We start from the raw sequence: 55962 nt of genomic DNA, 5'->3' as shown, positions 1-55962 counted from the left end.
TGGGGGTAGAGGTGGGCTGGGTGGGGGGGTTGGGGGGGGTGGGGGGGGGTGGGGGGGGGGGCGGGGGGGGGGGGCCCCCCCCCCCCCCCCCCCCCCCCCCCGACCGGATCGACGGCCTGCAGATGAGCGTGCAGTCCTGCGCCACGCCGTGGACGAAGGCGGGCGGGGGCTGGTCGTGCGGCGGCGCCGTGACCGACTTCTACGCCGGCCCGATCGTCATGGACGAGGCGCTCGCCGGCGCCGCGAGCCTGCGGCCGGGTGGGGTGGACCACCTGCTGACCACGGTCTCGTTCCCGTCGACGGCCGGTGACGAGCTGCGCCGGCAGTCCAGCACCTTCACCTTCACCTTCACCGCGACGCAGCGCGACGGCGCCGCGCGCTGACCCGGCGACCGCGCGGCGGGGACCGGGCCCACGGGGGGCCCGGTCCCCGCCCGCGCGGCTGTCCGCAACCGCCCGTTGCGGACGGTCCCGATCCGGTGCGCGGGCCTGTCGGCGCGCCGCGCGGGACGCCGGATGGCAGAGTGACGCAGGTGAAGACCTGGCTCGACAGCTGGCCGGTGTACCGCCAGCTCACCGGCTCCGACCCGCTGGGCCGTGGCAAGGCCGCGCGCAGCAAGGCCACCGAGGCCACCGTGTCGCGCACCGCCACCGCTGACCGCGTCGTGAAGAGCGTCTGCCCGTACTGCGCCGTCGGCTGCGCGCAGAACGTGTACGTGAAGGACGAGCAGATCGTCCAGATCGAGGGCAACCCCGACTCGCCGGTCAACCGCGGGCGGCTGTGCCCCAAGGGCAGCGCGAGCAAGCAGCTGGTCACCAGCCCGACCCGGGTCACCACGGTCAAGTACCGCCGTCCGTTCGGGACGGAGTGGGAGGACCTCGACCTCGACACGGCGATGGAGATGATCGCCGACCGCGTCCTGGAGGCACGCCGCAAGGGCTGGCAGGACGAGGACGGCGGGAAGCGCGTCAACCGCACCATGGGGATAGCGAGCCTCGGAGGGGCGACCCTCGACAACGAGGAGAACTACCTCATGAAGAAGCTCTACAGCGCCCTCGGCGCCATCCAGATCGAGAACCAGGCGCGCATATAGCACTCCTCCACGGTGCCCGGTCTGGGTGCCTCGTTCGGTCGTGGTGGCGCCACGAACACCCAGCAGGACCTCGCGAACGCCGACTGCATCGTCATCGAGGGCTCCAACATGGCCGAGTGCCACCCGGTGGGCTTCCAGTGGGTGGCCGAGGCCAAGGCGCGCGGCGCGAAGATCGTGCACATCGACCCGCGGTTCACCAGGACCAGTGCGATAGCCGACCTGCACGTGCCGCTGCGGATGGGCAGCGACATCGCCTTCCTCGGCGGCCTGATCAGGTACGTGCTCGACAACGAGCTGTACTTCAAGGAGTACGTCACCGCCTACACGAACGCCGCCGCGCTCATCGGCGAGGAGTTCGTCGACGCGGAGGACCTCGGCGGCCTGTTCTCCGGCTTCGACCCGGAGACGAGCACCTACGACGAGACCAGCTGGCAGTACGAGCTCGAGGAGCCGGCGCAGTCGGGTGCCGACGACCCGGCCGAGGCCGCGGAGCAGGACCGGACCGACGACGACCCGTCGGTCACGAGGGCCGACCGCGCGCAGGCGGCCGGCAGCGGCGGGCCGCCGATCCCGGGCAAGCCCAAGCGCGACGAGACGTTGCAGCACCCGCGCTCGGTGTTCCAGATCCTCAAGCGGCACTACGCCCGCTACACCCCCGAGATGGTGTCCGAGGTCTGCGGCATCGAGCCGGAGGTCTTCGAGCAGGTCGCGCGGTGGGTCACCGAGAACAGCGGCCGCGACCGGACGACGGCGTGGGTGTACTCGGTGGGCTGGACGCAGCACAGCGTCGGCGCGCAGTACATCCGCACCTGCTCGATCCTGCAGCTCCTGCTGGGCAACATCGGCCGCCCCGGCGGCGGGATCATGGCGCTGCGCGGGCACGCCAGCATCCAGGGCTCGACCGACATCCCGACGCTGTACAACATCCTGCCGGGCTACCTCCCGATGCCCCACGCGCTGCAGCACGACGACCTCGACGACTACGTCGCCGACGCCGCCGGCAAGGCGGGCTTCTGGGGCAACAAGCGCGCCTACATGACCAGCCTGCTCAAGGCGTGGTGGGGCGACGCGGCGACGGCGGAGAACGACTTCTGCTTCGACTACCTGCCCAGGATCAACGGCGACCACAGCTCCTACCGCACGATCGCCGACATGATCGAGGGCAAGGTCTCCGGCTACTTCCTGGTCGGGGAGAACCCCGTGGTCGGGCACCCCAACGGCCGGATGAACCGGTTCGGCCTGGCCAACCTCGACTGGCTGGTCGTCCGCGACCTGCAGTTGATCGAGTCGGCGACCTTCTGGCAGCAGGCGCCGGAGATCGAGACGGGGGAGCTGTCCCCCGATTCGATCGGCACCGAGGTCTTCTTCATGCCCGCGGCGACGCACGTGGAGAAGGAAGGCACCTTCACGCAGACCCAGCGGATGCTGCAGTGGCGGGACAAGGCGGTCGAGTCGCCGGACGACGCGCGCAGCGACCTGTGGTTCTACTTCCACCTCGGCCGCATCCTCCGCGAGCGACTGAAGGACTCCACCGACCCGCGCGACCGCCCGCTGCTGGACCTGACCTGGGGCTATCCGGTGCACGGCGAGCGGCTCGAGCCGGACGCCGACGCGGTGCTGCGCGAGATCAACGGCTTCGGCCCCGACGGTCAGCTGCTGAACTCCTACATGCAGATGAAGGACGACGGCTCGACGACCGGCGGCTGCTGGATCTACTGCGGCGTCTACGCCGACGGCGTCAACCAGGCCCGTCGGCGCAGGCCGGCGGCCGAGCAGGGCCCCGCGGCCCCCGAGTGGGGCTGGGCCTGGCCGCTCAACCGCCGTGTCCTCTACAACCGTGCCTCGGCCGATCCCGACGGCAAGCCGTGGAGCGAGCGCAAGAAGTACGTGTGGTGGGACGAGGCGGCCGGCGAGTGGACCGGTCTCGACGTCCCCGACTTCGAGAAGAACAAGCGCCCCGACTACGTGCCGCCCGACGACGCTCGGGCGCAGGACGCGCTGCGCGGCGACGACCCGTTCGTCATGCAGGGCGACGGGAAGGGCTGGCTCTACGCGCCGGCCGGCCTGGTGGACGGGCCGCTGCCGACGCACTACGAGCCGGCGGAGTCGGTCGTCGGGAACGCGCTGTACGAGGTGCAGGCGAACCCGACGATCGAGCGGATCCCGGGTCCGTGGAACCGGGAGAACCCGTCGCGCAGCGACGTCTTCCCGTTCCAGGTGACCACCTACCGGCTCACCGAGCACCACACCGCGGGCGCGATGAGCCGCACGCTCCCCTACCTGGCGGAACTGCAGCCGGAGTTCTTCGTCGAGGTGAGCCCGGAGCTGGCCCGGCTGCGCGGACTGGCCAACGGCGAGTACGCGACGCTGGTCAGCGCCCGGACGGCGATCGAGGCGAAGGTGCTGGTCACCGAGCGGATGCGGCCCATCAAGCTGCGCAACGGCACGGTCGTGCACCAGATCGGCATGCCGTACCACTGGTCCTACAGCGGCATCTCCACCGGGGATTCGGCCAACGACCTGCTCGGCATCGTGCTCGACGCCAACACACACATCCAGGAGGACAAGGTCAGCACCGCCGACATCGTGCCGGGACGACGCCCGCGCGGCCCGGAGCTGCTCGACTTCGTGGAGAGCTACCGCCGGCGGGCCGGGGTGGAGTCGGGTCGGGTGGGGCTCAACGGCCGCGACCCGGTGGCCGCCGAGGCCGGGGAAGGGTCCACGCAGTGACCGGCGGGATCGCGATGATCAGGTCAGCTGATCGTTCCGGGTCCTGGCTCAGCGCCGGTCGTGAGCCAGGACCCGCCATGGTGAGCCAGGACGACGTGCGGGAGGGAGTGCGATGACGATCAGCTCGGCCAGCCCGGCCTTCACCGGCCGCGACCCGGAGAACCGGCTGTTCGGCCCGCTGCCCGACGTCACGGCCGAGGCCGGCTACGAGGAGGAGCACCCCAAGCGGGTGGGCTTCTTCACCGACACCTCGGTCTGCATCGGCTGCAAGGCCTGCGAGGTGGCGTGCAAGGAGTGGAACACGCTCCCGATGGACGACTCCGACGGTGTCCGCGACGCCCTGGGCCTGTCCGGCATGTCCTACGACAACACCGGGCAGCTGGGCGCGAACTCCTGGCGGCACGTGGCGTTCATCGAGCAGAGCCGCGCCGTCGACCTGCCGATGCCCACGTTCGGCCGGCCGGGCGACGACCGGCAGGGCAGCGGACCGTCGCCGGCGCTCGCCGGGGACGACGTGAGCCTGGCGAACGCCCAGCAGAGCGTGCTCAACGCCGAGGCGCTGAGCGAGTTCGACCCGCAGACCGGCCAGACCGGCGCGGACAAGCAGATCCGCTGGCTGATGAGTTCCGACGTCTGCAAGCACTGCACGCACGCCGGCTGCCTGGACGTCTGCCCGACGGGGGCGCTGTTCCGCACCGAGTTCGGCACCGTGGTGGTGCAGGGCGACATCTGCAACGGCTGCGGCTACTGCGTTGCGGCCTGCCCGTACGGCGTGATCGACCAGCGCAAGGACGACGGCCGGGTCTTCAAGTGCACGATGTGCTACGACCGCCTGACCGACGGGCTGCAGCCGGCGTGCGCCACGGCGTGCCCGACGCAGTCGATCCAGTTCGGTGACCTCGACGAGCTGCAGGAACGCGCCGACGCACGGCTGGCGACGCTCACGGCGCAGGGCGTGGAGACCGCCCGGCTCTACGGCCGGGACGAGAACGACGGCGTCGGCGGTGACGGGGCCTTCTTCCTGCTGCTCGACGAGCCGGAGGTCTACGGCCTGCCGCCGGACCCGATCGTGACGACGCGGGACCTGCCGGCGATGTGGAAGGCGGCCGGCAAGGCCGCGGCGATGATGGTCGGGGTCGCCGTCACGGCGATCCTCGGCTCGCGGCGGAGGTGACATGACCGGCGGTATCACCAGCCCGGGCTCGGGGTGGCGCCAGGCCGACCAGGGCCCGGCGGTGCAACGGACGGGCAAGAAGCGCCGCAAGCGCGGCGGGGGCCGGGGTCGCGGCGAGGTCGCGATGGTCGACGACGTCGAGTTCACCTCGTACTACGGCCGGCAGATCGTGAAGACGCCGGTGTGGAAGACGCCGGACGTGCCGCTCTACCTGTTCCTGGGTGGGGCGGCCGGCTCGTCGGCGATCCTCGGCGCGCTGGCCGACGTCACCGACCACCCGGCGCTGACCCGGGTGTCGCGGTACACCGCGGGCGCCGGGTCGATCCTGTCGGTGGTCTTCCTCATCCACGACCTGGGGCGGCCGGAGCGGTTCCTGCACATGCTGCGGGTGCTCAAGCCGACGTCGCCGCTGTCGGTGGGCACCTACATCCTGGCGCCGTTCAGCGCGGCGGCCGGCGCGACGGCGGCGGTGGAGCTGCTGGGCTGGTTCCCGCGGCTCAAGCGCTTCGGCGGTGCGGTGGCGGCGCTGTTCGGCGGGCCGCTGGCTACCTACACCGGCGTGCTGCTGGCCAACACCGCGGTGCCGTCGTGGCACGCGGCGCACACCCAGCTGCCGTTCGTCTTCGGCGGCTCGGCGATGGCCGCCGGTGGGGGCATCACGATGGTGTTCACGCCGGTGGAGGAGGCGGCGCCGGCGCGGAAGATGGCGATGGCCGGGGCGGCGATCGAGCTCGCCGCGATGCACAAGGTCGAGAACGACCACGGCATCCTCAGCGAGCCGTTCCACGAGGGGCGGCCCGGGAAGCTGATGCGCGCAGCGCAGGCGTGCACCGCGGTGGGTGCCGGGCTGACGGCGGTGGCCGGGCGGAAGCGGTGGGGCGCGGTCGCGTCCGGGACGCTGCTGGCGGCCGGCTCGCTGCTCACCCGGTTCGGAGTCTTCGAGGCCGGCATCGCCAGCACCAAGGACCCAAAGTACGTCGTGATCCCGCAGAAGGAGCGGCTGGCCGCGCGGCAGCAGGAGCACGCCGACACGACCACCCGCTGACCAGGCGGCGGTTCTCGTCGCCGCCGGGTCAGCTGCCTGGACGCCGCCCGGAGCCGGTACCGCGAGTGGCCGGTGCGCCATCGAGAGCTCACCTGGGGCGGCGCGGGGCCACGCGGTCGGGTGCCCTCGGGAACGCGCCGGGGCCATTACGTTCGTGTCCATCTGGTGGCCCGATCAGGCGGCGAGCCGAACCGCACACCGACCGCCGGGCGGCCGGCCGCGCTTCCGCGGACATCCAGGGAACTGTGCCCTACGAGGTCGTCGTCGCCGCCGATCACCTCCACGGCGGCTTCATCCGCGTGGACGTTAGCCGAGATCGAGCCGTCATGATCGTCCAGGAGCGACGCGCCCCGGCGCTGCCTCCGGAATCAGAGGGATCAGCGGCTGAGGTCAGTTCGGTGCAGCTTGGAGGGGCAGGCTTTGCGAGCCCAGCCGGCGCAGCGAGCCGGTCAGGATGTTGTCGCCGCGAACGGCGAGAAGGCAGCCCTGCCCGTCCTGCAGCACCCGGAGATCGGCAGACACCCTGGCGAAGGGCGTGCCGAGGTAGTCGTTCGCCCGACGCGCGCAGTCGAGGGGGTCGGTGGTGTCCCCGCGATCGAAGATGACTTCGGCGATGTGCGGTTGTGCGCAGCCGACCCCTCGCTGCAACTGGTCGATGCACCGTCGCCACGCGTCCCCCGCGTTGCTGAGCAGGACATCCCGATGACTGCCGCCGACGAGGGCACCTTCGGGCGCGGCCACCGTGCACGCCACCGTGTCGCCGATCGGCGGGCTGGCAGTGGAAAGCTCCCGCAGCACGTCTTGCCCCGGCCGACCACCGAGATAGGCCAGAAGCGCTGCCTCGGAGCAGTCGCCGGTAGCGAAGATCTCGGTGGAATGGGGCCCGTCGCAAGGAGCCGGGGCATCGTCAGAGTCGAGGCAACTGCCCACGGCCGGTGCGGTGTCGTGCACAGGCTCACCTACGGGCGCCGCGGCTGGAGGGATTGAGGGGGTGGACAAGGGTGCGGGCGACCCAGTGCCGCCGCTCACCTCGTCGGAGTTGTCGACGTAGGTCAGAACTGTGGCTGCCGCGGCTGCGAACAGGACCGCGCCCATCACCGCCTTGGCCAGCGGATTGTTCTGCCAGGCATGCAGCCACTTCAACCGACCCTGCTGCTCGGCACGCTCTTCGCCGGTCAACTCAGGACGGGGTCCACGAGAACACCGATCACCGACCCGCCGCAGTCGGCCACCTTGTCGTCCAGGTGGAGGCGGATCTTCAGCGCGTTGACCCCTTCTACCGGGATATCGAACTCGGTGATCTCGTTGAACGGGACGCTTTGGATTTCCCGCTGAGACTCGTTGCCCAGTACTTCGACCGTGATGCTCTGGTCAGAGCTCAACGAGTCGTTGGCCTGGCCCACCGAGAACGTGAGCTGGGAGAAGTTGTTGCCCAGGCGCATCTCGAGTTCGTCAGCTGCTGTCGCGTAGCAGCTGTCGACTTTGGTGGCGATGCCGGGTACGTCCTTGCGGTCGGCGATGTCGTAGCGGTCCTCGTCCCAGTACTGAGCCGGGTTGAAGAAATCGGCGAGCGTGAGCTCGCGGCCCTCATCCCCGGCCGTCAGCACGCCACCGCCTTCTGTGGGTGAGCCGGTGGTGGAGGAGGTGGTCGTAGTGCTGGGCGACGCCGACGCCGACGTCGACGTCGTCGCGTCCACCGGCTCGGTCACGGCCGGCGCGGCGGACGTCGTGGCGGTGGCGGGAGCAGCGGGTGCTTCACCGCCGCAACTGGTGAGCAGCAGTGCGGCGCTCGTTGCCAGTGCCAACCCGACGGTGGTGCGCCTGGGGGGCCGGCCAACGGTCAATGCCGTGCCGGGCCGGCGATGCGCTCGATTGCTGGTCTCAGTTGGCATCGCAGGACCCCCGTTGGCTAACGCTCCGAAGACGTACCGCAAAGCTAAGGGACCGGAAGTTCGGGCGGGAAGACGTCGAGGCTCCGACCGGGGCGCCGACACGGCGTGCCGCGTGCGGCACGCCGTGTCGGCGCCTTCTCGTGCCGGCGGAGCCGCACCGCGCGTCCGCCAGTCAGCTCCGCGAGTAGGCATCACGAGGCCCCGACTCCGCAGGATGATCTCGCCTCGGAGCGTCGGCGCGGATTGGCCTGCGGAGGTGGACTTCGGCGAGCAGGCGGATGGCGAAGAGGTCAGGAGCCTGGGCCCGCGAGCTGCTCCGTGCGGCGGGCCGTCGGCGGCCGCCACCCGGTGGTGTCCCGGCGGAACGGCTCGGCGAGCGCCGGCTCGGCCGGCTCGACGAGGACGCCGCGGGTGGCTGCCAGGTCGGCCGGGTCGACGGTGATCGAGCGGAACACGCCGTGGTCCAGGGCCGGCGCGAGGTCCGGGCGGGCCGCGTACACCTCCGCTTCCGCTGTCCGCACGACGAAGACGCACGGGGTGCTGGCGGGGGAGCCGAGGTAGGGCTGGGAGGTCGCGCCCGCCATCGTGTGCCAGGGCAGGCCCATCGCACGCACCAGCCGGTGCACCCGGTCGTCGAGGATGGTGACCATGCCGGGGATCCCGCAGTTGCGGGCGTACCGCCAGATGCCGTGGCACAGGGCGACGCTGACCTCGGCGCCCGCGGCGCCGGCGCGGTACCGGGGGTCCACGGCGAGGCTCGCCACGTCCCACACGGTGCCGGGCTCGAGGCCGACCGTGCCCAGGCTGTCGGCCACGGGCAGCCGCCAGGGGTCACCCGCCACGTCGACCAGGGTCTTCACCGGGCTGTCGCCGGCGGTGATCAGCCGAGCGGTGCCGAGGGCGGCGCCGCTCTCCTCGTCGATCACCGCGACGAACCGCGACCGCGCCTCGTAGTCGCCGTACTCCTGCTCCAAGAGCTCGGGCGTGTTGCCGAAGGCCTGCAGGAAGACGTCGGCCTCGACCTGGCGTGCGGCGTCCCGTTCGGCGGGGGAGTGCGCCACCAGCAGACGGAGGGCCATGTCAGAAGGACTTCGCGACGACGGTGCGGGCGGCGAAGAAGTCGGCGGTGAACGCCACGGCGACGTCGGGGTCGAACGCCTTGCACGTGTAGATGTCGACGGAGAAGAACAGCCGCGGCTGCTCCCAGGCGTAGAAGTGCGCGCCCGAGGTCTCCCAGTGGATCCAGCCGGCCCAGCCGTAGAGGTCGGAGCGGTGCGTCACCGGCTCGAGGAGCTGGACCATGTCCACCTCGCGGGAAAGGGCCGAGAGGTACGTGCGGATCTGGGCGTCGTCCACGGGCGCGGCCGGGTAGCCCTCGATCACGAGTCGCTGCCGGAGGATCTCCGGAGCGAGGTCGCGCCAGGCGACAGGGGAATCGAGCAGGTCAGGGGCAGGGGAAGGCGGCGTCACCCGCTCATAGTCCACAAACAGCAACGCTGCGTGGTGATCGTGGTCGGCGTGTCGCCCGGTCGCGCGTCACCCCGGAGTGTCCTCCTCACCCGGCGGAGTCAGTCGGGGGTCCACCCCCGGCTGAGCTGCGGGATCAGGGCCGCGTCGACGAGCCCGGAGTCGGAGGCGGCCAGCCAGTCCAGGAAGTCCTCGACCGGCATGGGGCGCGCGAGGGCGTACCCCTGCGCGACGTCGCACCCGAGGCGGGCGAGTGTGGCACTCGTCGCCAGGGTCTCGACCCCCTCGGCCACCAGGCTCAGGCCGAGGGCGTGGGCCAGCGCGACGGTGCTCTGCACGATGGCCGCCGCCCGCGGGTCGCGGTCGACGTCGGCGGTCAGGCTGCGATCGAGCTTGAGCTCGTCGGCCGGGAGGTGCCGCAGGTAGGCCAGCGAGCTGTACCCCGTGCCGTAGTCGTCGATGGAGGTGCGCACGCCCGAGGCGCGCAGGTCGGCGAGCACCGTGCGGCCGCGCTCGGGATCGGCCATGAGGGTGTCCTCGACGAGCTCCAGCGTGAGCGCCCGTGCGGGCAGGCCGTGCCGGTGCAGCGCGGCGGCGACCTTGCCGGCCAGGTCGAGGTCGGTGACGTTCGCCGCCGACAGGTTCACCGACACCGGCACCTCGCGCTCGGGCCACCAGCGGGCGGCCGCGGTGAGCGCCAGTTCGAGCACCCGGTCGGTGAGCGGTCGCAGCAGCCCGGCCTGCTCGGCCGCCGGCAGCAGGTGGGCGGGGGAGAGCAGTCCCCGGGTGGGGTGGTTCCACCGGACCAGCGCCTCGGTGCCCACGATCCGGCCGTCGCGCAGGTCCACCTGCGGCTGCAGGAAGACGCAGATCTCGTCCCCGTCGAGGGCGGTGCGCAGCTCCTCCATGGTGCGCAGGCGGTCGCTGCCGGCGGTGCCGGTGACGGGGTCGGGCACGTAGACGTGCACCCCCTCGCGGGCGCGCTTGGCGCTGTACATGGCGACGTCGGCGCAGTGCAGCAGCTCCTCGACGGTCGCCGCCGGGGCCGGCGTGGTGGCGACGCCGATGCTGACGCCGACGTGCAGCCGGACGTCGGCGACCGTGAACGGTGCTTGCAGCAGCTCGCGCAGCCGTTCGGCGAGCGCCCGCGCCTCGTCGGCCGCCGCGGCCGGCATCAGGACGGCGAACTCGTCGCCCCCGAGCCGGGCCAGGACGTCGCCGGCGCGCAGGGAGCCGAGCAGCCGCGGCCCGATCTGGCGGAGCAGGTCGTCGCCGGCGGAGTGGCCGAGGCTGTCGTTGATCTCCTTGAACCCGTCGAGGTCGAGCAGCAGGAGGGCGGCGGGCTGCTCTGGCGTGGCCGAGGCGACGACCCGCTGGGCCCGTTCGATGAGCGCCCGGCGGTTGGCGAGGGCGGTGAGCTCGTCGGTGCGCGACTCCAGCTTGACCTGGTTGTACCCGCGCACCTCGCGGAAGGTGACGGCGATGCGGACGACGCCGGCCAGCACGCACCCGATGGCCAGCCAGCCGGCGACGTCGGGCACGGGCTGCGACCAGGGGCTGAGCACGACGAGGCTGGCGACCAGGCAGGCGAGCGGCACGGCGAGCAGCCGCCAGCCGGTGCGGGAGCCGCCGCTGCGGAGGAGTCGGGGTGGCTCGACCGCGCCCGCGGCGGCGGCGGCGGCCAGGACGACGGAGGCGAGCCAGCCGAGCTCCAGCGGCCCGCCGTCGACGTAGGTGCCCTGCATCTTGAGGCTGAACAGGATGAGGTCCGACAGGCAGATCAGGCCCAGCGCGGCGCCGAGCAGCACGAAGGTGCGGTCGAGGCGCACGCCGAGGATGCCGCCGACGGCCATGACCATGCCGATGAGCAGGATCGTCGTGATCGGTGCCGCGAGGTCGACGGCCGCCACCGGTCTCTCGCCGGGGTCGGTCAGCAGGTAGGGGCCCAGGAGGAAGGCGACGCCGGCGGCGAGGCTGCCGAGGGCGGCCACCACCCCGTCGAGCCACATGCTCGGGTGGAAGCGCGGCACCCGGGTGCGGATCAGCACGACGACCGGCACGTACATGGCCAGGTAGGCCACCAGCATGACCGCATGCGAGAGGGTGGACGACGGTTCGTTGCCCTCCAACCCGGCGGAGAGCACGCGCAGCACGTTGCCGAGCGCGCCCAGGACCAGGGCGACGGCGAGCGTGCCCCAGGCGATCCGCTCCGACCGCACCCGCCGGGCCGCCATGACGCAGACGGCCGCGGCGGCGAGGTAGGGCAGGTTGTAGAGGACGACGTCGTAGGTCCGGTCCCACGCCGCGCCGGCCGGCCGCGGCCCGATGCCGGTGGCGAAGAGCGCGACCAGCCCGATGGTCAGGAGCAGCGCGCGGCCGGGGCGCCGCCGCAGGGCAGCGTCCTGGTCTGGCTGGTGCATGGCAGGGGCATCGGCCTCGGGACGGCGCGGGTTCACCCGTCCCGAGGCCCGGATCACCCGGAGGGGGGAGCCGCCGCGCTGTCGACCGGGCAGCGTCACGGACGCGACCTCGGCTGCCGATGAGATAGGTGTGGGGCAATCCGATGAGCATGCAGCGGTACTGCCGTGGACGGTGGATCACGATGCCGACCCGGCGACGATGAGCGCCACGGTCGTCCTCCGCAGTTCCGGAGCCGAGAGCTACGGCCGCCACGCCGCGCCGCCGTCCGCGTACGGACCGGCCGACGTCCACCGCTTGGCTCCCGTGCCACCTCCCCGTCTCCGTCCGGCGGTGCAGGCCGGGGCCGAGGATCCGGCGGGGGCGGCTGCCGACGACGCGGCGGAGCCCGAGGCCCGGGACCGGTCCTCCCGTGAGGGGTCGATGACGAGCATCGGATTCTGGGCCCGTCTGCGCCTGCTGCCCAAGGCGGCCTGATGCGCACGCCCTGGTCGCGGGGGACGGGCACGGCGCGCCGACGCACGTAGCCGGCCAGCTGTCACGCATCAGCCGTGCGCCGCAGGTCGACGCTTTCCGAGCCGACGCGCACCGACCATCCGGCTGCACGGGCCGGCCCGGGCATGGTCCGGGGACCGTCCATACCGGCCGTCCGGATCAGACGCCAGATACGTGGCGTGACGGTATGCGGGGGGCTGGTAGTCGCCAGGGTGACGAATTCGATGGAGGCCGCTTCGTCCCCGTGACGGCCCGCCGCAGCCAGTGGGCCGAGCGCAAAAAAATGGCGCAAATCATGGTTTAGGCAGTCGGACTGATGGAGTGTTCACCTACCGAGCCCGACGCTCGGGGGCTCGATGAAGAGCCGGGCAGGCGAAGAACCGTCGGCGATCACGTGGTCGCCTCAGCCGGCGGCGAGTCAGTGGCGAACCCAGGCCCACCGTCCAGCTCTCACGGGGTCCCGCCATGCCTTTGCTCGTCCTGCGCTCCACCATGCCCGAAGCCTGGTCGGTCCTCCGATGAGCCGGCGCGAACGCGGCGTCTGGTGGGCATCGATCGCCATGGGTGTCCTCGGTCTGGCCCTCTTCGCGCAGTTCTGGTTCGATCCCGCCCGGATCGACGACGCCTCCCCGCACGCACCCCGGTGGGCGGTCGTCACCCTCTTCGTCCTGCTCACCTTCGTGGTGTGGCACCGGATCGTCATGGACGCCCTCGGGCACGTGGTCAGCCGCCGACTGCCGCAGTACGCACCCCCGCCGCTCCCCGAGCCCGGCCTGCGCGTCGCATTCATCACCACGTTCGTGCCCGGGAGCGAGCCGCTGGCGATGCTCGCCCGGACGCTCGAGGCGATGCTCGCAGCCGAGTACCCGCACGACACCTGGGTGCTCGACGAGGGCGATGACCCGGACGCCCGCGAGCTGTGCCGGCAACTCGGCGTGCGGCACTTCAGCCGGAAGGGCGTCGACCGCTGGAACCAGCCGGAGGGCCGGTTCGCCGCGCGGACCAAGGGCGGCAACCACAACGCCTGGTACGAGGCGCACGGCAACGGCTACGAGGTCGTGGCGCAGATCGACACCGACTTCGTCGCCCGACCGGACTTCCTGACCGCGACCCTCGGCTACTTCCGGGACCGACGGACCGGCTGGGTGGTCACCCCGCAGGTGTACGGCAACACAGGCACCCTCGTCGCCCGAGGCGCGGCACAGCAGCAGTACACCTTCTACGGCCCCTTCCTGCAGGGCATGAGCGCGCGAGGCATGGCCATGATGCTCGGCGCCAACCACGTCGTCCGGGTGGCGGCGCTGCGGTCGGTCGACTGGTACGAGGGTCACATCACCGAGGACCTCGCCACCGGCATCAAGCTGCACGCCGCCGGGTGGCGTAGCCACTACGTCCCGCGTGCGCTGGCCGTTGGAGAGGGGCCGTCCACCTGGCTGTCGTACTTCAACCAGCAGGCGCGTTGGGCCTACGGGTGCTTCGCGCTGCTGTTCCAGGTCACCCCGCGACAGCTCCGGAAGCTGGGGCCGGGCCGGGGGTCGCTCTACCTGTGGCTGCAGCAGAACTACTTCAGCGGGCTGGCGTTCGTCCTCGGTGCGTCGTTGATCGCCTTCTACTTCGCTACGGGGATCGCCCCGGCCTCGATCCCGCTCGTCCCGCTGCTGGCCTGCTATGCGCCCTATCTGGTCTGGCGGCAGGCGCACACGTTCTGGATGCAGCGGTTCAACGTGACGCCGGAGCAGGAAGGCGGCTGGCACTGGCCCGGTCGGCTGGTCGGCACGGTGGTCCAGCCGGTCTACGCCCTCGCCCTGGCCTATGTCCTCGTGGGGCGGCGGCTCGTGTTCAAGGTGACTCCCAAGGGGGCTGGTGCAGAGCGCCTCACCCCCTTGGCGGTGTTCCGGCAGCACCTGGTGCTCGCGGTCCTCATGGCGACCGCCACGGTGTGCGGGGGCATCCTGGGCCACACGGGCTGGCCGATGGTGGCGTGGGCCGTGGTCATCGTGGTCGCGATGGTCGCCGTGCCCGTCGCGGAGCTGCCCCGCCGGGTCGCCGTGGCGATGGCCGGACGTCGACCGGTCCTCCGAACGGCTGGACGCCACCGAGTGCGCTTCGAGGGCAACCGGGCCGCGGTGGCCGGCGGGCCGGTCACCGCTGCCGGGCAGGTGCCCCTGAACCACGTGGCCGTGCCGGTGCAGCGGGCGGCAGAGGGCGGCGTGGCGGTCCCGTCGACGCTGGGTCAGCAGGTTCAGTCCGGCTCGTAGACCCGCACCCAATCCACCAGCATGGTGGCCTTCTGTGGCGTGGAGGCGTCCGGCGGCCCCGGCAACCGTCCTCCCACGGCGACGTTGAGCAGCACGTAGTGCGGGCTGTCGAAGGGCCATGCCGCGCCTTCGGGGACGTCGTCCCGCGTCACCGTGCCGGTGACCTGGTCGTCGATGAAGAAGGTGATCCGGTCGGACGACCAGTCGGCGCCGTAGACGTGGAAGTCCTCGGAGAGTGGGTCGTCGACGGGGGTGGCGATCGTCTTCAGCCAGTTGGTGCCGTCCGGGCGCGGGCCGTGCACGGTCTGCAAGGCTTCACGGGCGTCACCGATCGACTCGATGAGGTCGATCTCCCCGCAGGCCGGCCAGCCGACCTGCTGGATGTCCTGACCGAGGGTCCAGGCCGCTGGCCAGATCCCGGCTCCGGAGGGCACCTGGGCGCGGACCTCGATCCGGCCCTCGAAGAAGGTCTGCGCGCCGAAGGTGGTGATGCGCGCCGACGTCCACCGGCGGTCGTCGTCGGGGCCGGTGGCGCGGGCGGTCAGCTGCAAATGACCGTCCCCGTCGAGCGCCACGTTCAGCGGGTCGCCGGTGTAGGTCTGCAGCTCGTCGTTGCCCCAGCCGCCGCCGCCGAGTTCCGGAGTCCAGACCTCCGGGTCGGGGAGGGCACCCGCGGGCCCGTCGAACTCGTCAGCCCAGAGAAGCCGCTTCCCGTCGGGACGGTCCTCGCCACAGCCTCCGACGCCGCCTACGAGGAGCAGCGTGCTGGCCACCGCCGCGAGCCGCCTTCCCCCAAGCACAGGGAACATGCTCCCATCGGCCTGCCGGCACGGTGGCGCCCTCGTCCCGGGTCTGGATGCGGACGATGCCGCAGCACCGGGTTTCGCCGGTGGCCCGTCCTCTGCTGTCAGGTCTGTTCCGGCCGTCCGCCGGATCGGGCCGGTCCACACGTCGGCTCGTGCATCAGCAGGACTGCGGCCTCACTGGCAGACGGGCACGGCGAAGTCGGTGTTGTGCAGGTACGGGCCGCCCGGCGGATCGCCGTTCATGTAGGAATTCGCCGGCGTCCAGAGGCCGTTCCACGGCTCGGTCTCGACCAGGTACCAGAAGCCGTCGGGGCTGACGCTGGGCACGCTCGGTGCGTAGTAGCGGCAGCGCACCAGGATCCGGGTGTGCGGCGGGATGGCCGGGCCGCGTCCCGAGAGCGTGCGCGGGTCGGCGAAGGTGTTGGCGCCGATGCTGCCGGCCTCCTCCTCGATGAGCGTGCCGTCGCCGGTGCTGGGCAGCGGCACGTCGACCAGGTCGGTGGTGGTGGCGGAGTCCGCCGCGGTGCCGCGCTCGCCGATCACGAAGGCGGTGAGGGCGGAGGAGAGGACCGCGACGAGGACCAGGGAGGCAGCCATCAGCGCCCAGGTGGGCAGCCGGCGCCGGGGCGGTGCCGGGTCGGCGCCCTCGGCGGCGGGCTCGGGAGTCGGATCGGCCGGGGCCACCGGAGCGGCGGGGGCACCGCGGTAGGGCCCGCAGGACTCGACGAGAGCGGGCACCCCGGCCGCCTCCGGGTAGCCGGGCATCTCGGCCCGCGCCCACGTGTCGAGCTCGCGGACGGCGCCGGTCACCTTGGTGCGTGGGTAGCTGCCAGCCATCCAGTTGTCGAGCGTGCGCGCGCTGACCAGCCCGCCGGAGCGCTGGACGAGCTGGTCCTTCCCGCCCGCCGCCGCGATCAGCCAGCCCACCTGCGCCACGAAGGGATCGAAGGCCGGGGTGGTGGCCGCAGGCTCTCGCGCCTCGTCCGTCGACCCGCTCATCGGCACCCCCGTGCTCCGCAACTGGTTGCCGGGCAACCTAGCGCAGCAGGGCGGCGCTCCCGTGCAGCCATGCGCAAGTAGTGCTGCGCTCAATCTGCGGGCGGCTTGCACCGCGCCTCCGTTGCCGCGGTGGCGCGGCGCGGGTTCAGTACGAATTGGTACCGCATGGCGGGGTCCGGAGTGCGCACGCCGTCCTCGCCCCTCGGCCCGGCTGACCAGCACGGGGGTGGTCAGCCCGGCCCAGGAGGTCGGTGGAACGGCGCAGCGGCCCTGACCCCGCCGCTGCGCCCACTCGACGGGGGACGGACGGGTTCGTGCAGCTGCCGAGCGTGCGGCGGCCGACCAGGACCGGTCAGCGGAGCCGGCTGTCGATCGACTGCTGCCAGGCCATCTCGTCGATGACGGCGCGCTTCTCGACGTCGTCGAAGCGCACGTCCTTCCACCGGCGGCGCTGCTCGTCGCCGAAGGCGCCGCCGCGGTACCACTCGCCCTTGCGGGTCAGGAACCAGGAGCGGCCGTGGTAGTCCGGCCCCTCGAAGGCCCAGCCGGTCAGCCGGGTGAGCCCGGTGCGCCGGGTCTCGGGCTCACGCGCGTAGGGGAGCAGGTAGAGGCAGACGTCGGTGAACTGGGCGGCGGTGAGCCGGCGGAGCACGTGGACGGCGGAGCGGACCTGCTGCTCGGTGCGTGCCTCGTCGCGGGCGTAGAGCAGCCAGACGGCGTCCTCGTCGGCGAGCTCGAGCAACGTGGTGCGCTGCCGCAGGCGCTCGGCCTCCGCGGCGGCGGCCTCCTCCTCGCGGCGCTTCTCCTCGGCGACGGCGGCCGCGCGGGCGCGCAGGCGGGCGTTGGCGAGGTCGCGGTCGCACACCCGCCAGCCCTGCCACAGGTCGGAGTGGTCGGCGCAGACGGCGCGGGTGCACTCGGTGCACTCACCGATGGCGGGCTCACCGCAACGGCAGGTGGCGGCGTCGTCGTCGCGGGTCTGGATGTAGACGGTGCCGCAGCGGCGGGATTCGGCCGGCGACGGAACTGTCGTGGACTCCGTGCCGGTAGGGGCACCGACGAGCTGGTCGACGCGGACGTCGGCGTCGCAACGCCAGTAGCCGGGGAGGATCTGCGCGCGCGTGGCCGTCGCCCCGCAGGAGGGACAGGGCATGCCGCGAAGGGTAGGAGCGGGCGCCGTTGCCGGCCGGTGGATTCTCGCTGTGTCGGGCGCGCCCGTCCTCCGCTGTCACAGCTGTCCCGGCCGTTCGCGGTCCGCCTCGTCCGCACGACGGCCCACGCGGCCGCCGGGGCAACGAGGGAAAGGCCTCAGCTGGCCGTGGCGACGTCCTGGTGCTGCACCTCGGAGCGGGCCCCGCAGTAGCTGCACGACTCGAAGAGGCGGGCGTGCGGATCCCACGCAGGGTTGAGCCGGTTCCGGAGGCGTCGGACGTTGCGTGACTCCACGAGGACGACCTCGGTGTTCCCGCACAGCGTGCACGGACGGCCCGCAGGACCCAGAACGTGGCGTGTACGCGGCGTCATGCTCAGAAGGATCACCCTGCGTACGCGTCGCTGCAACGGACGAGGTGACCGTTACCCCGGTTGAGCGCGGGTTCGGACACCTTCCCGCTCGTGTCGTGACGCAGCGTATCGATAACAGTGCGTTGGAGAGTTCGTTCGGGGCTCACTCCGATCCGGTTTCACGCATCACGGATGGGGCTCGATCGACGCGTATGCCGTCGTCTTGGTCCGTCCCGCGGATACTCTCCTGCGGTGCGGGGATGGAAGCTGGACCGGCCGCCCGGGTGGGGCATCGTCACGCTCGTCGCGCTGGTGGTGGTGAACGTTGCCCTGTTCACGCTCATGGCGCTGAACCCGGAGTCCGCTGACTCCTATGGCGAGTCCCGCCTTGCCGGCGCTGCGGACTCGGCGCCCACTCCCCGGGCCGCTCCCGGTGACGGAGATGGCGTGCCCTCCACCGAGTCGGTGGCATCACCGGTGCTCGCCGTCTACGGCGACGGTTATGCGGCGGGCAACGAGTCGGGCGGGCTCGGGGTAGCCGGCTGGCCGGCCATCGTCGCGGAGCGCACGAACGCCGACCTACGGCTGCATGCCGTGTCGCAGGCCGGCTACGCCGCGGTTGGCTCCACCGGCCAGGACTTCGTCGCACTCGTCGAGGCGTTCCCGGTGCCGGACGCGGACGTCACGGTCATCTTCGGCAGCCGGAACGACCTCGGCGAGTCGGTCGCCGCCGTCCAGCAGAACGCGGCGGAGGTGATCGCGACCGTGCAGGCCAGGTCGCCGGAGACGTCCATCGTGGTGATCGGGCCGGTCTGGGATGACGGTGACGTGCCCCAGGGACTGCTGGCCGTGCGGGACGCGGTGCAGGCCGCCGCGCTGGCCGCAGGGGTGACCTTCGTGGATGCGCTCGAGGCCGGCTGGTTCGCGCAGGGAAACGCGCTGATCGCTCCTGACGGGGTGTCGCCCAACGATCAGGGGCACGTGTACCTGGCCGACCGGGTCGCCCCCGTGGTGGAGTCGGCCCTGGCCGACTCGGCCGACCCCACCGCGTAGCTCAGGGCTACGGCGTCGGCGCCCAGCCGGTCAACGGCGACGCGTCGACGCGCTGTTCGCCCGGCTCCGCGGTGGAACGGGCGGCAAGGAGCGTCGCGCCGACGGGGGCAGCATCGTCGCATCCAGCGGTGCCGCGATGGCCGGGATGAGCGACGTGGCCGGGAAGTCGGGGACCGCGGCCCGGGGAGCAGGTACGCCGTGACCGGTCCCGCAGATGGCGTGCAGCAGCGGCATGAGGGAGTCGAAGATCAGCTCACCCACCCGCTCGTGCACGTCGGCCTTGCGACCGATGGGGTCGAAGACGTCGTCGGATTCGCGCTCGGTGTGCCGGCGCCGCGCACGCTGGGCGCCCAACGCGGCCACGAGTGCGTGAGCACGCTCGTCGAGCGAGGAGGCGGAGGGCAACCGGCGGAGGTCGACCTGTTCGAGGAGGCCGGCGGCTTCACGCAGCGTGTACGTGCGGAACATGGCCCGGGGAGCGAGCTTCAGGGCGTCGCGGCGGTGCCGACGGGTCATGGTCAGCGTCAGATCGGCCGCGTCCACCATGTCCGCCGTGAGCTGGCGGGCGACGAATCCAGCAGGATCCCCGCCGAGCCCGGACAGCACGAGGGCTGACTTCGGCTCCATCCCCTTCCCGACCACTGCATTCGTCCCCGCGCTCGCGGTGCCTACCGCGGCAGCCGATGCCCCGAGGGCGTCATCGAGGAAGGCGCGGGTCAGCCGCTCCCCCATGGGAGAGCGGCAGATGTTCCCGGTGCACACGAAGAGGATCCGCACGCCACGGAGTCAACACGTGACAGAGGGTCGCTTCCGGAAGGCTGGCCGCTCGGCGGGGTGTCGTCTGCCGGGGGGACACCTCCGCCACACGAGTCACACTGCGTCAACTTTCCCTGCCTGAAGGCTCAACAAATACGGATCAGCGCTGTACCGTCCTACGAGGTTTCCCCCGGCAACGACCGGGGCAAGAGGTAGGGCTTCGCGGCGGGCCCACCTGGTGAGCGGGGGCTTGTGTGGAACTGAAGGACGTGCTCCAGGCGATCCGTTCGGGCTGGTGGATCCTGGTCTGCACGGTGCTGCTGACCGTCGGCATCGCCGGCTTCCTGACCTGGCAGGCGACCCCGCTCTACTCGTCCTCGACGCAGCTGTTCGTCTCGACGTCGGCGACGACGGATACCTCGACCGCATACCAGGGCAACCTGTTCTCCCAGCAGCGGGTGACGTCCTACGCGCAGCTGCTCACCGGCGAGGAGCTCGCGGCCCGGGTGGTCGACGACCTCGGCCTGGAGCTGACCGCGGCAGAGGTTGCCGAGAGAGTCACCGCCACCGCCCTGCCGGAGACGGTCATCCTCGAGGTGACGGTGACCGACTCGTCGGCGCAGCGGGCGCAGGACGTCGCCGCGTCCCTGGCGCAGCAGTTCGCCCAGCAGGTCACCGAGTTGGAGACGCCCGAAGGCGCAGCGGCCTCGACGGTGAAGGTCACCACGGTGGAGGGTGCCGACCTGAACGAGACGCCGGTCAGTCCGGATGCCATGCGCAACGTGGCACTCGGTGCGGTCCTCGGCCTGCTGGTCGGGATCGGTCTGGCGCTGCTGCGCAGCCGGCTGGACAACACGGTCAAGACTGCCGACGAGATCCGGACCGTCACAGGAGCGGGCGTCATCGGCACCGTGCTCGAGGACCCACGCCTGGCCGAGGAGCACCTCGTCGCCGACCTGGACGACCACTCGATCAGCGCCGAGGCCTACCGGGCGATCCGCACGAACCTGCAGTTCCTCGACGTCGACCACCCGCCGCGGGCAATCATCATCTCCAGCGCTATCCCCGGTGAGGGCAAGTCGACGCTCGCCGTCAATCTGGCGACGGCGCTGGCGCAACAGGGCAGCCGCGTCATGCTCGTCGAGGCCGACCTGCGCCGTCCGCGGATCACCCGCTACATGGGTCTGATCAGCGGCGCCGGGCTGACCAACGTGCTGGCTGGCACGGCAGCGCTGCACGAGGTGGCGCAGCCATGGGGTGACGGGAAGCTCACCGTCCTCGGGGCCGGCCCCATGCCGCCGAACCCCAGCGAGATGCTCGGTTCCGCGCAGATGCGTGCGCTGCTCGATCAGCTCAAGTCGACGAACGACTACGTCATCGTCGATGCACCTCCGCTGCTGCCGGTCACCGACGCGGCGGTGCTCTCGGTGCTGTCGGACGGCTGCGTCATCACCGCTCGCTACGGCAAGACCCGGCGGGAGGAGCTGGCCGAGGCCGCAGGTGCTCTTCAGCGGATCGACGCAAAACTGCTCGGCGTGGTGCTCAACCGGGTGCCGCAGGCCGCGGGCGCCGCACGTGGCTACGGCTACGGCTACACCTACGAGGCGGATCCCGGCCGGGAGACGACGGCCGACACCGGCAACGTGGTCAGCCCCGGCTCGGCGCGGCGGCGTAGTCGGCCGCGGTACGACGTGACCGGCCCGCTGCCCGCCGTTCCGCCGAGGCGGTAGCGGCTGCAGGTCAATACGCGGCCGGTGAATCTGCGTCAGCCGCCTACGAAGTGAATTCCTTATCGGTGCGCGCCCGAACGGCGTGTGGTGCTGGACGGGGGTCGGCATGACGGAGCGACGGAGAGCCTGGCGGTGGAGATTGCGCCGCTGGGGCCTGCTGGCCACTGATGCGGTGTTCCTGGTGATCGGCCTGTGGCTGGCCACCGCGGCTCGGTACGAGGGGGCGCTTGCCCGCATCGACGGGCAGGGTGTCCTGGTCATCGGCCTGGTGGGCGTCCTGACGTACGTGGCGCTGTCCCCGCTATTGCGGCTGCACCACGCGCGGTACCCCGTCGGCAGCGTCGACGAGCTGCTGGTGCTTGGTGTAGGCGTCGCCTGCGCGGCGGGAGTGCAGACCTTCGTCGACGCCGTGGCCGGCGTCCCGCGACTGGTCCCCATCTCCGCGCCCGCGGTCGGTGCCGTCCTGTCCGTCGCGCTCATGGCGGCACTGCGGCTGGCCATCCGGCGGCAGCGGGAAGGTGCCTCCCGGCCACGCCGAGCCGAACTCACGCTCGTCTTCGGCGCCGGCGACGCGGGACACCAGCTGGTGACGTCCATGCTCACCAATCCGGAGAGCCCCTATCTGCCGGTCGGGCTGCTGGACGACGACCCGCGCTGGCGGCACGCCCGCATCCGCGGCGTCCGAATGCTCGGTCGTCGCGGCGACATCGGGAAGGCCGCAGCGGAATCCGGCGCGTCCACGCTGATCATCGCGCTGCCTTCGGCGGACTCCGCCCTGATCCGAGACCTCTCCGCACGGGCGATGAAGGCCGGCCTCACCGTCAAGGTGTTGCCGCCGCTGTCCGGCCTCCTGGACCACCGCGTTGGTATTCGCGACGTCCGGGACATCGACATCGCCGATCTGCTCGGGCGCCACCAGATCGACACCAACGTCGGCGAGATCGCCGGCTACCTCAGGGGCAAGCGGGTGCTGGTTACCGGGGCCGGCGGCTCTATCGGCTCCGAGCTGTGCCGGCAAATCCATGGATTCGGTCCGGCCGAGCTCATGATGCTCGACCGTGACGAGTCGGCCCTGCACGCCGTGAGCCTGAGCATCCACGGTGAGGCGCAACTGCACTTGCCCGAAGTAATCCTGGCGGACATCCGGGACGGCGAAGCGCTGCGGGAGCTGTTCCTGAGCCGGATGCCGGATGTGGTGTTCCACGCTGCCGCGCTGAAGCACGTCAACATGCTCGAGCAGTACCCGAGCGAGGGTTGGAAGACCAACGTTCTCGGCACGCGAAACGTGCTCGAGGCGGCTGTCTCAGTCGGGGTGAGCCACTTCATCAACGTCTCGACTGACAAGGCGGCGGACCCGGTGAACGTGCTGGGTCGCACGAAACGAATGGCCGAGCGGCTCACCGCCACCTACGCGCGGCGGAGCGAAGGCCGGTTCCTGTCCGTACGCTTCGGCAACGTGCTCGGCAGTCGTGGCTCGGTGCTGGAGACCTTCGCCGCCCAGATCGCCTGCGGGGGCCCGGTCACGGTCACCGACCCCGACGTCACTCGCTTCTTCATGACCATCCCTGAGGCGGTCGAACTGGTCATCCAGGCCGGCGCAATCGGTACCGGCGGGGAAGCTCTTGTGCTCGACATGGGACAGCCGGTCCGGATCGCGGACGTCGCTGCACAGCTCATCGCGATGGACGGCCGACCGATCGAGATCCGGTACACCGGCCTGCGTCCTGGAGAGAAGCTGCACGAGGAGCTGTTCGGCCGGGAGGAAGTGGACAGCCGGCCGGTGCACCCGCTGATCAGCCACGTGGCGGTGCCTGCGGTCGAGGGGGACCTGGAGGCCTGGCTGCAGCGACCGTTCCCGCCGCTGGAGGACATCTTGTACGTGGATGCCATCGAGACGCGCCTCGTCCAGACGGCGGCGCGATCATGACCGCCGAGGTCGAACAGCCTGCGCGCATCCTGTTGTCGTCTCCGGATGTTGGCCAGCGGGAAGAAGAACTCGTCGTGGAGGCTGTGCGCTCGGGGTGGATCGCGCCCTTGGGCCCAATGGTCGATGCATTCGAGGCGGCGATCGCCCAGCGATGCGGCCGGCAGCACGCGGTTGCCCTCTCGTCGGGAACGGCTGCGCTTCACCTGGCGCTGCTGCAGGCCGGCGCGGCGCCGGGAACCCTCGTGATCGTGCCGACGCTCACCTTCGCGGCCACCGCCAACGCCGTGGCATACACGGGCGCCGAACCGGTGTTCGTCGACTGCGAGCCTGGTACCGGCAACCTGGATGCCGAGCTGCTGGATACGGCCCTGGAGCGGCTGGCCGGCGAAGGTGCCAAGGTGGCCGCGGTGGTGCCCGTGGACCTGCTGGGTCGCTGCGCCGATTACACGCGGATCCTGCCCATCTGCGAGCGCTTCGGGGTACCGGTCGTCTCCGACGCCGCCGAATCGCTGGGCTCTACCCACGCCGGTCGTCCCGCCGGGGCCTTCGGTGCCGCGGCGGCGCTGTCGTTCAACGGCAACAAAATCATGACCACCAGCGGTGGCGGCATGCTGCTCACCGACGACCAGCAGGTGGCCCAGCGCGCGCGCTACCTGAGCACCCAGGCCCGCCAGCCGGCCGTGCACTACGAGCACACCGAGGTCGGCTACAACTACCGGCTCAGCAACGTGCTCGCCGCGCTTGGGCTCGCCCAGCTGGAACGGCTGGACGAGATGATCGGGCGTCGCCGGACGCTCCGCCGGCAGTACGTCGACCTCTTTGACAGCGTCCCCGGCGTCACTGTCTTCCAGCACCCCGGGGATGAGGACGACAACTGTTGGCTGACGGCCGTCGTGGTCGACCCGGTTGACGCCGGATGGTCGACCGACGACCTTCGCAAGGCTCTCGATGCGACCGACGTCGAGTCGCGCCCGCTGTGGAAGCCGATGCACCGCCAGCCGGTGTTCGCGCAGGCTCGGTCGCTGGTCACCGGGGCTGCCGACCAGTTGTTCAAGCGTGGGCTCACCCTGCCCAGCGGCTCGGCGCTCGGCCCCGAGCAGGTGGATCGGGTTCTGGCGGCCGTCACGGAGTTCCTGGAGCGCGCGTGAGCCCTTGTCCCTCGGCCTACCTCCCCGTCAAACGAGCCATCGACCTAGTCGTGGCGGGCGTGGGGTTGCTGATTGGCGCTCCAGTCATGGCAGCCATCGCAGTCGCGGTGCGTCGTGACGTTGGTTCACCAGTGCTGTTCCGGCAGGAGCGGCCCGGGCGCAACGGCGAGCCGTTCGAGCTCATCAAGTTCCGCACCATGCGCAGCCTCGGTGATGCGGGTGGGGTGGCGAACGACGCCGAGCGGTTGACGTCGCTGGGGCGGTGGTTGCGCAGCACGAGTCTTGACGAATTGCCCACCCTGTGGAACGTGTTCCGGGGTGGCATGAGCCTGGTCGGCCCTCGACCGCTGCTCATGGAATATCTCGAGCGCTACACCCCGGAGCAGAGCCGACGCCACGAGGTGCGGCCGGGCGTCACGGGCCTCGCCCAGGTGCGCGGACGCAATGCGCTCTCCTGGGACGAGAAGTTCGCGGCCGACATCGAGTACGTCGACAACCTGAGCCCTCGCATGGACGCGCGGATCCTCGCCGCGACCGTGGCCGCGGTGCTACGCCGGAAGGGCATCTCGGCCGAAGGCGTGGCCACGATGCCGCTCTTCCAGGGAAGCCAGCGGAGCAACGGATGAGCCGCGGCCGGCCTCTGGTGGTGATTGGCGCGGGCGGCTTCGGGCGGGAGGCGCTGGACGTCGTCGAGGCAATCAATCGGGCCGTCGCCACCCCGCTGTTCGACGTGTTGGGCGTTCTCGACGACCAACCGAGCGAGGCGAACCTAGCCCGCCTCTCCCGCCGTGGTGTGACGTACCTCGGAACCGTCGACGAGTGGCTGGAGAGCGACGCCGAGGCCGGGTACGTGCTCGGCGTCGGCGCACCGTCGGCACGCGAACGGTTGGACCATAAACTCTCCAGCGCGGGCCTGGAGCCCGTGACGGTTCTCCACCCTTCCGCCGGTACTGGCACGGAACTGCGCCTCGCCGCCGGGACGGTCGTCTGTGCCGGCGTACAGGTGTCGACCAACGTCGAAATCGGTCGCCAGGTGCATCTGAACCCGAATGCGACCATCGGCCACGACGCCGTCCTCGAGGGTTACGTGTCCGTAAACCCGGGCGCGATCATTTCGGGGGAATGCCGAATCGGGCGTGGAACGCTCGTCGGTGCCGGGGCCGTCGTGCTCCAGGGCCTAAAGGTCGGCTCAGGCGGCCTGGTCGGCGCAGGCGCGGTCGTGACGCGAGATTTGCCGTCCGATGTTACGGCTGTTGGCATTCCTGCAAAACCACTAAACGGGTCTGGCGCGGCGTGACTCCGCGACCATTTGAGAGGATCGTCAGGTGAAGAACAAGAAGCTCGTCGTCATCGGACAGGGGTACGTGGGCTTGCCGCTCGCCATGCGGGCGGTGGAGGTCGGCTACGACGTCATCGGGCTGGAAGTCGACGTCAGCCGCATGGATCGGCTGGCGGCCGGCGACTCCTACGTCGAGGACATCCCGTCGCAGCAGCTCCAGTCGGCCCTGGCGACAGGTCGCTACCGGCCCAGCCAGGACTACGCGGCAGCGAAGGACTTCGACATTGCGGTCATCACGGTCCCGACGCCGCTGCGTGAGGGCAACCCCGACCTGTCCTACATCGAGCAGTCCGGTCAAACGCTCGCCCCGATGCTGAAGGCGGGTGCGACGGTCGTCCTCGAGTCGACGACGTACCCCGGGACCACCGAGGAGCTGCTGGCCCCTATCCTTGAAGCGGGGTCCGGCCTGGTGGCTGGACGTGATTTCAGCCTCGGTTACAGCCCCGAGCGCATCGACCCCGGCAACCCCGTGTTCGGGCTGGTCAACACCCCCAAGGTGGTCTCCGGGATCGACGGCCCGTCGTCGGCGGCAGTGAAGGCCTTTTACGACGACATCGTGGAGCAGACGGTTCCCGTCCTGTCCCCGAAGGAGGCAGAGCTCACTAAGCTGCTCGAGAACACCTTCCGCCACGTCAACATCGCGCTGGTGAACGAGCTGGCGGTTTTCGCCCACAGCCTCGGCATCGATGTGTGGGAGGCCATCGACGCCGCGTCCACCAAGCCGTTCGGGTACATGAGGTTCACCCCGGGCCCCGGGGTCGGCGGCCACTGCCTGCCAATCGATCCCTCGTACCTGTCCTGGCAGGTGAAGCGCACGCTAGGCCAGCCGTTCCGCTTCGTGGAGCTCGCCAACGACGTCAACGACCACATGCCCGACTACGTGGTCCAGCGCGTGACCGAGCTGCTCAACCGGGAGCGCAAGTCCGTGAATGGATCGACCGTGCTCCTGGTCGGTCTGGCCTACAAGAAGAACACCAGCGACGCCCGCGAGTCACCTTCGGTCCGGGTGGCTCAGCTGCTCGCCGCTCTCGGGGCCGAAGTCCGCTTCGCTGATCCGCTCGTCGATCTGGAGGTGGTGCAGCTGCACGAGCCCCTTCCGGCGCAACAGGTGGACCTGGACGCGGCTCAGGTGGGCGCCGCCGACGTCGTCGTCCTGTTGGTCGACCACGATGTGCTGAAGCTCGACCTGCTGAGCGAGGCCCTCGTCCTCGACACGCGGCGGACGCAGCGTGACCCGCGCTGGAGCGTGCTGTGAGCGGCGAGTCTGTCCTGGTCACGGGCGGGGCCGGCTTCATTGGAGCGAACCTCTGCCGCCGGCTCTGCGAGGACCCCGACATCGCAGAGGTCCGCGTGCTGGACGACCTCTCCTCAGGTTCCCTGAGCAACCTGGACGGATTGCCGGTCCGAGTGCACCAGGGGTCCATCCTGGACACCGAGGCGCTAGACGCCGCGACGGCCGGCTGCAGCCACATAGTCCACCTGGCAGCCGTCCCCTCCGTGCCCAGGAGCATCGTTGACCCGGTGCGCAGCCACGAGGCGAACGCCACCGGCACCCTCCGAGTCCTGGAGGCTGCCCGCAGGCACGGCGGGCTCCACGTGTCCCTCGCGAGCTCCTCGAGCGTGTACGGATCGAATCCGGCCATCCCGAAGTCGGAGGACCTCCAGGCACGTCCCATGAGTCCGTACGCCGTCTCCAAGCTCGCCGCAGAGCAGTACGCGGTGGCGTACGCCCAGTGCTACCAGCTGCCAGTGCTGCCGTTCCGCTTCTTCAACGTCTTCGGCCCGCTCCAGGCGGCTGGGCACGCATACGCGGCTGTGGTGCCCGCCTTCGTCAGCGCGGGGCTGGCAGGGAAACCACTCCAGGTGTTCGGAGACGGCCACCAGACGCGTGACTTTACCTTCGTGGGCACCGTCGTGGAAGTTCTCCGCGCAGCCGTCGTCGGTTCCGTCACCGCAGAGCCCACCAACTTGGCGTTCGGCACGCGGACGTCCCTGCTGACCGTGATCGAGCTGCTCGAGGCGGAGCTGGGTCGGAAGCTCACCGTGGACCACCTCGAGCCGCGTGTCGGCGACGTCCGGGACAGTCAGGCGAGCAGCAGCCAGGTGCGGTCGCTGTTCCCGGGCGTCGACGCCGTCCCGCTGACGGATGGCCTGCACCAGACGGTGGAGTGGTTCCGGACGCTGTGAGCGCCCAGGCGTTCGAGCACCGGAGGCTCGCGCTTCCGAAAGGACATCGATGAGGATTGCCGTGCTGGTGCCCACGATGGGCGGGGGCGGCGCGGAGCGCCAGATCCAGCTGCTCACCGAGCACCTGCCCGCCTTCGGCCATGACGTCTGCGTCATCACGATGCGCTCGCTGGGGCAGGGGAGCGTCGAGCACCCCTTGCCGACCGGGACCCAGCGGGTCCGGCTCGACTTCACGGGCCGCCGACTGCTGACCAGCCCCGCGAAGCTGCGCCGCTCCCTGCGCACCTGGCGGGCTGACGCGCTTCTCGCCTTCAACGAACCAGCGGTGCTCGCTGCTCGCGTCACGACCGTCGGCAGTCGCCTCCCGCTGATCTCCTCCGTCCGGACCTCCGCCCTGCCCAGTGGGCCGCGTCGTCTCCTGATGCGGATCAGCCGGCGGGCGGACGTCACGACGGTGTTCAACTCCTCCCAGTCGCTGGAGAAGTACGCCGCGGCGGGCCTCAGCGATCCGCAGCGGTCACAAGTGATCCACAACGCCCTCGCAGACACCCTCCCGGCGACGGTCAGGCCGAGGCAGGCTGCCAGCCCCTTCCGATGGATCGCGGTGGGCCGGCTGACGGACGCCAAGGGCTACGACCTGCTGGTCGAGTCGATGTCCCAGCTGATCCAGGCCGGTCATCTCGCCACCCTGGACATCTTCGGCGAGGGCCCGGGCGCCCAGGCACTGGAGCGCCTGATCGAAGACCGGCAAATGGGCCACGCAATCCACTTGCGCGGTTTCACCTTCGACTGGCACAGCTCCCTCGACGACTACGACGGCTTCGTCCTCAGCTCGCGGTGGGAGGGCTCCCCCAACGCTGCTCTGGAAGCCCTGGCGTGCGGCATGCCCATGGTCGCCAGCGACGTCGGGAACCTGGCCGAGCTCCTGCCCGAGGGCCGGTTGGCGCCACCGGGAGACAGCGCCGCGTTGGCTGAGCGCATGCGCGCCCTTATGGGCACCGACGCGGCGCTGCGCACCGAGGAGGCACTCGCGGCGCAGCAGGCGACATGCGCGCGCCACGGCCTCACTCCGGTGATGCAGCGATGGCACGAGGCGCTGCAGCGCCTCGTCGAGGAGAAGTCGCGCGGGACGCTCCGCTGATGGAGCGGAACCGGCGAGGACCAGTTACCGGACGGCCCGCCGCCTCGAAGCTGCTCCAAGCGACAAGACGCGCCGGGTTCACCATGGGCGCCTCGCGGCTTGTGGTCGCCGCGTTGGGCCTCGCCGCCGCCCCGCTGCTCACGCGCCTACTCAGCCCGGTGGAGTACGGGACGTACGTCCTCGTGATCACCGCCGTATCGATCGGCTCGACCGTGCCGTCGCAGTGGCTCAACGCGGCGGTGCTCCGCTTCGCGCCAGCGGAGGATCCCAGTCGGCTGCACCGGGCGACGGTCACCGCCTGGTTGCGCAATGCTCCCGTCGTGGCGCTGCTGACAGGTGTTATCGCTGCCGTCACGCTTGGCAGCGCATGGCTGACCGTCGCCTTTTGCGTCGCCTACGCGCTCGCGGAAGCCGCCTTCACCACCAGGTGGATCCTCCTGAGAGCCCGCATCCTCCCGCGAGCGTTCATCGTCGCGGGCGTGCTGCGCAACGGCTCGTTCCTCCTCATCGTCGCCCTGACGGGTGCACTCGCCGATGACGTCCAGCTCAGCTGGGTCCTGGGCGGGATCTTGGCCTCGAGCCTGTTGGCGACGGCGTCGACGTGGCGGGCCTTGTCGCCGCCGCACTCCCGGCGCGCGGACCTCCAGCCCTGGTGGCAGTACGGCCGCCCGCTCGTCCTCAACTACGGGCTCAGCCTCTCGATGCTCTACGTCGACCGGTTCATCCTGCTGGCGTTTCGCGGCAAGGAGGAGGTTGCCCTCTACGCCCCGACGTTCGACATCCTGTACGGCGTCGTCACCCTGGTGACGGGTCTGGTGGGCCTGGTCGCCGTCCCCAGGCTCTTCGCCCAGCTAGAGGCCCACGTTCGGCAGACGCATCTGCGCTTGCTCCGCCGCCGGGCGGCCCTGTCGAGTGCGGCCGTGTGCATGCTGCTCTTCGCAGCCTGGCCGGCGCTCTCCGTGGTGATGATCGGAGAGGACCTCCGTCTGGGTGACCCCCTGACGGTCGGGCTGCTCATCGGGGCGTTCGGCTTGACGGCCTATCGCTACCAGTACGTCAACATCGTGGCTCAGCTGCACCACAACACGAAGGTGCAGACACGCGTCACGGCCCTCGCCCTGGCAACGAGCGTGGCCGCCAACAGCGTCTTGATCCCGTCCTTCGGTCTGCGTGGTGCCGCTGCCTCGGCAGCCCTGTCCGCTTCGGTGGCCGTGCTCGTCGGGGTCTGGGCGAACGCCCGGTCGCGCCCGCGGCACGCGCAGAGACATGAGGAGCCACACCCCACGTCGAGGTGAGAGGCTGCCTCGCATGGTGAGTAACACGTGGGACGGGCGGCTGGAAGCCGGGCAGCTGACGGGTTCCTTCCCGCTCTTCGCGGGCGGGACCAGCGGTCCGTTCTACGACTTTGCGACGGCCATGGCCGCGCTCCCGGCTGGCAGGCACGAGCTGGATCCGCTGGCGATGCTGGGCGTCGCGACCAAGGGATACGCGTTCGGCGATCGGACGATGGTTCAGGGGCTGTCGCGGCTGCCCTTCATGGCCCGCGTGGACGCCAGCACCGGGGAGGTCCGCCAGGCGGCCGAGCCGAGTCATGCGGCAGCCGAGGAGCGCAGTGCGCCCCCTCTGCTCGAGCTGCTGTCGGACGAGCTGCAGCAGGCACTCTCCGGCCGGGCACGGGTCGGGCTGCTCCTTTCCGGTGGCATGGACAGCCGGATCGTCGCCGGCGTCCTGCACAGGCTGCAGGCCGCTGGTCGTCTCTCCTCCGAGATCGTCGGCGTGACGTGGGGGACGTCCGACTCCCGAGACGTCGTCTACGCCGAGTTCCTGGCCCGTGCTCTCGGCTGGCGGTGGCGGCACATCGAGCTGACACCCGCCCTGCTGCGACGGAACCTTCTGCTCATGGCGGACGCTGGCGCCGAGGTTTCGCCCCTGCACCTGCACGGTCTGCCTGACGTCGCTCAGATGGATGACCTGGACCTGGTCGTCGCGGGCACCTACGGGGACTCCATCGGCCGGGCTGAGTACTCCGGGAGGCACATCTCGGCCCTGCCAGCGACCAAGCCGCGGGTCGTCGATCCCTTCGGAGCCTTTCCAGCCCTCAACACCCGGTCGCTGCGCACGGCCCTGCGCAGCGAGTCGACCGCGTGGCGACCGTCAGACGGGACTCGAGAGGAGTGGCAGCTCCGGGAGCTGGAGCAGCAACGGCACTACTTGCGCCGGCTGCTGCAGGTCACCATGTCGTCCGCGCTCCATCCCCTTCCGCTGTACCAGGCGTTCACCGCCCCTCCGGTGTACTCGGCCATGTGGCAGCTCCCGCCGAAGCAGCGCGGTGACGTGCACTACCGCACGCTGCTCGCCGAGCTGCACCCTGCCTTGAGGGACATCCCGTGGTCGCGCACCGGCACGCGGTACGACGGAGTCCGGGACACAAGTGTCGATCGACTGCGCTCGAGGCACCACAAGTACGGCGAGTGGCTGCGCGGCGAGACCGGCTCGACCGTCGAGTCACTGGTCCTGGACTCTCCTCTGGCCCGGCACAAGGCGTACGCGCGCCCACTCCGGGCGGGAATTCGCAACTGGCGGAGGACGAAGACCTCCGACTACACGCGTCTCGATCTGCTCTTCACGTGGCTCGCCTCGCTCGGCAGCATGTCGAACCGCTACGCGCTCGACGTGCCGAGCGCGTCTTCTGGGAGAGCGTCAGTCTCCCCCGTAGGTGGCGCATACCGGACGGCCTACCGGCTCGCCAAGGACCGCCCGGCCACCTGAGGCAGCGCAGTAGCCGGTGCGCGATCCCTCAGCCGGCCTGACCGCGCCCTTAGCTCAGCCTCGGGCGCTCTGGCAACGATCGTCCCTTGAGATGTCCAACGGCACGCTCTACTACCTCATCTGAGTCCACCCAAAACGGCAGGTAGAGCGCCAGCGCCATCGCGCTGTAGACGAACAGCTGCGCGCCGCCCGACCAGCCGTAGGTGGTCGCCAGGACCAGCGGGACGTGGAAGGCGATGCCCAGAGCCGCTGCGGGCAGCCGGGTATGGCGGAACCACAGCGCCACCGCCAGTCCACCCTCGACGATGATCGCGCCCGCCGAGGCGATGACCAGCAGCCACATGGGGATCGCCACGTCCCCGAGCAGGACGGACCTTTCGGTGGCGCGGGCGAGCACGTCGCCGGACAGGTAGGTGCCGTTGATCTTCGTGACGGCAGCGAAGGCGTAGACGATCGTGAGCTGCGCCCGCAGCAGGAAGACGTGCCAGCGGTCGTCGAACATCGACAGGATCACCCCGACCAGCACCATCAGGTACAGGTGGTGGTTGAACAGCGGCCCGGCGACGACGATGGCGCTGCCGGCGGCGGCGATGATGAACGCGCCGACCTTCCAGCGCGGTGTGACCAGCAGTGCCGTCCCGACGAGCCAGGCGGCGAGCAGCGGCAGCGCCAGGTCGGTCCGGTCGGGCAGGCGAATGGCGAGGTCGACGGCCTTGACGCAGGCGATCAGGGCAAACGCGTAGCGGAACAGCCGCAACGGGTCGCTCACGCCGAGTACATCTGCCACGAGATCGGGAACATGCCCGTGACCGTCCAGCCCTCCTGAGCGATCCGCAGCACGAACAGCGCCAGGGGAACAAGCACCTGGACGGCGATGAACGCGATGACCCAGCCCTTGCTGCGCAACATCGGCCGACTGTACCGCTGTGGCTAGCCCGTTGTGGGCGGGACGCGGCAGGCGGCGGTGCCGCCGGGCATCCGGTACCGGTTGCGGCTGACCCAGCCGTACACGACCCGAGACAGCGGTCGGACGGGACCGGCGACGATGACCCTGCCGACCAGGGCGAGCAGCCCGCCGCAGGCGATCAGGGCGTAGCTGATCGCGGCGGCACCTTCCCGCGGCGCCTGCCCAGGCTCGAGCCAGTAGGCCGCCTCGGTGACCTGCTCCTCGCTCAGCCCGACAGCCTCCAGCGACGGCAGGAACTGCCACGGGGTGGCCTGGAACGCGCCGCCGGCCCGTGCCTCGATCCACGTCGCCGAGGTCGTGCAGAACCCGCAGTCCCCGTCGAAGATCAGCGTGCTCACCGGGTGAGCATAGGCCGCTGGGCCGCTCCCCCGGCAAGGTTCGATCTCCGCTTCGGCGACTTCGGCGACTTCACCTCCTGCGGCTCGGTGTGCCACATCAGGCTGGTCACGATCAGCAGCGGCAGCACCAGCGGCCGGGGGTAGAAGTAGGTCGCGCTCAGGCACGTGCCGATGAACGTGACGAGGACCGCGGCCCCGGCGACGGCAGCGACGGGCGCCCGCCTGAGGCTCTGCGCGACGGTGACGGCGACGCCGAGCACGACGATCAGCCAGCCGAGCGCCCCGGGCATGCCGATCTCTCCCCACAGCAGCAGCGGGACGATGTGCACGCCGAGGTCGAAGTCGCTGCTGCCGCGGTACAGGCCCGGCCCGGTGCCCAGCAGCGGGCGCTCTCCGATGAGCCTCCACGCTTCGCCGGCGAGCGTGATCCGCAGGTCCGCGCTGCCGACCCCAGCGGCCCCACTGTCGGACAGCGGCGACACCACCCGGTCCAGGAACCGCTGCCCGAAGCCGCCGCCAGACCCGCTGCCACTGTCGATTCCTTGCAGGCCGTACCAGAAGCCGACGATCGCCAGGCTCAGGGCGGCGAGGACCTTGACCCCCGAGTTGCGCTGCGCGCCGCCCTTGCGGACTAACAACCGCATCAGCGCCAGGACCCCGACGCCGGCGACGGCCACGATCGCTCCGGACCCTGCTTGCGTCACGACGACCCCGAGCGCCAGCACGGCAACGAGTACCCCGCCGCGCAGGAACGACAGGTGGCCGCGGACGACGAGGTAGTAGACCAACGGGATCGTCATGGCCGCGACCTTCGCCAGCTCCCCCACGCCCGTGAACAGGCCGGGGCGGGCTCCGCCGCTGCCGACAGCATCCATGACGCCCAGTGCCAGAAGCTGCGAGTAAGCCGCGGGCAGGAAGGTGAGCAGCGCCATGCCGACAGCGATGGACGTTGCGACGCCGTAGACGAACGCTTTGGCCGTAGTGATCCGCCGCTCGACCGGGAGCAGCACCAGCACTGCCGGAATCATCATCAGCACCAGCCAGTACTGACCGGCCAGTGACCCGATGTCGAGCAATGCCGCGTCAAAGCGCACCAGGCCCGACACGAGCACGCCACCGACGATCAACATTCCCGCGAGCCGGAACGGTAGCCCTGGCCGCTCTGACGTGCCGGGTTGTGTTAGGCCCCGGCCGATGAGCAGCAGACCGCCCATGATGATCAGAACGTCGCTGGCGCTGATCCCAACGCCTGGTACGGGGCGGACGCGGACGAAGGCCGCTAGGAACACTCCGGCGACGAACATCCGCCACGCAAGCCGCCCCGCGAGCGGCTCCGCCCTGGTTTTCACGCCCACACATTAGGACCCGCCCTGACTAGCCCGCCGATCGGCCGCTAATGCGGGCTAGCGTGTCCCGCCCCGGGTCTGATGGAGGCTCTCAATCCACGTGAGGATCAGAGTCATGGCGGCACCGAGGAAGTACCCCGATGAGCTGCGGGAGCGGGCGAGCCGGATGGCGGTCGACGCGCGGCGCGATCCGGCGACCCGGACGGGGGCGTTGAAGCGGATCGCTGAACAGTTGGGCATCAACGCCGAGACTTTGCGCAACTGGGTGATCCAGGCAGAGATCGACGACGGCGACCGGCCGGGCAGCACGACCGACGAAGCGCGACGGATCGCCGAGTTGGAGCGGGAGAATCCGGAGCTGCGCCGGGCGAACGAGATCCTGAAGACCGCGTCGGCGTTTTTGCGCAGGCGGAGCCCGACCGCCGACTGAAGTAGTCGTCGGATTCATCGATGAGCACAAGGAGCGCTTCGGGGTCGAGCCGGTCTGCGCGGCGTTGAAGGACGCCGGCGTGCAGATCGGCCCGAGCACGTACTGCGCGCACCGGACCAGGCCGCCCTCGGCCCGGTCAACGGCGACCACCGTGGTGATCGAGCGCGTGCACGCGGATAACTTCGGCGCATACGGGGCGCGGAAGGTGCACGCCGAGCTGCGTCGGCAGGGCCATCGGGTGGCCCGGTGCACCGTCGAGCGGCTGATGCGCACCGCTGGGCTGCGCGGTATCAGCTGGGCGAAGGGGCCGCGGACCACGGTGCCCGGCACGGGGCCGGACACCCGCCCGGACCTGGTCGACCGCGCGTTCGCCGCGACCGGCCTGGACCAGCTGTGGGTCGCCGACATCACCTACTGCCGCACCTTCTCCGGCTGGGTGTACGCCGCCTTCGTCATCGACGTGTTCTCTCGCCGGGTGGTCGGCTGGCAACTATCGAAGTCGCTGCGCACCGACCTCGCGCTCGACGCACTTGAGATGGGCTTCTGGATCCGCCGGCGGGCCGGCCGCGACTTGACCGGGTTGGTCCATCACTCGGACAAGGGAATCCAGTACGTCGCGGTGCGCTACACCCAGCGCCTGGCCGAGGTCGGGGCGGTGGCCTCGGTCGGCTCCACCGGCGACAGCTATGACAATGCTCTGGCCGAGGCGTTCAACTTGCTCTTCAAGGCCGAACTGATCCGCAACAGGGCCGTGGAGAAGCATCGACGACCTCGAGATCGCCACCGCCGAGTACATCGACTGGTTCAACCACCGACGCCTGCACGGCGAGATCGGACTCGTCCCACCGGCCGAGCACGAGGACGACTTTTCACCGGCACAACCCCGCGGCGACTACCGTCGCCGCGTCAGTTCCGAGCCTCCACTGAACCCGGGGCGGGACACGCTGTCATCCGTCGGTACTGGGTCGGGCGTTCGGCGGTCAGAAACGTCGCGGTCGCGACATGGCAGCTCGAAGATCGGTAGATCAAACGCCTCCTCGTGCACGTCCAGAGCACTGGAGGCGGCGCGGCCTCGCGAGCTGCGGCGAGGGCGAGGTTGACGTAGTGCTAATCGTCGAAAAGCCGCCGAAGGTAGGCACCGGACCGAACCTGCGCGATAGTGGCCGGTCCCACGCGTTCGCGCTGCCGCGCCGAGGACGATCTCACTGTCGAAGGTGACGATAAGCGGCCGTTGCAACTTCGTTGTGAAGGCCTCGAGCCACTCTCAGTCCCTCCGGCTCCGCTCGAGCAGCGTCGCCCAGAGCAGGCTCAGGCGTCAGCCGCTCCACTTGTGGTGAGCGGGGGCTCGGGAGCCGCACCCGCTAGCGTGCCCGTGTGCGCATACTCCACGCTGTCACGGCGCCGGAGACGGCGAGGGCGTTCCTCGCCGGCCAGCTCTCCGATCTCGTCGACAAGGGCCATGACGTCCACCTGGTGTGCTCGCCAGGGGAGGCGCTGGCCTCCATCGACCCACGGGTGAGGATCCACGCCGTGGCCATGCGCCGCGAGCCGCAGGCGTGGCGCGATGCGCTGGCGCTCGTGCGCCTCGTGCGCCTCGTGCGCCGTGTCCGCCCCGAGGTCACCGTCGTCAGCACGCCCAAGGCCGGCCTCCTGGTCGGCCTCGCTGCCGCCCTCGCTGGAGTTCCGCGCAGGTTCTATCTCCAGCGCGGACTGCGGCTGGAAGGAGCCACCGGCGCGACACGGCTTCTGCTCACTGCGCTGGAGGTCGTGAGCTGCCGAGCCGCACACCACGTCGTCGCCGTCAGCCCGAGCCTCGCCGGCGAGCTGAGAGAGCTGCGGGCGGTGCCGAGCGAGCGGGTATCCGTGCTGGGGTCCGGGAGCAGCAACGGCGTGGACTACGAGCGCTTCCGCCCGCCCACTCAGGAGGCGAGAGCTGCCGCACGGGAGAGCGTCGGCGCGCCACCGGACACCGTCGTCATCGGGTTCGTCGGCAGGCTCACCGCGGACAAGGGCCTCGAGGACCTGCTCGCCGTGGCCGGAGGTGTCGGCCGGAGGGCAGACGTCATGCTGGTCGTCGTCGGGGACTTTGAAGACATCAGCCTAAGGCAGCAGTACGAGGCTCGACTGGCGGCGAGCAACGTCCACGTGACGGGGTTCGTGAGCGACACGGCCCCGTGGTACGGAGCCATGGACGTACTCGTGCTGCCGACCCGGAGGGAGGGCTTTCCCAACGCGGTCCTCGAGGCTGCAGCGAGCGGCTTGCCCGTCATCACGACAGACGCCACCGGCGCGCGGGACAGCGTGATCGACGGCATCACCGGTCACGTGGTGCCCCGAGGCGACGCCGAAGCACTCGACACGGCGCTGCGTCGTCTCGTGGACGATCCCGGGCTCCGGGCCGACATGGGCGCCGCAGCACGGGCCCGCGTGGTGCGTGATTTCAACCAGCGCGTCGTCTGGGACCGTTACGCGCGGCTCTGGACCACTGGATGAGCTCGCCGGAGGGCTGCAGCGACGCCCGCGGACGCCCGCCGGAACTCGCCATCATCGGGACCGGCGGCCATGGCCGCGAGTTGCTCGACATCGTCACGGCGATCAACAGCATCACACCGACATGGACGTTCGTCGGGTTCCTGGGACGACGTCGCCCGGACCCGTCACTCCTGCCGCAGCGGGCGGCGACGTGGCTGGGGCCGGTCTCGGCGCTGGCCGACATGGACGTCCGCTACATCGTCGGCATCGGCGACTCGACTGCACGAGCCGACGTGGACCGCCTGGCCAGCGGTTGGAGGCGTGAACCGGCGACCCGCGTCCACCCGCGTGCCTCCGTCGGCTCCGATGTCGAGTCTGGGTCCGGGGGCCGGGGAAGAACCTCACCACCCACGTCCTACCCCACAGACGAGTCGATTAGCAACGACGGTCTGCTAGATCGGCAGGGGACGCCCGCGGCAGTTGGTCGATCCGCCCGCTCGCCCGCTCGCCCGCTCGCCCGCCGGCACCGCCGGGTGACGACAGCAACGTGCGCAGCGCGCCGGCAATCCGTCGTCGACCTCGGCGTGCGCCGCAGCCGGCCCGTCGATCGGATCGGGGGCGACGTGGGCTCCCAAGCAATCGCCGAAGCTGACGCCGCCGTCCTGGTACAGGCGCACAGCGAGTACCTCGGCGGCGCGCTGGACGGAGTCCGCATCTTCGACACGCGCGGCGTGCTCGAGGGTGATGTGGTCGAGCGCCTCTGAGCACGGCCCGCTGCACTGGCCCACCGATGAGCCGCAGGTAAACGGGCGGGACAGCTGAGGCTCGGGCGTCGGCTGTCTCCCGTCCATTGCCGTCTGGCGTTGAGTTTTCCAGCTACCGTCGGCTTGACGCCAGAAGGCAACGAGCGGGGGACCGGTGGGGAAGCACGGCCATGACACGTCGTTCGACGTGGTGGACCGGTACGAACTGGAGCTCGAGGAGAAGGCGCCCGCGAATCCGCGGAACCGCCGGCTGCGCCGGGCGCTCATCGCGCTCGGTGCGAGCGTTCTGGTTCTCGTTTTGCTCGTCGCCGGCGGCGCCTGGTACCTGACCAACCGCTACGCCGGGAACCTGGAGCGGGTCGAGGCCTTCACCGGGCTGGACGAGTCCCAGCGGCCCGCCGCACCCACGGCGGCGTCCGCCGGTGAGGCGCCCTTGACCTTTCTCATCGTCGGGTCGGACACCCGCGCCGACGTGCCGGTAGGGGAGACCCCCGACGGTCGGTCCGACGTCATGATGCTGGTCCGCGTCACCGGTGACCGGCAGAGCGCCCAGGTCGTGTCCCTCCCGCGCGACTCGTGGGTGAATATCCCCGGCTACGGCCCGAGCAAGCTCAACGCCGCCTACGCCTACGGCGGGCCGAGCCTGCTCGTGCAGACCGTCGAGGGGCTCACCGGCGTGCGCATCGACCACTACGCCGCCATCGATTTCCAGGGCTTCGTCCAGATGACCAACGCGTTGGGCGGGGTCGATGTCCAGGTCGCCGAGACGACCACCAACGGGCCGTACACGTATGAGGCCGGACTCAACCACCTCGCCGGCGAAGAGGCGCTGTACTACGTGCGGCAGCGCTACGGACTCTCTGGTGGGGACTTCGACCGGGTGAAGCGGCAGCAGGCGTACCTGCGGTCGATGTTCGCCAAGGTGTCCGAGCAGAACGTTCTCACCGACGTCGGCGCGCTCGACGGCTTCCTCGTCGCGCTCACCGATGCCATGGCGGTCGACGAGACGCTGTCCAACACAGCGCTCCTGGACATGGCCTACGGCCTGCGGTCCCTCCGCCCCGGCGGGGTCACTTTCCTCACCGCGCCGGTTGCGGGCACCGGTCGGGAAGGAGCGCAGAGCGTCGTCTACCTCGACGCCGGCCGGTCCGAGCAGATGTGGCGGTACCTGCGGGAGGACTCTCTCGCGCAGCACGTTGGTGAGTTCGCCGTCGACGCACTGCCTGCCGTTCCGAACTAGAGCTAGGCCGGCACCGGCGGCAGGCGGTCGACGCGGATGGTTTGCTGCCGGGCGCCGCCGATCTGTCGGCTGACCGCCATCAGGATGGTGCGCAGGGCCGCCGCGATCTCGTCGACGACCTGGGTGTGCAGCTCTGCCCCGCCGTCGATCGGATCCTCGACGCCGGCGGACGAGTGGCCCCGGTGCAGACCGCGCACCTCCATCAGGGCCTCGGCCAGCGCCTTACCGCGCTTCTCCGGGACCACCCCTGCCAGGCGGTGTGGCGGTAGCTCGGCGCACAAGGCTGCCGCTTCCAACAGGGTGAAGGTCTTCCGCAGGCACCGGGGGTCCAACGCAAGCGCCGCCTCCCGGTGCTCGACGCTCATCCCGAGCACCACGTCCGCCCACGCCAGATCCGCCGCGGACAACCTGCGGGCAACGTGGTCCTCGGCCGTTAACCCGCGCTGCTCGAGGGCGGCGACGGTGAGGGGGTGCGCCGCCCGCCCGGCGGGCGCGCGAGTGCCTGCGCTGCGGGCTTCCACGGTGAGACCTAGATGACCCGCCGGCCACGCGCCCGCGAGCACGGCGGCTGCCGCCGAGCGGCAGATGTTGCCGGTGCAGACGAACAGCAACCTCATGAGCAAGTGTTCGGCAGCGAACCAGCGCACCTTGAGCGGGTGCCTCGCAACGCGCCTTGGGACGGATCGACCCACTGCGCCCTGGCGTCGCTGCGGGCCCTGGGAAAGGGCGGGAAACTGGCTGTGATGTCACCTGCCTCCGCCGGTTCGGCGTTCACCGTCTTGCTGGTCTGCACGGGCAACATCTGCCGTTCCGCGCTGGCCGAGCGGCTCGGCCGGGCCTATCTCGACGACCGGCTCGGTGAGCGGGCATCCGACATCCAGCTGGTCAGTGCCGGGACGCATGCCGTCGTCGGATCGGCCATGCATCGGGACAGCGCGTTGGTCCTCCGTGGATACGGCGCCGAACCCGGCGGCTTCCGTGCCCGCCAACTGGACGAGGTCATCGCCGGAGGCGCGGATCTGGTCCTCACGATGACCCGTGCCCACCGTGCCGCGCTCCTCGAGCGCGCTCCTCGCGCTCTCCAGCGCAGCTTTACCCTGCGCGAGGCCGCGGCCCTCCTGTCGGCCGTGACCGAGCATCCGCAGGGTCCGGATCTTCCCGGACGCGCCCGCGCCTTGGTCGCCGCGATGGCGCGTGCGCGTGGACGTCGGCCGAGCGGCGAGGACGACGACATCCGTGACCCCATCGGGATGCCCGTAGAGGTGCACGAGGAGGTCGGTGAGCTGATCGCCGCCACACTTCTGGTCGTCCTCGATCGCTTGGCCGCCCTTGCGGAAGACCACCACAACACGGTGCCTGCCGTCGACGCTGCGACGTGGAGCGGGGAGGCGCTTCGGGTCGTGCGGTGACCTGCGCGCATGGCGCCGCTGGGGTCAGCGCGGAACGTCGGGCAGTGCCTCGTCGGCGAACTCGTCGGCGTTCTGGCCGAGCGAGTCGCTGCGCAGGTACTCCCACATCCGCTCGGAGGCGTTGCCGTCGAGGTAGACGACGCTGGCAGCTCCCTCCATGCCCGTGCCCAGCACCGGAGCGGTGAAGAACTCGACGTCGCCCGGCGTCACCCCGCGCATCGAGTACGCGAGGCTGACCAGGTCCGCGTTGCTCAGAGTGTCATCGACGCTTATCGCGCTCGTGATGGCGAGCATGGCCGCATCGAGCTTCGGCGGGCTGGTGAAGGTCTCCGAGCTGAACAGCTTGTCGAACATCGCCCGCAGGTACTGCTGCTGCCGCTTGACCCGGTCGAAGTCGCCGCCGGGCAGGCCGTAGCGCTGCCCGAGGTACCAGCGGGCCTCGTCTCCGTTCAGGTGGTTCATGCCGGCCTCGAAGGTGTACGGGCCGTTCGTCGTCGTCTCGGCCACCACCACGTCCACGCCGCCGAGGTCGTCGGTCACCTGGACCAGGCCCTCGAAGTCGATGGCGACGTAGTGGTCGATGCGCACTTGGGTGAGCTGCTCGACGGTCTGCACCAGCAGCGACGGACCACCGAACGCGTAGCTCGCGTTGATCTTGTTCATGCCGTGGCCGGGGATCTCGACCCACGAGTCGCGGGGGATGGAGATCAGCTGCGCGTGCTGCCGGTCGGCGGAGAGGCGGGCGAGCATGATCGCGTCCGAGCGGCCGCCGGGGTCGACGCCCTGCTCGCCTTGGCTGCGGGTGTCGGAACCGACCAGCAGGAAGGTGACCGGCTGCTCGCCGGCGCTCTCCTGCGGGGTGGCCGGAGCGGGGCGTGCGTCCTCCTCGATGTCGGCGAAGACGTCGGAGACCCGGTCGATGTTGCCGGCCCAGCGGTCGGCGAGGAACCAGAAGCCGCCGCCGACCAGGAGTGCCAACACGAGCGCCAGGGCCCCGAGGCCGATCAGCGCCCGCCGCAACCCGCGGCGGCGAGGACGGTTTCCGTCGGCGTGGTCGCCGTCGGCCACGAGGGGGACGGGGGAGGTGTCACCCGTGCGCCCGCTGTCGCGCCCGCCGCCCTCGTCCCACTGCATCGCCTGACCCCCGTCGCCGTCGAACCCGGCCGAGGGTACGGCGACGCGAGAAAGAGCAGGGCCGGCCCTGCCTCCCGGGGGTGAGGCTCAGGCCAGGCCGCGCTCGCGATCGACCGGCGCGCGCTCGGGGGCGGGGATGCAGTGTCCGATGGCCGGGTGGCCGGATGGGCGCGCCCTGCGTGGAGCCCCCTGCGTCGCGGCCCCGCCCGGGATCGGCCACGCCTCGTCGGTGACCGGCCCGGCACGCAGAGTCGTGGCCACGGCGACCTCGTCGTCGGCCAGGCGGATCCCGCGCCCGATCACCAGGGCGACGGCGACGCCCGCCGCCACCCACAGTGCGATGAGGATCAGCACCCAGCTCATGGGCTCTTCCTTGGTGTCGCCGGCTCGTCGCCGGATACGAGGGGGACCTACCCTTCTCCGTGACCGTGATCACTTACCTCGACAGTACCCTCGCATGTCTGCCGGCGGGTCACAGCTGCGCATCACAAGTATTCCCGGAACCTGGTGGGTGCGCCGGGGCGGCGTCGCTCAACGCAGCCGGAGGGCATGAGTCGCGCTAGCGCGTCTGGGCGTGACCGCCGCCGCCGGTGCTCACCGGTAGCGTGCCGCCGCGCAGTCGCCGCTCCAGCGGCTTCTCGACCACCGTGAACAACACGTAGGCGCTGGCGATCGACCCGACCAGGGCCAGCACCGAGGCGCCGATGGCAGCCGCGACGGTGGTGGGCTCGAACACGTAGTCCACCGCCCGGATCACCAGCTGGTGGGTGAGGTAGAAGGCGAACGACCACTCGCCGAGCTTCACCAGCACCGGGCGGCGGAACACCGACGGGCGCCCGTCGAGGTCGGCCTGCGCGGCCGTCGCGATGGTGAGCGCGAACGGGATGAACGGGATCGCCACCCAGATCAGGTACGCGGGCGCGAACGCTGCGACGACGTAGGCGACGGCGACGAGCGCGAGCGAGCCGCGGAGCCCGATGCGGCGGACGCGGGCGCCCTCCTTGATCCACAGTGCGATGAGGATGCCGAGGCAGAACTCCCACAGCCGCTGCACCGGGAAGATGAAGATCGCCCAGTCGGCCACCGTCTCGCCGTGGGTGAGCGGCGCCAGCACGATCGGGGGCACGATCACCAGCAGGCAGAGCACCCCGGCGACCCACCACCGCGCCCGTTGCGACAGGCGCAGCGCCTGCACGATCAGCAGCGGGAACAGCGCGTAGAAGAACATCTCGCAGGAGATCGACCACGTGACGCCGTTCCCGGCCCAGTAGTACTCGTTGTCCGGGATCCACGCGTGCAGGCCGAGGAACTGCGGCGCCATGTGCAGCAGCAGCGTCCCGGTCTCCTCCGGGCGGGCCAGCGCGTTCAGCGGGATGAACGCGATCACCGCGACCCAGTACGCGGGCGCGATGCGGGCGAACCGCCGGCGGTAGAACGGGCCGGCCCGGTCACCGGGGCGGTGCGTCCAGGTGAGCACGAACCCGCTGAGGATGAAGAAGAAGCTCACCCCGGCCGCGCCCGGCTCCAGGTACGGGTAGACCGTGTCGGCCACCGGCGTGAACTCGAACGTCGCGATCAGGTGCGAGCCGAAGACCAGCAGCGCCGCGACGAACCGCAGGCCGGTCAGCGAGTCCAGCCGCGCGGTCGGCTTCGGCGGAAGGGGGCCGGAGGACGACGCCCGCGGACGCACCGGCAGCGCTGCCGCGCGCCGCGGCTGCCGCTCACCTGCGCCCTGGCCCGCCGGCCGCGTGGCGGCGCTGCGCGACGTCGTGCCAGGGCGTGGTGTCGACACCGCTAACCCGCCCGAGGTGCGCCGGGCACCTCGGGCTGCTCGTCGGCGACACGTCGGGGGAAGATCATCGCTACCGACAATAAGCGCTGCCGGCCGTCGCCGCCGGGCGTCGGGGAACACGGGGCGTGAACACCTCGTTTCCTCCTACGTGGCGGTGACGCTGCGGTCACGAGCTCTCGATGAGTAATCTCGGGCGGCCCGCCCGTGGTTGCCCGGTGCGGGCTCGTACCGGGGGAGTCGGCCGTCGTCCGGGGCGCTGTGCCGCCCACCGCGCTGAGACCAGACCAAGAGGGAACCGCAGTGACTCGAGGACGACGACGGCTCCCGCTCGCCCTGGCGGTGACGGCGTCGCTGGTACTGAGCGCCTGCGGCTCGGGCGACTCCGGCGACGGCGGGGGTGAGGGCGAGGCCCCGCACGCGACGTCACAACCGATGTCGACCCCGATCGAGAGCACCGCCATCCCGCGGGCCCAGCTCGATCCGGTCCCGACGACGGGGGACCGGTTCACCACCTCCCGGTCGAGGTCCTCCGCCACCTCGGGGTCGACGTCGCCGGAGCAGCCGGCGGAGCCCGAGCAGGTGTGGAGCTACGCCGACGGCGACCTCTCCGACTGGAGCGAGGTGCAGGCTGCCCGGCCCGAGCAGGTGCGGGTCGTCGACGAGCCGGTCCGCCCCGGGAACGAGTACTCCGCCGCCTTCTCCGCCCGCCCGGGCGACTTCACCTTCGGCGTCGACACCACCATCCGCGGGGAGGTGCGCTCGACCATCGAGGAGGCCGGCGCGCCCCGGGAGGGCGACGTGCAGTGGTACTCGTGGTCGACGTACTTCCCCGAGGACTTCCTGTGGGACGGCGGCGGCGAGTTTCTGATCTACACCCAGTGGCACCAGACGGCGAACGAGGGGTCGCCCAACGTCGACCTGTGGGTCACCGACGGGCCGCAGCCGGAGATCCGGCTCTCCGTGCGCGGCGGGCTGCAGGGTCGCGAGTCCGCTCAGTACGTCGCCACCTACGACCTCGGCCCGCTGGAGCGGGGCGAGTGGCTGGACCACATCGTCCGCATCGAGTGGTCCACCGACCCCGAGCAGGGCAACACGCAGGTGTGGATCAACGACGAGCGGCTGGTCAACGCCGTCGGGGCCAACCTGTTCGAGGGGCAGAGCGTCTACTTCAAGCAGGGCATCTACGCGGCGAGCAACACCCGGCGCGAGCACACCCTCTACTTCTCCGACGCCCGCTGGGGCGAGTCGCGGAAGAGCGTCGCGCTCGACGCGCCGGCGGCCGACTGACGGCTACTGCGCCGTGGACGCCGGCGAGCCCAGCGGGTTCTTGCCGGTCGGGGCGTCCTCCAGGACCTCGACGGCCTCGTCGCCGGCCGTGCCCTCCTCCGGCGGCAGGGTCCTCGGCACGACCCGGACGGCGACCAGCCAGCTCACCAGCGACATCGTCGCGGCGGCGATCACCAGCCCCGCCATCAGGCCCGTGCGGCCCCAGGCGGCGGTCAGCGCGACGGGCAGGAGCACCGCGATCGGCGCCACGGCGATCCGCACCTTCAGTGCGGCCCCGGTGTTGCGCGAACCGCGCATCGCCAGCAGCGCCCCGTGCGTGATGCCGAACAGCACCATCTGCATGCTCACCGCGGCCACCAGCCAGCCCGAGCCCCACGACTCGCCGAACAGCGCCTGCCCGACGCCCTGCGGCAGCAGCACGAGCACCGTGCCGTACACCACGGCGACCCCGGCCAGCGCCAGCGAGGCGAACCGGCCGATGCGCAGCGCCCGGTTCCGGTCGGACTCCACCGCGCTCGCCACCATCGGCAGGCAGATGACGCTCGCGGCGGCCACGGTGATGTTGAGCGGGCCGTTGGCTACCTGCGCAGCCTTCAGCGAACCGAGCAGCGCGGTGCTCGCCACCAGCGGCAGCACGAAGATCGTCAGCTGGCCGGAGCCCGAGGAGAGCGCGAAGTCACCGAGCAGCGGGCCGGACACCGGCCACATCGCCCGTAGCCGCGCCCGCAGGTGCAGGGGCTCGCGGCGCAGCCGGAAGGCGACCAGGCCGATCAGGTCGGCCAGCAACGCGCCGAGGATCCACAGGCCCAGGACGACGGCGGTGCCCGAGATGACGTCGGTCAGGGCCAGCACGGTGGCGACGATCATCACGACCAGCCAGACGCCGTCCAGCAGCACCGCCCGGCCCGGCCGCTGCTCGAAGAAGCCGACGTAGCGGAGCGCGTCCTGCACCAGCAGGGCGGGCAGCCCCAGGAAGAACACCGCCCAGGCGACGTCCAGGGGGGTGGCCAGCAGGAGCAGGCCGACCGGGATGCCGATGGCCCCGACCGCCGCCGCCGACGCCACGGCGACCAGGTGCACCGGCGCGCCCTTGAGCACGTTGCGCTGGGTGATGAGCAGCGGGTCGAGGACCGCGGCGCGGGTTCCGCCCAGCAGCAGCCAGTAGATGCTGTAGATGATCGCGAACTCGCCGAAGACGCTCGCGCTCACGCCGGAGGCGATCGCCACCGACAGCAGCATGTTGCTGGCGCTGGAGATCGCCTGGTCGGCGACGGTGAGCCCCCGGCTGACCAGCTTCCCGCCGCGCAGGGCGCGGCCGAGCCGTCGGATCACCATCGGGCGGCGCGGAGGGTCGGCGGCACGGCAGGCGGGATCGGCGGGTCGGGGGTCAGCCGGCGCGGCGGCCGAGCGCCCGGTAGGTCCAGCCCGCGGCGGTCCACTCGCTGCGGCTCAGCGCGTTGCGGCCGTCGAGCACCCGCTTCTGCGACACCACCCGGCCGAACGCCACCGGGTCGAGCTCCCGGTACTGCTTCCACTCGGTGAGCACCAGCACGGCGTCGGCGCCCTCGGCCGCTTCCTCCGGCGTGGCGGCGTAGTCCAGCTGCGGCCACTGCCGGCGGCTGTTCTCGATGGCGGCCGGGTCGGTCACCCGGACGACGGCGCCCTGCAGCTGCAGCTGGGCGGCGACGTTCAGCGCCGGGGAGTCGCGGATGTCGTCGCTGTCGGGCTTGAAAGCCGCACCCAGGACGGCGACCTTCTTGCCCAGCAGCGAACCGTCGCAGACCTCGCGGGCCAGCTCCACCATGCGGATGCGCCGGCGCATGTTGATGTTGTCGACCTCGCGCAGGAACGTCAGCGCCTGGTCGGCGCCCAGCTCCCCGGCGCGGGCCATGAAGGCGCGGATGTCCTTGGGCAGGCAGCCGCCGCCGAAGCCGAGGCCGGCGTTGAGGAACTTGCGGCCGATCCGGTCGTCGTAGCCGATGGCGTCGGCGAGCAGCTTCACGTCGGCGCCGGTCGCCTCGCACAGCTCGGCCATGGCGTTGATGAAGGAGATCTTGGTGGCCAGGAACGAGTTGGCGGCGGTCTTCACCATCTCGGCGGTGGCGTAGTCGCTCTCCACCTTGGGCGTGCCCCGCGCGACGATCGTCGCGTACACCTCGTCCAGCAGCTTCCGGGCCGTCTCGGCGTCGGCACCGGCCGGCAGGCCGTAGACCAGCCGCTCGGGGTGCAGCGTGTCCTGGACGGCGAAGCCCTCGCGCAGGAACTCGGGGTTCCACGCCAGCAGGGCCCCGGGCACCTTCTCGTCGATCAGCTCGGCCAGCCGGGCCGCCGTCCCCACCGGCACGGTGGACTTGCCGACGACGAGCTCGCCGGGGGAGAGGACCTCGAGCAGCGACTCGACCGCGCCCTGCACGTAGCGCATGTCGGCGGCGTACTCGCCGCGCTTCTGCGGGGTGCCGACGCAGACGAAGTGGACGGTGGAGCCGGCCGCATCGGCCATGTCGGTGGTGAAGCGCAGCCGCCCGGTGGCCAGGGTGCGCTCGAGCAGCTCCTCGAAGCCCGGCTCGAAGAAGGGCGCCTGGGCCTTGGCCAGCGAGTCAATCTTCGCCTGGTCGACGTCTACGCCGACGACGTCGTGACCCAGCTCGGCCATCGAGGCGGCGTGCACCGCGCCCAGGTATCCGCAGCCGATGACCGAGATCTTCACGCAGTGCTCCTGTAGTCCGAGTGGGGGTTGGTCGGGCAGGTCTGGCCCCGGCGTTCCCCCGTCCGTCCGATGCAGGCCTCCGCCATGTTCGACCACGCACCACCGGCAACGCCAGCCGGACGGCGACGGGGAGGGGGAGAATCCACCGTGCAGGTGGCGGTGGCCCCCACGGGTGTGACGGCAGCCATACCGAGGCGTCGCCCGGCCGGGGGGTCGCGGCGGCGTGGCATTGTCGGAGCGCCGGTACGCGTGGAACGCTGCGTCGGACCAGCGGGGACCGTATCGCCCGGAGCGAGCGGGCCGGGGCGTGGAAGGGGTCGGGGTGGGTGACGCGCTGACCAGGACCGTGCCCCGCTCGCTGGTCGTCTGCGTGCTCGCCGTCGTCGGGCTCACCGTGGCGGCGTCCTACCAGCCGGTCCCGGTGCTCCTGCTGGTGGTCGGCGTCCCCGTGCTCGCGTGGGGCTGCCAGCACCCCAAGCGCTTCGTGGCGGCCGCCGTCCTGGTCAGCCTGTTCAACAAGTCGGCCGCCCAGGTGAGCGGCATCGCCCAGGTGGACTACCTCGACGAGGCGGTGATCGGCGCCTCGCTGCTCGTCTGCGTCGGGCCCCGGCTGTTCCGCGGCGAGCCGCTCCGGACCTTCCCCGGGCTGGGCTGGTTCGCCCTCTACGGGGTGCTGGGGGTGGTCAGCGGGCTGGTCGCGAACGTGCCGCTCGTCGTCCTGGCCTCGGGGACCGCGCTGGCCGGCAAGGGCATCCTGCTCGCGCTGGCCGTGGCGCAGCTGCGCTGGTCCAGCGCGGACGTGCGCCGCCTGGCCAAGGGCGGCGTCGCCGTCCTGCTGTTCATCATCGCCTGCTGCCTGGTCAACCTGGCCATCCCGCAGACCTGGCAGAGCACGGTCGGCAACATCGACCAGCTCAGCTACCGCGCGGCCATCCCGTCGCTGATCGGGCCGTTCGTCGAGCCGGGCACGCTCGGCATCATGGCCGCCCTGGGGTTCCTCGCGGTCGTCGCCTGGAACACCAGCATGGGCTCGACCCGCTTCACCTGGCTGCTGTCGGCCGGCATGGCCCTGGTCGCCGTCCTCTCCTTCCGGCGCAAGACCTGGCTGGGGATGATGGGCAGCTTCCTGTGGCTGAGCTCCCGGGCCGGCCGCGCCGGCGTCTTCCCCGCGGCGCTCACCGTCGTCGCCGGCATCGTCATCGTCTTCTGGTCGACGCTGCTGAACGCGCTGCAGGGCATCGTCGCCACCTACCTGGACCAGTCCGAGGGCACCGCGGCGCGCACGCTGATGACCCGCGACTCCTTCTTCGTCGCCCAGGACTACTTCCCGCTGGGCGCCGGCTTCGGCCGGTTCGGCTCGGACACGGCCTCGGAGTTCTACAGCCCCCTCTACCTCGAGCGCGGCTACCAGTACGTCTGGGGGCTCTCCGAGCGCACCGGCAACGCGATGTTCCTCACCGACACCATGTGGCCGGCGGTGCTGGGGGAGTCCGGTTTCCTCGGGATGCTGGCGTTCCTCGCCGCGCTCGTCGCCGTCTTCCGGACCGTGAGCCGGCTCTCGCGCGACGCCGAGCCGGTGGCGCGGTTCCTCGGGCTGACCGGGATCGCCTGGCTGGTCCAGTACCTGCTGGAGTCGACCGGCAACCCGGTTTTCGTCTCCCCGCCCTCCTACATCCCTTTGTTCGTCCTGGTGGGCCTGCTGGGATCGTTCGGTGCACGGTCCGCCGAGGAGGACGGGGCCGCCGGGGAGCGGCCGGGCGGAGCGCATCCGGACCGGCGGCGTCCCGAACCGGCGCGCGCGGACGTGGCGAACGTCACCTAGCCCGTCTCCGTCCGCTGCCGGCAGCCACCCCAACCGGCGAATCGGCGCGCGCGGGAAGGGCTGCGCTCCCGTGCCCCATTACGCTGCGGGAGTGCCACCACGACGGGATCGAGCCGAACCGGCAGGTGAGAGGGTGGAGCTGTCCGCGGCGCTCAGCGGCAAGCGCGCCCTCCTGGTCGCCTCGACCGGTGGTCACCTCGCGCAGATCGTCCGGTGGGCCGAGCGCTTCGCCCTCCGGCCGGATTCGGTCTTCGCCACGTTCGAGTCCGAGCAGAGCCGGTCGCTGCTCGGCGGGCGCCGCGTGGTCGCTCTCGACTACGTGCCTCCGCGAGGCCTGGCACCGGCGGTCCGCGCCGCCGTCCGGCTGCACCGGGAGACCCGCCGGGAACCCTTCGACGTCGTCCTGAGCACCGGTGCCGCGGTCGGTCTCTCCGCCTACGCGATCGCGCAGCTGCGGCGCCTCCCGTTCGTCTACATCGAGAGCGTGTCCCGCTTCGACGGGCCCTCGGCCACCGGCCGCATCCTCGAGCGGCTGCCACGGGTGCAGCGGTACTGCCAGCACGCCACGTGGGCCGACCGCCCCGGCTGGCAGCTGGGCCCCTCGCTTCTCGACGACTACACCGCCGTCCCCGTTCCCGACGGCCCCGCCCGGAGCGGCGGGGGACGCCGCGTCTTCGTCAGCCTCGGCACCATCAAGCCGTTCCGCTTCGACGCGCTGGTCGATGCGGTGCGGGACGGGATGCGCCCCGGCGACACCGTCACCTGGCAGCTGGGCGCCACCACGCGCGACGACCTGCCGGGGGACGTGAACCAGGAGATGCGCGCCGAGGACTTCGACCGCCTGGTGGCCGAGAGCGACGTCTTCGTCACCCACGCCGGCGTGGGCACCCTGATGCGCGCCCTCGAGCTCGGCGTCCGGCCCGTCGTCGTCCCGCGGCTGGCAGAGCGCGGCGAGCACGTCGACGACCACCAGCTGCAGGTGGCCCGTGAGCTCGCCGGGCGCGGGCTGGTCCTGCTGCGGGCGCCCGGGGAGCTGACCGCCGCGGACCTCGACCCCTCCGGCGTGGTGATCCGCCGAGCCGGGGACACGTCGGCGTGAGCTGCCCGCTGCGGCCCGCGCTGCGCGTCACGCAGATCGGCAACGCGTCGCAGGGGCGCGGCGGTGTCTCCTCCGTGGTGCGCACGATGAACACCTGGAGCGGCGACGACCTCGTCGTGCGCGAGTGGCCCTCCTACTGGCACGGCGACCGGCGGCGGACCCTCGCCACGTTCGCCCGGACGGCGCTGAGGGTCCTGGTCAGCCGGGTGGAGCCCACCGACGTCTGGCACTTCCACCTGACCCAGCACGGCTCCTTCCTCCGCGAGGGGCTGCTGCTCGGCATCGCCCGCCGGCGCGGGATCTGCTGCACCGCCCTGGTGCACGGCTCGCAGTTCGTCGCGTTCGCCGAGGGCAACCGCCGGCTGGCCCGGCTGGTGCTGCGCTGGCCCGCGGTGGTGTTCGTGCTCACCGATCCGGCGGCCGAGGTCGTGCGCTCCCTCGGCATCGACGCCGTCCGGGTGGCCAACTCGGTGCCCATCGAGGAGAGCCCGGTCGCCGACGGTCGCTCGGGCTTCGTCTTCGCCGGCGAGGTCGGGCCGCGCAAGGGCGCCGACGTCCTCCTCGACGCATGGTCGGAGGCCCGGCTGGACGGCCAGCAGCTGATCCTCTTCGGCGACCTCGCCCCGCAGTTCCGGCTGCCCGAGCCGCTCCCCGACGGCGTGGTGTTCGAAGGGCCCGTCCCGCCGGAGCAGGTGCAGGCCCGGCTGCGGACGGCGCTCGCGCTCGTGCTGCCCAGCCGGGCGGAGGCCATGCCGATGATCATCCTCGAGTCGATGAGCCTGGCGACGCCGGTCATCGCCAGCGACGTCGGCCAGATCGCCGACGTGGTCGACGACACGGGGATGGTCGTGCCCCCGGCCGACCCCGAGGCGCTCGGCGCGGCGCTGCGGCGGATGGCCGCTTCCCCGGAGCTCGCCCTGTCACTGGGGCGCCGCGCGTGGGAGCGGGTGCGGGCCCGGCACTCGAACGACGTCGTGCGGCGCAACTTCGTCGAACACTGGCGCAAGTGCATCGGCAATGGCCCGTCCGGGTGAAGCTTCCCCCCGGATCCCCGCACGATATCTAGCCTGGACGGCCCAGCAACTGCTTGAGTCGGCTGCGCCGGCAGCGCGCGGGCCCGCGCGACGTCCGCGACCGCCTGCAGCTCACGCCTGTGAGCGTCGATCACCGGAGACGAGGAAGTAGTGGAACTCAGAGACACCATCGCGGCCTTCCGCGCCGGGTGGTTCCTGCCCGTGATCGGGGTGCTGGTGGGCGGCGCGGTCGGGGCCGGCACCACCCAGGCGATGACGCCGACGTACACGTCGTCGGCTCAACTCTGGGTGACGTCGACGGACGCCAGCTCCACCACCGCCGCGTTCCAGGGCACCCAGTTCGCCGAGAGCCGGGTGCCCTCCTACGTCGAGATCCTCGGCAGCGAGGTCCTGGCCGACTCCGTCATCGACCGGCTCGACCTCGACCTCACGGCGGCGCAGCTGCAGGAGCGGATCGAGGCCTCGGTGCGGCCGGACACCACCGTCCTGGACATCGTCGTGACCGACACCTCGGCCGAACGGGCCCGCGACATCGCCGTGGCGGTCGCCGCCGAGTTCACCGAGCTGGTGCTGGCGGTCGAGGAGACCACGACGACGCCCACCGACCCCGACGAGGTGCCGGTGACGACCGTGCCGGTGGAGATCCAGCCCCTGGGCACCCCGGCGATCGCGGAGGAGCCCTCCTCCCCGAACCCCGTCGCCAACACCGCCGTCGGCGTGCTCATCGGCCTGCTCGTCGGCCTCGTGCTGGCCTACGCGCGGGTGCGGATGGACCGCTCGGTGCGCGATGCGAAGGTCGCCTCCGCGGCGGCCGGCGTCCCGGTGATCGGGGCCGTCGCCCGCGATCGGCAGCTCGCCTCCGAGCACGTGCTCGAGCGGCACAGCCGGTCGGGCAACGCCGAGGCGTTCCGGCAGCTGCGCACCAACCTGCAGTTCCTCGACGTCGACCAGCCGCCGCGCGTGATCATGGTGTCGAGCGCGGCCGGCGCGGAGGGCAAGACCACCCTCGCCGTCAATCTGGCCGTCACGCTGGCCGAGGGCGGGCGCCGGGTCGCGCTGGTCGACTCCGACCTGCGGCACCCCCGGGTGGCCAAGTACCTCGGGCTGTCCGACGGCGCGGGGCTCACCAGCGTCCTGGCCGGCACCGCCGACCTCGACGACGTCCTCCAGTCCTACGACAACGGCCGGCTGTCGGTGCTCGGGGCCGGAGCGATCCCGCCGAACCCGAGCGAGCTGCTCGCGTCGGGCAAGCTGCCCGGCGTGGTGGACCGGCTGCGCGCCACCCACGACTTCGTCGTCTTCGACACTCCGCCGCTGCTGCCGGTCGCCGACGGCAGCGCCGTCGCGGTGGCCATGGACGGCGTCCTCCTGGCTGTCCGCCAGGGGAAGACCCGGCAGGACGAGCTGGAGCGGGCCGCGGCGGTGCTCGACCGGGTCGGCGCGAGGAGGCTCGGGGTGGTCCTCACCCACGCCCCGGCGTCGGCGCTGCAGGCGTCCGGCTATCAGGGAGAGCCCCCCACGGAGCCCGAGCCCAAGCTCCGGCCCGCCGCCGCCCAGGAGACCCCCCAGGCGCCGGGCGAACGAAGCGGGGACGACGGCGGGACCGAGCCCGCGGGAGCAACGACGCGGGAGGCGCCGGCCGCGCCGGCGGCGGCACCGCGCCCCGACGTGCCGGCAGCGACGCGCCCCGACGTGCCGCCCCCGCCGGCGGGTGCGACGCGGGCCGAGGTGCCGACGGATCCGCCGACCACCGAGATCCCCGTCGTCGGCTCCACCGCGCCCCGGCATTCGGACTCGACGAGCGGGAATTGAGCCGTTCGCTCCACGGGCGGGCGGGCGGGCGACGTGACGGACCTCGCTGACAGTCTGTGACCGAGGGTGTCCGTTACGTGCTGTTATGTCGTGGGCGAGACATTTCAGCGCTGAGCCGTTAACGTCGTGATGGCGGCTCGACCGGCCGGAGCAATGGTGTCCGGCTGCCCATGCGTGCTCACTCTCCGTGCAGGTGAGCGAGGCGCTGTGTTGGCGGGTACGCCACCACGACGACCAGACGCACCCAGGGGGCTCGGTATCTCGATGCAGGTTGCTCACGAACAGACCACTCGTGAGGTGCTGCCGGCGAAGGTGCGGACCCGCTTCTACGGCCTCCGCCGCCTCCGCGGCGAGGGCACCGAGGCGCGACGGGCGTGGCGCTCGGCGTACGTCCGCAGCATCGTCCTCGGGGATGCGGTCTGCGCCGTGCTCGCGGCCACCATCGGCTACTTCGTCCGGTTCGGCACCGACGTCGACGGCGCGGCCCAGTACTCGCTGTGGGCCGCGCTGCTCATGCCGTTCCTGTGGCTGGCCGCCATGCACGTCGGCCGCAGCTACGAGGAGCGCTTCCTCTGGGTCGGTGCCGAGGAGTTCCGGCGGGTGCTGCACTCCGCCGCGGTCCTGCTGGCCGTCGTGGCCGTGGTCTCCTGGGGTCTGGACCTGCGCGTCGCCCGCGGCTTCGTCGTCGTCGCCCTCCCGCTGGCCACTGTGCTCACCCTGCTGTACCGCTACGTGCGCCGGCAGGCGCTGCACCGGGCCCGCACCGGCGGGGCGTTCCAGCAGACGACGGTCATCGTCGGGCACCGCAACGCCGTGGCCTCGCTGCACGCCGAGCTCGACCGCGCCGCCTACCACGGCTACCGGGTCATCGGGTGCTGCCTGCCCGACGGCAAGGCGGCCGACGTGCCCACCGACTTCGACGGCCTGCCCGTCCTCGGCGGCCTCGACGAGGTGCTCGACGTGGTGAAGCGGTACGAGGTCGACACCGTCGCCGTCATGCCCAGCCCGGAGCTGGACGGCTCGTCGCTGCGCCGGCTCGGCTGGGAGCTGGAGAAGACCGAGGCCGAGCTGCTGCTCGCCCCGGCCGTCACCGAGGTCGTCGGGCCGCGGGTCGCCATCCGCCCCGTCTGCGGGCTGCCGCTGCTGCACGTCGAGCGGCCCGAGCTGCGCGGCGTGCGCCGGCTGGCCAAGACGGCGGTCGACACCTCCCTCGCCGCCGTCGCGCTGCTCCTGACGCTCCCGCTGTTCCTCCTCATCGCGCTGGCCCTGAAGACGACCAGCCGGGGTCCGGTGTTCTTCAAGCAGACCCGCGTCGGCCGCGACGGGCAGACGTTCTCCATGCTCAAGTTCCGCAGCATGGTGCAGGGCGCCGACCGGATGGTCGAGGTGCTCGAGTCCGACAACGACGGCAACGGTGTCCTCTACAAGCGCAAGGCCGACCCGCGCGTGACGCGGGTCGGGCGGGTGCTGCGCCGTTACTCCCTCGACGAGCTGCCGCAGCTGATCAACGTGCTGCGCGGCGACATGAGCCTGGTCGGCCCGCGCCCGCCGCTGCCCAGCGAGACCGAGCGCTACGGCTTCGACATGCGCCGCCGCTTCCTGGTCAAGCCGGGCATCACCGGGCTGTGGCAGATCAGCGGCCGCTCGGACCTCTCCTGGGACGACTCGGTGCGCATCGACGTGCGCTACGTGGAGAACTGGTCGCTGAGCTTCGACATGATGATCCTCTGGAAGACCCTCGGGGCCGTCCTCCGCGGGCGCGGCGCCTACTGACGCCCGGCCCCTGGCGGCCCCGGCTCAGCCGGCGGCCGCCTCCTGCCACAGGGCGCGGATGTCGGCGTACATGGTGCGGGCGTCGAACCCCGCCTGCCACGTCGCGTAGGCCGCCTGCGCCATCGCGTCGCGCAGCTGCTCGCCGCCCAGGAGGAGCCGCAGGTGCTCGGCCAGGGCGTCGACGTCGCCCGGGGGGACCAGGAACCCGTTCCGCCCGGAGGTGACCAGCTCCTCCATGGCGCCGACCGGGGTCGTGACGGCCGGGATACCCAGGCTCATGGCCTCGATGACCACCATCGGCAGGCCCTCGGCGTGGCTGGGCGCGGCCAGCAGGTAGGCCTCCCGCAGCAGCTCCTGCGCCTGCGCGCGGGGGAGCGACCCCGCGTAGGTGATGCGGCCGGGGCGGGCCCGGACCGCCTCCTCCACGAGTGCGACGACGTGGGGTTCGACCGGGGGGCCGGCGAGGACCAGCTCCGCGTCGTGGAGGTCGTCGAGCCGCTCGAACGCACGCAGCAGCTCGGGCACGCCCTTGGACTCGTCGATCCGGCCGAGCAGGAGCACCCGCTTGGTGCGACCGGCCGGCCACGGCACGACCGGCGGTGCGCC

The 55962-nt window shown here is 71.3% G+C and carries 47 protein-coding genes, 2 pseudogenes and 1 other annotated feature (1 of these 50 cut by a window edge); of the genes and pseudogenes, 28 read left to right on the top strand and 21 right to left on the bottom strand.

Going from position 1 to position 55962, the window contains the following annotated elements; genetic code table 11:
- The first annotated feature begins 122 nt into the window (after positions 1 to 122).
- From ACI79K_RS12495 to nrfD, 4 genes and pseudogenes are all read left to right on the top strand, one after another.
- Complete coding sequence (locus ACI79K_RS12495; RefSeq protein WP_456588305.1) at positions 123 to 383, top strand: hypothetical protein; 261 nt, start codon at positions 123 to 125, stop codon at positions 381 to 383.
- Positions 384 to 523: 140 nt separating this feature from the next.
- A pseudogene (fdh, locus tag ACI79K_RS12490) lies at positions 524 to 3823 on the top strand (formate dehydrogenase).
- Between the two features lie 112 nt (positions 3824 to 3935).
- Positions 3936 to 4997 carry a 4Fe-4S dicluster domain-containing protein gene (locus ACI79K_RS12485; RefSeq protein WP_456599861.1) on the top strand — a complete coding sequence of 354 codons (1062 nt, stop codon included), beginning with the start codon at positions 3936 to 3938 and terminating at the stop codon, positions 4995 to 4997.
- 1 nt (position 4998) lies between these two features.
- Positions 4999 to 6042: an NrfD/PsrC family molybdoenzyme membrane anchor subunit gene (gene nrfD, locus ACI79K_RS12480; RefSeq protein WP_456599860.1), complete on the top strand. Its 1044-nt coding sequence runs from the start codon at positions 4999 to 5001 to the stop codon at positions 6040 to 6042.
- Between the two features lie 390 nt (positions 6043 to 6432).
- Here the strand turns inward: nrfD and ACI79K_RS12475 are convergent, their stop codons facing one another.
- From ACI79K_RS12475 to ACI79K_RS12455, 5 genes are all read right to left on the bottom strand, one after another.
- Positions 6433 to 7221, bottom strand: coding sequence for a hypothetical protein (locus ACI79K_RS12475; protein WP_456599859.1), 789 nt, complete (start codon positions 7219 to 7221; stop codon positions 6433 to 6435).
- The gene (locus ACI79K_RS12470; protein WP_456599858.1) at positions 7218 to 7934 is read right to left on the bottom strand and encodes a hypothetical protein; all 717 of its coding nucleotides are present in this window, start codon (positions 7932 to 7934) and stop codon (positions 7218 to 7220) included. Before ACI79K_RS12470 ends, ACI79K_RS12475 begins: the two co-directional genes overlap by 4 nt.
- A gap of 290 nt (positions 7935 to 8224) precedes the next feature.
- Positions 8225 to 9013, bottom strand: coding sequence for a hypothetical protein (locus ACI79K_RS12465; RefSeq protein WP_456599857.1), 789 nt, complete (start codon positions 9011 to 9013; stop codon positions 8225 to 8227).
- Between the two features lies 1 nt (position 9014).
- Positions 9015 to 9404, bottom strand: coding sequence for an S-adenosylmethionine decarboxylase (locus ACI79K_RS12460; protein WP_456599856.1), 390 nt, complete (start codon positions 9402 to 9404; stop codon positions 9015 to 9017).
- Between the two features lie 98 nt (positions 9405 to 9502).
- Positions 9503 to 11821 (bottom strand): putative bifunctional diguanylate cyclase/phosphodiesterase, encoded by a 2319-nt coding sequence (locus ACI79K_RS12455; protein ID WP_456599855.1) that lies wholly within the window; start codon positions 11819 to 11821, stop codon positions 9503 to 9505.
- Positions 11822 to 12020: 199 nt separating this feature from the next.
- Between ACI79K_RS12455 and ACI79K_RS12450 the strand changes: the two genes are divergently transcribed.
- Positions 12021 to 12296 (top strand): hypothetical protein, encoded by a 276-nt coding sequence (locus tag ACI79K_RS12450; RefSeq protein ID WP_456599854.1) that lies wholly within the window; start codon positions 12021 to 12023, stop codon positions 12294 to 12296.
- Positions 12297 to 12832: 536 nt separating this feature from the next.
- Entirely contained in the window at positions 12833 to 14572 is a 1740-nt protein-coding gene (locus ACI79K_RS12445) for a glycosyltransferase family 2 protein (protein WP_456588334.1), read from the top strand.
- On the opposite strand, the gene ACI79K_RS12440 is transcribed toward ACI79K_RS12445, so the two are convergent.
- The 4 genes from ACI79K_RS12440 to ACI79K_RS12425 all read right to left on the bottom strand — a co-directional run bounded on the left by ACI79K_RS12440 (position 14557) and on the right by ACI79K_RS12425 (position 17823).
- Positions 14557 to 15345: a glycoside hydrolase family 16 protein gene (locus ACI79K_RS12440; protein WP_456588335.1), complete on the bottom strand. Its 789-nt coding sequence runs from the start codon at positions 15343 to 15345 to the stop codon at positions 14557 to 14559. The two genes, ACI79K_RS12445 and ACI79K_RS12440, sit on opposite strands and share 16 nt — an antisense overlap.
- Before the next feature lie 207 nt (positions 15346 to 15552).
- Entirely contained in the window at positions 15553 to 16377 is an 825-nt protein-coding gene (locus tag ACI79K_RS12435) for a hypothetical protein (protein ID WP_456599853.1), read from the bottom strand.
- Positions 16378 to 16729: 352 nt separating this feature from the next.
- The gene (locus ACI79K_RS12430; protein ID WP_456599852.1) at positions 16730 to 17530 is read right to left on the bottom strand and encodes a hypothetical protein; all 801 of its coding nucleotides are present in this window, start codon (positions 17528 to 17530) and stop codon (positions 16730 to 16732) included.
- Positions 17531 to 17685: 155 nt separating this feature from the next.
- Complete coding sequence (locus ACI79K_RS12425; protein ID WP_456588338.1) at positions 17686 to 17823, bottom strand: hypothetical protein; 138 nt, start codon at positions 17821 to 17823, stop codon at positions 17686 to 17688.
- Between the two features lie 309 nt (positions 17824 to 18132).
- Here ACI79K_RS12425 and ACI79K_RS12420 point away from each other — a divergent pair, with 309 nt between their 5' ends.
- The gene (locus ACI79K_RS12420) at positions 18133 to 18933 is read left to right on the top strand and encodes an SGNH/GDSL hydrolase family protein (RefSeq protein ID WP_456599851.1); all 801 of its coding nucleotides are present in this window, start codon (positions 18133 to 18135) and stop codon (positions 18931 to 18933) included.
- A 30-nt stretch (positions 18934 to 18963) separates the two neighbouring features.
- Here the strand turns inward: ACI79K_RS12420 and ACI79K_RS12415 are convergent, their stop codons facing one another.
- On the bottom strand, positions 18964 to 19710 hold the full coding sequence (locus ACI79K_RS12415) for an arsenate reductase/protein-tyrosine-phosphatase family protein (RefSeq protein WP_456599850.1): 747 nt from the start codon (positions 19708 to 19710) through the stop codon (positions 18964 to 18966).
- Between the two features lie 233 nt (positions 19711 to 19943).
- Here ACI79K_RS12415 and ACI79K_RS12410 point away from each other — a divergent pair, with 233 nt between their 5' ends.
- The 10 genes from ACI79K_RS12410 to ACI79K_RS12365 all read left to right on the top strand — a co-directional run bounded on the left by ACI79K_RS12410 (position 19944) and on the right by ACI79K_RS12365 (position 31930).
- Positions 19944 to 21419: a polysaccharide biosynthesis tyrosine autokinase gene (locus ACI79K_RS12410; protein WP_456599849.1), complete on the top strand. Its 1476-nt coding sequence runs from the start codon at positions 19944 to 19946 to the stop codon at positions 21417 to 21419.
- A 172-nt stretch (positions 21420 to 21591) separates the two neighbouring features.
- Positions 21592 to 23346 (top strand): polysaccharide biosynthesis protein, encoded by a 1755-nt coding sequence (locus ACI79K_RS12405; RefSeq protein WP_456599848.1) that lies wholly within the window; start codon positions 21592 to 21594, stop codon positions 23344 to 23346.
- Positions 23343 to 24494: an aminotransferase class I/II-fold pyridoxal phosphate-dependent enzyme gene (locus ACI79K_RS12400; protein ID WP_456599847.1), complete on the top strand. Its 1152-nt coding sequence runs from the start codon at positions 23343 to 23345 to the stop codon at positions 24492 to 24494. The genes ACI79K_RS12405 and ACI79K_RS12400 overlap by 4 nt, the downstream gene beginning before the upstream one ends.
- The gene (locus ACI79K_RS12395) at positions 24491 to 25120 is read left to right on the top strand and encodes a sugar transferase (protein ID WP_456599846.1); all 630 of its coding nucleotides are present in this window, start codon (positions 24491 to 24493) and stop codon (positions 25118 to 25120) included. The genes ACI79K_RS12400 and ACI79K_RS12395 overlap by 4 nt, the downstream gene beginning before the upstream one ends.
- A complete protein-coding gene (locus ACI79K_RS12390; RefSeq protein ID WP_456599845.1) occupies positions 25117 to 25791 on the top strand; it encodes an acetyltransferase in 675 nt (224 codons plus the stop codon). Before ACI79K_RS12395 ends, ACI79K_RS12390 begins: the two co-directional genes overlap by 4 nt.
- 28 nt (positions 25792 to 25819) lie before the next feature.
- A complete protein-coding gene (locus ACI79K_RS12385) occupies positions 25820 to 27088 on the top strand; it encodes a nucleotide sugar dehydrogenase (RefSeq protein ID WP_456599844.1) in 1269 nt (422 codons plus the stop codon).
- A complete protein-coding gene (locus tag ACI79K_RS12380) occupies positions 27085 to 28020 on the top strand; it encodes an NAD-dependent epimerase/dehydratase family protein (RefSeq protein ID WP_456599843.1) in 936 nt (311 codons plus the stop codon). Before ACI79K_RS12385 ends, ACI79K_RS12380 begins: the two co-directional genes overlap by 4 nt.
- Positions 28021 to 28081: 61 nt before the next feature.
- The gene (locus tag ACI79K_RS12375) at positions 28082 to 29161 is read left to right on the top strand and encodes a glycosyltransferase (protein WP_456599842.1); all 1080 of its coding nucleotides are present in this window, start codon (positions 28082 to 28084) and stop codon (positions 29159 to 29161) included.
- An 83-nt stretch (positions 29162 to 29244) separates the two neighbouring features.
- Positions 29245 to 30456 carry a lipopolysaccharide biosynthesis protein gene (locus tag ACI79K_RS12370; protein WP_456599841.1) on the top strand — a complete coding sequence of 404 codons (1212 nt, stop codon included), beginning with the start codon at positions 29245 to 29247 and terminating at the stop codon, positions 30454 to 30456.
- 13 nt (positions 30457 to 30469) lie between these two features.
- The gene (locus ACI79K_RS12365) at positions 30470 to 31930 is read left to right on the top strand and encodes an asparagine synthase-related protein (RefSeq protein ID WP_456599840.1); all 1461 of its coding nucleotides are present in this window, start codon (positions 30470 to 30472) and stop codon (positions 31928 to 31930) included.
- 49 nt (positions 31931 to 31979) lie between these two features.
- Here the strand turns inward: ACI79K_RS12365 and ACI79K_RS12360 are convergent, their stop codons facing one another.
- From ACI79K_RS12360 to ACI79K_RS12345, 4 genes are read right to left on the bottom strand one after another with little or no spacing between them, the layout of a single operon-like run.
- Positions 31980 to 32699 (bottom strand): HTTM domain-containing protein, encoded by a 720-nt coding sequence (locus tag ACI79K_RS12360; protein WP_456599839.1) that lies wholly within the window; start codon positions 32697 to 32699, stop codon positions 31980 to 31982.
- Positions 32696 to 32839, bottom strand: coding sequence for a hypothetical protein (locus ACI79K_RS12355; RefSeq protein ID WP_456563065.1), 144 nt, complete (start codon positions 32837 to 32839; stop codon positions 32696 to 32698). The genes ACI79K_RS12360 and ACI79K_RS12355 overlap by 4 nt, the downstream gene beginning before the upstream one ends.
- 21 nt (positions 32840 to 32860) lie before the next feature.
- The gene (locus ACI79K_RS12350) at positions 32861 to 33235 is read right to left on the bottom strand and encodes a thiol-disulfide oxidoreductase DCC family protein (RefSeq protein WP_456599838.1); all 375 of its coding nucleotides are present in this window, start codon (positions 33233 to 33235) and stop codon (positions 32861 to 32863) included.
- Positions 33232 to 34584 carry an O-antigen ligase family protein gene (locus ACI79K_RS12345; RefSeq protein ID WP_456599837.1) on the bottom strand — a complete coding sequence of 451 codons (1353 nt, stop codon included), beginning with the start codon at positions 34582 to 34584 and terminating at the stop codon, positions 33232 to 33234. The genes ACI79K_RS12350 and ACI79K_RS12345 overlap by 4 nt, the downstream gene beginning before the upstream one ends.
- Positions 34585 to 34696: 112 nt before the next feature.
- Here ACI79K_RS12345 and ACI79K_RS12340 point away from each other — a divergent pair.
- The 4 genes and pseudogenes from ACI79K_RS12340 to ACI79K_RS12325 all read left to right on the top strand — a co-directional run.
- Positions 34697 to 35880: pseudogene (locus ACI79K_RS12340) on the top strand (IS3 family transposase); the annotation flags it as partial.
- Positions 34975 to 35105: a sequence feature (AL1L pseudoknot), on the top strand. (Overlaps the previous pseudogene by 131 nt.)
- A gap of 505 nt (positions 35881 to 36385) precedes the next feature.
- On the top strand, positions 36386 to 37504 hold the full coding sequence (locus tag ACI79K_RS12335; RefSeq protein ID WP_456599836.1) for a glycosyltransferase family 4 protein: 1119 nt from the start codon (positions 36386 to 36388) through the stop codon (positions 37502 to 37504).
- A complete protein-coding gene (locus ACI79K_RS12330) occupies positions 37501 to 38247 on the top strand; it encodes a PglD-related sugar-binding protein (RefSeq protein ID WP_456599835.1) in 747 nt (248 codons plus the stop codon). The genes ACI79K_RS12335 and ACI79K_RS12330 overlap by 4 nt, the downstream gene beginning before the upstream one ends.
- Positions 38248 to 38401: 154 nt before the next feature.
- Complete coding sequence (locus ACI79K_RS12325) at positions 38402 to 39487, top strand: LCP family protein (RefSeq protein WP_456599834.1); 1086 nt, start codon at positions 38402 to 38404, stop codon at positions 39485 to 39487.
- A 2-nt stretch (positions 39488 to 39489) separates the two neighbouring features.
- Here the strand turns inward: ACI79K_RS12325 and ACI79K_RS12320 are convergent, their stop codons facing one another.
- Positions 39490 to 40104: an arsenate reductase/protein-tyrosine-phosphatase family protein gene (locus tag ACI79K_RS12320; protein ID WP_456599833.1), complete on the bottom strand. Its 615-nt coding sequence runs from the start codon at positions 40102 to 40104 to the stop codon at positions 39490 to 39492.
- Between the two features lie 6 nt (positions 40105 to 40110).
- Between ACI79K_RS12320 and ACI79K_RS12315 the strand changes: the two genes are divergently transcribed.
- A complete protein-coding gene (locus ACI79K_RS12315; protein WP_456599832.1) occupies positions 40111 to 40896 on the top strand; it encodes an arsenate reductase/protein-tyrosine-phosphatase family protein in 786 nt (261 codons plus the stop codon).
- 24 nt (positions 40897 to 40920) lie between these two features.
- On the opposite strand, the gene ACI79K_RS12310 is transcribed toward ACI79K_RS12315, so the two are convergent.
- The 3 genes from ACI79K_RS12310 to ACI79K_RS12300 all read right to left on the bottom strand — a co-directional run bounded on the left by ACI79K_RS12310 (position 40921) and on the right by ACI79K_RS12300 (position 43720).
- Entirely contained in the window at positions 40921 to 42030 is a 1110-nt protein-coding gene (locus tag ACI79K_RS12310) for an LCP family protein (protein WP_456599831.1), read from the bottom strand.
- 87 nt (positions 42031 to 42117) lie between these two features.
- Positions 42118 to 42393, bottom strand: a complete 276-nt coding sequence (locus tag ACI79K_RS12305) for a hypothetical protein (RefSeq protein ID WP_456599830.1) — start codon at positions 42391 to 42393, stop codon at positions 42118 to 42120.
- A 196-nt stretch (positions 42394 to 42589) separates the two neighbouring features.
- Complete coding sequence (locus ACI79K_RS12300) at positions 42590 to 43720, bottom strand: acyltransferase family protein (RefSeq protein ID WP_456599829.1); 1131 nt, start codon at positions 43718 to 43720, stop codon at positions 42590 to 42592.
- 402 nt (positions 43721 to 44122) lie between these two features.
- Here ACI79K_RS12300 and ACI79K_RS12295 point away from each other — a divergent pair, with 402 nt between their 5' ends.
- Positions 44123 to 45109 (top strand): polysaccharide lyase, encoded by a 987-nt coding sequence (locus ACI79K_RS12295; RefSeq protein WP_456599828.1) that lies wholly within the window; start codon positions 44123 to 44125, stop codon positions 45107 to 45109.
- 3 nt (positions 45110 to 45112) lie between these two features.
- Here the strand turns inward: ACI79K_RS12295 and ACI79K_RS12290 are convergent, their stop codons facing one another.
- Entirely contained in the window at positions 45113 to 46444 is a 1332-nt protein-coding gene (locus ACI79K_RS12290) for a hypothetical protein (RefSeq protein WP_456599827.1), read from the bottom strand.
- Between the two features lie 52 nt (positions 46445 to 46496).
- Entirely contained in the window at positions 46497 to 47816 is a 1320-nt protein-coding gene (locus ACI79K_RS12285; RefSeq protein WP_456599826.1) for a UDP-glucose dehydrogenase family protein, read from the bottom strand.
- Positions 47817 to 48138: 322 nt separating this feature from the next.
- On the opposite strand from ACI79K_RS12285, the gene ACI79K_RS12280 reads away from it, so the two are divergent.
- From ACI79K_RS12280 to ACI79K_RS12260, 5 genes are all read left to right on the top strand, one after another.
- Entirely contained in the window at positions 48139 to 49638 is a 1500-nt protein-coding gene (locus ACI79K_RS12280; RefSeq protein ID WP_456588361.1) for an O-antigen ligase family protein, read from the top strand.
- 133 nt (positions 49639 to 49771) lie between these two features.
- Positions 49772 to 50737: a glycosyltransferase gene (locus ACI79K_RS12275; RefSeq protein ID WP_456599825.1), complete on the top strand. Its 966-nt coding sequence runs from the start codon at positions 49772 to 49774 to the stop codon at positions 50735 to 50737.
- Positions 50734 to 51771: a glycosyltransferase family 4 protein gene (locus ACI79K_RS12270; RefSeq protein ID WP_456599824.1), complete on the top strand. Its 1038-nt coding sequence runs from the start codon at positions 50734 to 50736 to the stop codon at positions 51769 to 51771. Before ACI79K_RS12275 ends, ACI79K_RS12270 begins: the two co-directional genes overlap by 4 nt.
- Positions 51772 to 51921: 150 nt before the next feature.
- The gene (locus ACI79K_RS12265) at positions 51922 to 53583 is read left to right on the top strand and encodes a polysaccharide biosynthesis tyrosine autokinase (protein ID WP_456599823.1); all 1662 of its coding nucleotides are present in this window, start codon (positions 51922 to 51924) and stop codon (positions 53581 to 53583) included.
- Positions 53584 to 53847: 264 nt separating this feature from the next.
- On the top strand, positions 53848 to 55356 hold the full coding sequence (locus tag ACI79K_RS12260) for a sugar transferase (RefSeq protein ID WP_456599822.1): 1509 nt from the start codon (positions 53848 to 53850) through the stop codon (positions 55354 to 55356).
- 24 nt (positions 55357 to 55380) lie between these two features.
- Here ACI79K_RS12260 and ACI79K_RS12255 read toward each other — a convergent pair whose 3' ends face one another.
- Positions 55381 to 55962, bottom strand: the 3' portion of a protein-coding gene (locus tag ACI79K_RS12255) for a glycosyltransferase family 4 protein (protein ID WP_456599821.1). Its footprint extends 528 nt past the window's final position; the window shows 582 of its 1110 coding nt (coding positions 529-1110); its start codon lies off the right edge, out of view; the stop codon is at positions 55381 to 55383.

The organism is Blastococcus sp. SYSU DS0616, assembly GCF_054051015.1.
The sequence above is the reverse complement of the archived record's forward strand: the minus strand, read 5'-3'. Positions and strand labels throughout refer to the sequence as shown.

Coding starts and splice junctions, on each gene's coding strand:
- ACI79K_RS12290 (WP_456599827.1), bottom strand. CDS start 46,444: ATGGTGATCCGACGGCTCGGCCGCGCCCTGCGCGGCGGGAAGCTGGTC.
- ACI79K_RS12450 (WP_456599854.1), top strand. CDS start 12,021: ATGAGCGCCACGGTCGTCCTCCGCAGTTCCGGAGCCGAGAGCTACGGC.
- ACI79K_RS12435 (WP_456599853.1), bottom strand. CDS start 16,377: ATGAGCGGGTCGACGGACGAGGCGCGAGAGCCTGCGGCCACCACCCCG.
- ACI79K_RS12390 (WP_456599845.1), top strand. CDS start 25,117: ATGAGCCGCGGCCGGCCTCTGGTGGTGATTGGCGCGGGCGGCTTCGGG.
- ACI79K_RS12330 (WP_456599835.1), top strand. CDS start 37,501: ATGAGCTCGCCGGAGGGCTGCAGCGACGCCCGCGGACGCCCGCCGGAA.
- ACI79K_RS12370 (WP_456599841.1), top strand. CDS start 29,245: ATGGGCGCCTCGCGGCTTGTGGTCGCCGCGTTGGGCCTCGCCGCCGCC.
- ACI79K_RS12465 (WP_456599857.1), bottom strand. CDS start 9,013: ATGGCCCTCCGTCTGCTGGTGGCGCACTCCCCCGCCGAACGGGACGCC.
- ACI79K_RS12470 (WP_456599858.1), bottom strand. CDS start 7,934: ATGCCAACTGAGACCAGCAATCGAGCGCATCGCCGGCCCGGCACGGCA.
- ACI79K_RS12305 (WP_456599830.1), bottom strand. CDS start 42,393: ATGAGCTGGGTGCTGATCCTCATCGCACTGTGGGTGGCGGCGGGCGTC.
- ACI79K_RS12445 (WP_456588334.1), top strand. CDS start 12,833: ATGAGCCGGCGCGAACGCGGCGTCTGGTGGGCATCGATCGCCATGGGT.
- ACI79K_RS12365 (WP_456599840.1), top strand. CDS start 30,470: ATGGTGAGTAACACGTGGGACGGGCGGCTGGAAGCCGGGCAGCTGACG.
- ACI79K_RS12430 (WP_456599852.1), bottom strand. CDS start 17,530: ATGCCCTGTCCCTCCTGCGGGGCGACGGCCACGCGCGCGCAGATCCTC.
- ACI79K_RS12495 (WP_456588305.1), top strand. CDS start 123: ATGAGCGTGCAGTCCTGCGCCACGCCGTGGACGAAGGCGGGCGGGGGC.
- ACI79K_RS12455 (WP_456599855.1), bottom strand. CDS start 11,821: ATGCACCAGCCAGACCAGGACGCTGCCCTGCGGCGGCGCCCCGGCCGC.
- nrfD (WP_456599860.1), top strand. CDS start 4,999: ATGACCGGCGGTATCACCAGCCCGGGCTCGGGGTGGCGCCAGGCCGAC.
- ACI79K_RS12355 (WP_456563065.1), bottom strand. CDS start 32,839: ATGTTGCGCAGCAAGGGCTGGGTCATCGCGTTCATCGCCGTCCAGGTG.
- ACI79K_RS12400 (WP_456599847.1), top strand. CDS start 23,343: ATGACCGCCGAGGTCGAACAGCCTGCGCGCATCCTGTTGTCGTCTCCG.
- ACI79K_RS12320 (WP_456599833.1), bottom strand. CDS start 40,104: ATGAGGTTGCTGTTCGTCTGCACCGGCAACATCTGCCGCTCGGCGGCA.
- ACI79K_RS12485 (WP_456599861.1), top strand. CDS start 3,936: ATGACGATCAGCTCGGCCAGCCCGGCCTTCACCGGCCGCGACCCGGAG.
- ACI79K_RS12310 (WP_456599831.1), bottom strand. CDS start 42,030: ATGCAGTGGGACGAGGGCGGCGGGCGCGACAGCGGGCGCACGGGTGAC.
- ACI79K_RS12260 (WP_456599822.1), top strand. CDS start 53,848: ATGCAGGTTGCTCACGAACAGACCACTCGTGAGGTGCTGCCGGCGAAG.